Genomic DNA, 57,113 nt, shown 5'->3' with positions numbered 1-57,113 from the left:
GCACCGCCCGCAGGCCGTCCTCGGTCTTGCCATGATGCTTCTCGTGTTTCTTGTGATGCTGCTGGCCCCGGTCTTTGCACCCAATGACCCGATGCAGCTGAATGTGGCCCACAGCTTCGCCCCGCCGGACGCACAGTATCCCCTCGGAACAGACGAGCTTGGACGCTGCATCCTCTCACGCCTGATCTACGGAGCCAGGGCCTCTCTGAGTATCGCGTTGCCCACACTGCTGTTGCTGGCGGTTATCAGCACCGTGGTGGCTACCCTGTGCGCCTATATCGGCGGGGTGCTGGACCGCATATTTGAAGTGGCCTCCAATATTTTTATGGCCTTTCCCCCGTTCCTCGTTGCCATCACCCTGGTGGGGCTCTTTGAGTCAAAAGCGGCCAGCATCGTCCTGTCTATCGTAATCGCCATGTGGGTCTGGAACGCGAGGGTGGTCCGCACCCATGTGCTTCGGGAGCGGAATCAGCCCTATGTGATCACCTGCCGGATGTCCGGCTGTTCGGAGCTGCGTATTGTGTTTCGGCATATCATCCCCAATATTCTGCCGCACCTTCTGGTTTTGTACAGCACAGGGCTGTCCTCCATCATCATTATGATCTCCAGTTATGCTTTTCTCGGCTTGGGGCTGGAAACAGGGACGGCGGAGTGGGGTGCCATGTTTGTAAATGCCAATAAACTGATGTTCAGCCATCCGCAGTTCCTGGTGTATCCGGGGCTCTGCATTCTGTTTGCCGCGGCAGGGTTCAACCTGTTCGGGGAGGCCCTGCGGGACATCTGCGCACCGAGGGAGGGATAGCCATGCTGACAGTTACCAATCTATCCATCCGTACAAAGCAGACAAAGGAAACCCTTGTGCGCTCCGTCAGCTTCTCCGTAAAAAGCGGAGAGGCACTTGGCCTGATCGGGGAGAGCGGCAGCGGAAAGAGCATGACCAGCAAGTGTATTATGCGGCTGTTGAATCCACGGCTTTTTGACCTGCGCGGAAGCGTGCAATGGAACGGGAAAGAAATGCTTGCGGTGAAGCTGAATGAGCTGGACGGCTATCGGGGCAAGCAGATCAGTATGATCCCGCAAAACCCCATGACCGCCTTTGCACCCATGCTCAAGCTGGGAAAACAGATGGAACTGGGCTTTTCGCTGAAAGGACGCAGGGAACGGACACAGTTCCGGGGGCGGCTGGCTGCCGCGCTTGCGGATGTCAATTTGCCTGATGCGGAAAAAATCATCAACAGCTATCCCCATGAGTTGTCCGGAGGCACGCTGCAGCGTGTGATGATTGCCCTGACGATTCTGCAGCGCCCGGAATTGATCATTGCAGACGAAATTACCACCGCTGTTGACGCGGCCAGCGAATACCTCATTCTGAATGAATTGGAGAAGCTGAGGCGGGCCGGCGGCTCCATGATTGTGGTGACTCATGACTTTGGCGTGGCGGCAAGACTGTGCGACCGTGTAGCCGTTATGAAGGACGGCGAGATCATTGAGGAAGGAAAAACACGGGAGGTATTTTCTGCTCCACAGCACGAATATACCAGGCGGCTTGTGCAGGCAAGCGTACTCTTTCAGGAGGGACTATGCTGAAAGCGGAACATATCACAAAACAATATCAGATCCCAGGCGGCGGGCATACCGTGTTCGATGCGGTTTCGGATGTCTCCATAGAGCTTGGAGATGGAGGCGTGACCGCCATCGTGGGAGAGAGCGGGAGCGGCAAGAGCACTTTAGCCAGAGTGCTGTCCTATGTGGAGCGGCCGGACGGTGGGCGGGTGTTTCTGGATGGTCTGGAGGTGTCCGCCTGCGGAAGAAAGGAACTCCGCGCTGTAAGAGGTAAGGTCCAGCTTGTGATGCAGAACGCTTTGGGGTCTTTAGACCCTCACCAGAGTGTGGCGTCCATTCTGGAGGAGCCCCTGCGGCTGCTGTTCCACATGGGGGCGGAGGAGAGAAAACAGCGGTGCCTTGAACTGCTGGACATGGCACGACTGGAACGGGACACACTCCGTCATCGGCCGGATGAACTCTCCGGTGGACAGCAAAAACGGCTGTGTATTGCCCGCGCTCTGGCCGCCCAGCCCCAACACATTATCTTTGACGAGTCCTTCAGCGGATTGGATGTCACGCTGAAAAAGCAGGTGCTGGATTTTCTGAAGGAGCTTCAATCGGAACTTCAGATCAGTTTTCTGGTGATTACCCACGATCTGGACACCGCCATGTATATGGCCGGCACGATCCATGTCATGCGCAGGGGCAAAATCATCGAAACACTTGAGCACCCCAGGAGCTTCGCTGATTTTCAGGAGCCCTATTCACAAGAGCTTGTAAAGGCAGTCCGCTCCAAGCGGAGGGCCTTGCAATAAATCAAAAAAGGAGAATAACAGCATGAAAAAGTTCTTGTCCCTTCTGCTGACCGGCGCTATGAGCGCCATGCTTCTTGCCGGCTGCGGAACCACTGCAAATGATCCAGACCCCGCTTCTTCCTCAACACCGCCTGCCGGTGAGGAGGAACGGTCCATCACCATTGCGCAAAGCGCCAATTTTTCCATGGGATTTGCCCCCGGCGTGCAGTCCTATGAGGCCACCTATTATATGAACAATTTCTATGAGGGACTGGTCGAATACCGGGACGGTGAATACCTGCCCTGTCTGGCGACAGACTGGGCTGCCTCGGATGACGGTCTCACCTATACCTTTCATCTGCGGGACGATGTGCAGTTCAATGACGGCACTGCGTTCAATGCCGAGGCAGTCAAACTCTATTTTGACAATATGAAGTCGGTAATTGGCACCAGTGCCAATTATGGTCAGCTTGACATGCTGACCACTGAAATCACAGTGGATGACGAGTACACTGTCTCCTTCCACCTGAGCCGGCCTTATTACAATGTTCTGAACGATCTTTCCATGGTGATGCCCCGGGGTATCCTTTCCGCAGCGGCCTTCCATGAGGACGGCTCTCTGAATACCGAATACCTGATGACCCACACCCCAGGCACCGGCCCGTATATGTTTGAGAGCGTGAATGAAACCGCAACGGAATACACCTTTGTGAAAAACCCGAACTATTGGGGTGAGGAGCCGGATGTGGACCGCTTTACCGTAAAGGTGATTCCAGAGTCCAAGGTTGCCGCCATGCGGGCCGGCGAGGTTGACTTTATCATGGGGTCTGATACGCTGGACGCCAATTCCTATCTGGAGCTGTCTCAGGTGGAGGGAATCACCGGCGTGATCTCTGACTTTGACTTTGTGACGGAATTTATCGCGCTGAACGATGAGGTGGCACCGCTGGATGATCTGAATGTCCGCACAGCCATCCAGATGGCGATTGACAAGGAATCTATCGCTCAGAATATTTATTCTGGTCTGCGCACAAAGGCGGACTCGGTGATGCCTGCGGATATGCCCTACTGCACCGCCACGGTGTCCACCCCGGACTACGACATGGATGGGGCGATTGCCTTGCTGGAGGACTCTGGCTGGGTCGATTCCAATGGGGACGGCATCCGGGAGAAGGCCGGAACGGCGCTTTCCTTTACGATCACCTACCCCTCTACGGGCGTTTATGACAACATGGTACTCTTTTTCCAGAGCTCTATGGCTGAACTGGGAATTGAGATCAAGACCAATCCCATTGACCTGATGGCCTTCATGCAGCAGGTGTTCATGGAGGACAACTACGAGATGACCGCCTACATGAGCTACTGGTTTCCTTATGACCCATACACCTTCGTGGCAAATATGTATCCGTCTACTGACTATGCTGACCCCAGCGGTATCTACTCCACCGATCCGCAGGTCGCAAAGGCCCTGGCTACCATGAGCGACGAGGAAGCCAAGGAACTGATTGGCGGGCTTTACAACACAGACGATCCCGCGGTCGTTCAGGAGATCTATACTGCGGCGCTGGACTCCGCCAATGAGAGCAGTGTGGTGATTCCGCTCAACTACAGAAACGAATATGCCGTATTTAACAACGAAGTAATTGAATCTTATACTTTCAACAGTATTCCAAACCATGTGGATGTTGCGGCGATCCATCTGAAATAAGGGAGGTATCCCAATGAAACTCCATGCGTCGGGCGAGGACTATCTGGAGGCCGTGTTGGTACTCCAAAAGGAAAGAGGGATGGTGCGCTCCGTGGATGTGGCCCGGTATATGGGGGTGTCCAAGCCCAGCGTGTGCCATGCGGTAGCTACCTTGAAGGCGGGCGGCTTCCTCACTATGGACGGGGACTTTTTCCTCCGCCTGACTGATATAGGCCGTGAGGTGGCGGAGCAGACCTATGAGAAGCACTGCTTCTTCACACGCCTACTGGTAGAGGCCGGTGTAGAGCCCAAAACCGCCGAACAGGACGCCTGCCGCATGGAGCATGTGATCAGCCCAGCCAGTTTTCAGAAGCTGGTTGAGCTATACCGGAAGGCCCCCAAAAATACAGAGCCAACCGGGGACGGGAGGCGGTTTCATGCGGAAACAGATCCTGCTGGTTGATGATGACCTGCCCCTTTGCCGGAAACTCCGGGACGCCCTGCAGGACGATACCACAGAGGTCCGGTATTTCATTGACACAGTGGAGGCCCTGGACAGCTTTATGCGGCATCGGTATTGTCTGGTCATTATGGATCCGGTGTTGGAGGATATGGATGGACGGGAGCTGCTCCGAACAATGCGCCAGGCCAAGGCGGTCCCGATTCTGGTGCTCACCGATACACTATCACTGGGAGAAGAAGTTGCTATTCTTTCAGCTGGGGCAACCGTCTGTACCCAAAAACCAATTGCCCCACGCCGCTGTATTGCCCAAGCCAATGCGCTCATTCAACTCTACATGAAATCCGATCACCCAGAGAAAGAATATTATACGCTGACCTTCGGAACTGACCTGATCATCGACCCCCTCCATCGCCAAGTACTCTTGAAAGGCTCCCTGCTGAAGTTGACCCGGAAGGAATTCAATATGCTGCACTTTCTGGCCAGCCACCCCGGACAGGTTTTTACACGGGAACAGCTCTATACTCGTATCTGGGGATGTGACAGCGATTTCAATGTGGATGAGTCGGTGCGCTCTCACATCAAGTTTCTGCGGAGAAAACTGGCTTCCTCCGGCAAGGAATATATCCAGACCGTCTGGGGAATCGGCTACCGTTTCGCACCGCAGGAGCGGGACACAGCATCAAAAATTGCCCTGCGGTAAACAAAAAAGGGAGGATGATTCATTGGCGGGCAGACGGATCTGTGCGGGATACTACCGGCGCTATGACGGTAAGGTCATCTATGTCGTTTCTCTGGCCACGGACTCCGATAACGGCGAGGAAGTGGTCATCTGGACCACCTACCCTTTCGCGGATGTCCCCAGATACTACACCTCCAGCAAAAAGTCCTTTTGCGCTTTTGTGGAGGTGCGCGGGGAGCGGCGGGCCAAGTACAAGCGGCTGACCAACATAAAGATTTCAGAGGCTGCCATCGAAAGGCTGGAAGATGAGGGCTTCCGGGGGCCGGTGCGCAAAAGCCGGCCCCGGCAGATGGAGGAAGAATACGACGCCCGAGCGTATCAGCAGGCCGCCACCTACCACGCATACGCCAAGGAGCTCTGCGAGAACTACAGCTTCGATTGGCGCAAGTACCGCTTTTGTGTAAACCAAAAGCGGTATGCTGCCATTACCAAAAGTGATTTCGGTAAACTGAAGGAGGATTTGTGTTTTCTGGACAACGCACTGAAGACCGTTCTGGCAGACTACCGGGATTACTTTCGGGAACGGTTTGTGGACGGCCTCTCCATTCGTAAGTATGCCTCTGCCCATCTGCTCAACCGGGGCAGGGTGGATTACCTGCAGAAGAAGTTCCTCTCCGCCCTCGCCCGGCTGCTGAAGGAGCGGGACAAGGCGGAGGGCAAATGCCGCCTTCGGAAGCCAGTAAACTTTTGAATTGACCCAGTCTCAAACGGAGCGTCTGTGAAAACAGGCGCTCCGTTTTTCTGTCAAAAGTGTGTCAAAAGGATATAGTTTCCGCAATACAGGGTAGAGAAGGTGGATCGACATGCGTGTGTCAATTCTGTACCGTACAGTGAGTATTCTCGGAAAAGAAGTAGGAGGTAAACTGCCATGAAGGAATCCGGTTACAAAACCTACGATGACCTGCCGCTGTTTTTTAACGCGGAAATGGTGGCAAAAGTGCTGGGCGTATCACCATCGTCAGGCTACGAGCTGATGCACGAACCAGGCTTCCCGGTGCTGCGCATCGGCAACAGGATGGTGGTACCCAAAGAACAGTTCATCCAATGGGTGAATGAGCACACAGGAGGTTGGAAATGAGATTCTGCAGTCATGGGAATTTTTTCGCTTTGCCCAATGAGATTTTTCTCTTGGGGCTGACCGCCGGTGAGTTGGCCGTGTACAGCTTCCTGCGGCGGTGTGAGGATCGCAAAACACGCCAGTGCTGGCCCAGCATCAAAACCATCGGGAAAGCAGTGAACATGAGCGGGAACACGGTACGCAAATACATCCGGCAACTGGAGGAGCGTGGTATCATCACCGCCGAGCCGACTGAGGTCATTACCAAGGCAGGAGGAAAACGCAACGGGAATCTACGCTTTACTCTCCGCCCCATCCAGGAGGTGATGGATGAGTACTATGCCCGCCAGATGGAGGATTTAGAATTGGCGGAGGAGCGGCAGCGGGTGGCGAAACTCCTGACAGAGCAGGAAAGCCCCGCTTGACCGCCTGTGAGCCGCTGTGCGGGCCTTTAACTGGCGGGGGAGCATCCGTGCCCACAGTTGGCTTTCAACGCCGTGTTGGGGCTGTGTGGCGGGATATTGAAAAAGCGAAGAAGTAAGGGTTTTTCACCCCACCAAAGGGTGGACCGAGGGGTCGAAAATAGTGCAGGATAAAGGCCGGGGGTCGCAAGCGCCCTCCGGCCGGGTCACACCGCCCCGCAACGCGGGGCGGGACAACGGTTTGCGGGGAGTTGTCTGTGGGGGTCATAGGTGGTCGGTTTGGCTCACTTCGGGGATCACAGGTGACCGGAATCAGAGGATTGCGCCCTCAAACCCGCATGAAATCAAGGTCGTAAGGGTGAACCTGCGGGGTTCACCTTGGGGATAGTGACCGGTTTTATCGCAAATCCAAGAAGTGAATATTCGGACTATTGCCCCTTCAAAAATTGCGCTGCAAAACAAAGAGAAAAGCCTCCCGCTGCTACGGGAGGCCAGGCATTTACAGCATATGAAATTCGATTCCTTGATGTTTCGGCGTATCATTTGGGGAGAGTTTCATGACGCGCGCCCAAGTCTTGACCGTCTGTGCTTCCAAGAAACGGACCAAAGCATCCAGAGACTCCTGTTCATCATACTGCTGGAGCGCGTCATAGTATGCCTTTTTATCTTCCTCATAAATGATCATGGGGGGATAGTTGTTGATCATCAGCCAGTAGTTCAATAATGTCCGCCCAACGCGGCCGTTCCCGTCGGCGAAGGGGTGAATATTCTCAAAACGCGCATGGAGATACGCTCCGGCCTTCAGCGGGGCTTTCGGACCTACAGAGTTGACTTCACCGATCAGTTCTGCCAAGTCACCTTCCACTTCTTCCGGGTAAGAGCCGACCTCATGGATGCCAGTCACATAGTCATGTTTTTTGAATGTCCCGGGCCGCTCTCCATTGACCAGATAACGGCGCTCATCGTAAGTCCCCTCCGTCAGCGCACGATGGATCTCCAGGATCAGTGGGATGGAAAGCGGCTCCTTGACAGGAATCTTCCCCCGGAGGAAGTCATAGCAGACCTTCTGATTCTGAAGTTCAAACAGCGTGCGGGGATCGCCGGTATAGCCGACCACCCGGCCGTTCTCAAAAATCTCCCGGGTGTCGTGGTAAGAAATCGCCGCGTTTTCGATTTTCCCGGAGTTGTACGCGAAGAGAATGCGGAAGTTGTCCAGGCGCAGGTCCAAGTCTTCGTCTGAACGGACAGACCACATTTGCCACTGTTTTTTCACCTGATCGTACAAATCCATGCGACCACCTCCGCTACTTTATGAAGACAGTATACCATATATTTTGGTTTATCACAGAAAAATTTTTGATTGATTGCCACTGTGTTCGCTACCCCAAATGATAACTTTTTGATAACAGTTCGCCGTACCCCTGGATAGTTTTCTCTTTCTGCGGTATGTTGTGTCGTTACAAAGGAGGTGTATCATCGTGGCAAAGCGCAGGCCATCCGGCGACGGCATGGTTCGGAAGAAGGAAGACGGCCGTTGGGAGGGCCGCATCGTGGTAGGCCACAAGGCCAACGGCGCCCCCATCTTCCGGTATGTGTATGGCCGCACGCAGAAGGAGTTACTGAGCAAACTCCACCAGAGCATCGAAACCTATCAGGATGTAGAACTGACCGAGGACAGCCGCATGACATTGGGAGAGTGGCTGGACCGCTGGCTGGATGAATACAAAGCGGGGACGATCCGCCACAGCACCATGTACGGCTACCGGCAGTATGCCAGACTTTACATCAAGCCCATCCTGGGAGACAAGGTGATCTCCCGCATCACCTCGACGGACATCCAGCGGATGTACACAAAACTGAAACGGGAGGGTCGCATCCATGAGCATCCAGAATACGGGTATCAACTCTCAGACGCCATGCTCTCCCGCATCCATGCCATGCTCCACCAAGCGATGAAAGACGCGGTGGGCGCACACTTAATCGCCAAGAATCCCACCGAGGGCACGGTGGTCCCCAAGCCCAACTACCGTCCAAAGCAGATTCTGAATGAGGAACAATTGGACACTTTCATGGCCGCAATCGAGCAGGACGAGGTGTGGCGGGACTTCTTCTTCACCGAGTTGACCACTGGCTTGCGCCGGGGCGAGATCTGCGGCCTTCGATGAGAGGACTTCGACGAGGCGGAGGGAACTCTCAAAGTCAACCGCTCCGTCAGCACCCGCAAGGTAGGCAGCCTGGAGGTCGGAGAAACCAAAACCAACAAGGGCCACCGGAGCATATCCCTGCCGGACAGCACGGCCCAGCGTCTGCGGGAGCGGAAGAAAACCGCCATCAGCGATTGGATATTCCCAAATCCCCTGCATCCGGAGGAGCCGGTCAATCCCGGCTATGCCTACAACCGGATGAAAACGATCCTGAAAAATACCGGCCTACCAAGTATCAGATTCCATGATTTAAGGCATACCTTCGCCACCCACGCTCTCGCCGGAGGTGTGGACGCGAAGACACTGTCCGGCATCCTGGGCCACACCAACGCCAGTTTCACCCTGGACACCTACACCCATGTAACCGGCGATATGCAGAAACAGGCGGCGAATATCGTGGGTGACTTCATGACAGAACTGTTGGGAGAGGAGTGGAAACCATGGCAAGAAAGCGAAAGAACGGCGAGGGAACCGTCCGCCTGAGAAAAGACGGCCGTTGGGAGGGCCGGGTGGTCATCGGCTACGATGAAAAGGGCCTCCCCAAAACCAAGAATGTCCTGGCCAAGACAAAAGGCGAATGTATAGAGAAACTGAAACAGTTACAAGAACAGTACGCTCCACCCAAGTCGGACAAAATCAAGCCCGAAATGCCCTTCGGAGATTGGATAGACTTCTGGTATCAGAACTACTCCAAGTCGAAACTCCGGGCTACCACCCGTGCAGGATATGAAAACAGGATCTACCTGCATATCATCCCGGAACTGGGTGACATCCCTCTGAATCAACTGACACAGAACGACCTGCAACAGTTCTACGCCCGACTGAAAAAGAACGGGCGGCTCCTCCATGCGGAGCACTACGGCGAAAGCCTGTCTGACACTATGGTCCGTGGGTGCCACGCCAACTGCCGGTCCGCGCTGGAAAAGGCGGTACAGGAGGGCCTGATCCGTGTGAATCCCGCCGTCGGCTGTAAACTGCCGCCCAAGAAAGCTCGCGAAATGCAGGTGCTGACCCGTGAGGAGATCCAGCGGTTTTTGATTCAAGCCAAGGCGGAAGGATACTTTGAACTGTTCCTGCTGGAACTGACCACCGGCCTGCGGCGGGGCGAACTACTGGCCCTCCAGTGGGATGACCTCAATTTTGAAACAGGAGAACTGCAGATCAACAAGCAAGTCTATCGGACAAAGGAAGATGGCTTGCTGATCTCCCAGCCCAAAACAAAATCCTCCATCCGCACGGTCAGCCTGCCCCAACCACTTCTGACCATTCTGAAAGAATACAAGGAGGGCGTAAACTCCCGGTGGATGTTCCCTTCGCCGCTCAAGGAGGACTCGCCGCTGGACCCGGCCTACATCAGAACACGGCTACACCTCATCTTGGAACACGCCCAGTGTAAGCAAATTAGATTCCACGATTTACGGCACACATTTGCAACCATGGCTCTGGGCAGCGGGATGGATGTGAAGACCCTCTCCTCAATGCTGGGCCATGTGTCGGCGGCCACCACGCTGGACATCTACACCCACATCACCAATCCCATGCGGTCTGAGGCGGCGGCAAAGATCGACCAGAGGATCGCAAAGGTCGATCCCAAAGAGAAAGAGGTGGCCTCAGAGCGAGCACCGGAGACAGACCCGCAGCCATTCGTCCCCTTCATTCCCTACAACGGCAAGATCCGAAAGGCCGGCACCGGCTGTATCACCCAGATCAGTGAACACTGCTGGGAGGGGCGCTACTCCCCAGTGTGGCCGGACGGTAAGAAACACTCCCGCAATGTGTACGCCAAAACACGAGAGGAGTGCGAGGCACTTCTGCCTGGACTGATCCAGCAGATGAAAGCGGAAATCAAGGCCATCAAGGAGAGCGGAAACCTGGATGCTATCCCGGACGGGATCAGCGAGAAGAAAAAAGCCATCGCCGCCTATGTGCGGGAGCATCCGGAAGTTACCAGCAAGAGCGCCATTGCTAAGGCGGTGGGGACGGATCGGAGTACAGTCAGGAAATATTACAATGAGATTCGAGGTGAGTTGGGGCTACGATAAGTTCGGAAATTACGCTGTATAATTCAAAAAATATATGGTCTAAAATCAAGGGAGTTTCTTGGCGTGTATGCCCCTATTTCTCCCAACTACTAAAATTCAGTTGAAAGGAAAAGTGTCTATATATTGTTAATCACACCAGCTGTCTACGGTCAAATGGGTGTGGTGGTGGGGCAATGATTGCATGGTCTGCCAAAAAACTGAGATACAAGATAGTCTGCTCGAAACCTAATGCAGAGAAGTCTTCATGAAATACTTGTGGTTTACGCAAATCCATTTCCGTTTTCCACAAAATATGGTACAATGATAAAAATCATTTTTGAGGAGTTTTATATGTCAGAGTTAGAATATTTATTAGCATATGCAAAGCAGTGCCATGAAGCCAAAGACGCTGCAGATATTTTGGATATTGCTCAGGACATTCAGCAGTTGGACTTTTTTTACCAGAAGAAAACCAAAGAGACAGTTGCAGAAGAATTGTTGAAACATTCGTAAGTGAGAACATTATAAAATTTACTCAAAGGGGTAATCTACCGATGGGAAAAGGCAATTCGACAACAGATAATTTCTTTGCCGCGCAAAAAGAAAAATCTCGTGTTAAGACATTGATAGTAACAGAGTTCTTCAAAGCTTATTTCCCGATTATTAATGCACAGTTCAAACAGGATATTTGGTATATTGATCTGTTCTGTGGCCCGGGGTACTATGATGATGGTAGTGCATCTACACCAATAAAGCTTCTGGATACCATTGATACTTTCAAAGACGATGCCGTCCGAAATCGGCTAAAGATTGTTTTTAATGACCACAACAAGGAATATACTGAAAAATTGCGTCAGTATGTCAAAACACATCCAGTATACTCTCGATTAAAGCATCAACCTCAGATACGAAATTTAAAGGCATCGGAAATTAACTTGTCAGAATATACCAAGGGGAATCATCCAATCTTTTCTTTTGTCGACCCTTGGGGGTATAAAGATGTATCAGTCTCTCAGGTGTGGGACTTAGTCAAAAATCAAGGTTCTGACTGTGTCCTGTTCTTTAATTCAGATCGAATCTTGCAAGATATTTCTAAACCTTCTAACGAAGAGGATTTCCGAAAGATTTTTGGAGATTTGTTTGATGATGCAAAAGCAATTCAAATGGATTCTTCTATGTCCCAGCGCAGAAAAGCAGAGGCATTTTTGAAGCTATTTTCCCAAAATCTCTATTTGACGGTAAAGGAAGAGTACGATAATAGATTTAAGTTATTTGTATTGCCGTTCTATGTAGAGGCCGATGATAAAGGAAAAACCAGTCATTATATCGTTTTTATTTCCAAAGCGCATAAAGCAATCCAAGAAATGCGAAAAGTTATGATTAAGCAGGGCAATTCGATATCCGCAGAACTCGGATATGACAGTAAGGATGATATGCAGATTTCTCTCTTAAACAGAGATGACGATTCATCTAATTCTATTATACAGACCATAAAAGCAATATTCTCAAAACACCCTCAATGTTATGACAAAAAATATACTGTGGCAAAATTATCTGAGCTTATGGATCGCTACGAGATGTCAACTGCATACAAGGTGTTACCATACTCACTGGCAGAAGTAAAATCTGCAGTTGAATTGTTACATCAAAGAGAATGTATCAAAGTCGTTTTACCGGAGGGAAAACGAGTAAATAAACCTATCACATATAATCGAGAGTTTTATATTACACGAAAGATTGAGGAAATATAATTATGTCTGGGAAAACAAAAATAGAGTGGACAGAATCTTCTTGGAACCCCATTACCGGGTGTTCGCCAGTTTCTGCGGGGTGTGCGCATTGCTATGCTGCACGTTTTGCCAAACGGCTCAAGGCCATGGGGAACCCACGATATACAAATGGTTTTAATGTTACAATACATGAAGATTTATTAACCGCCCCCCTTTCTTGGAAAAAGCCTCAGATGGTTTTTGTGAATTCGATGTCTGATTTGTTTCATGACGATGTTCCGGCAGATATTATCATGAGAATATTCGACACAATGAATAGAGCACCTATCCATACCTTCCAAATTCTAACCAAGCGGGCAGAGCGATTGGCGCAGTTGGCATCCGATTTACAATGGAGCAGAAACATCTGGATGGGAGTGTCGATAGAAAATCAGGATACTATTTTCCGTGCGGATTATCTCAAACAGACGAATGCCCATGTTAAATTTATATCCGCTGAACCTCTCTTATCACCACTGCCTAATCTGGATCTACAAGGTATAGACTGGCTAATTGTCGGCGGAGAATCCGGCCCTGGAAGCCGTCCAATGCTTGAAGAATGGGTAATGGAGTTGAAATCAAAGTGCGAAGAATCCGGTACTGCATTTTTCTTTAAACAGTGGGGGGGAACCAACAAGAAACGGACTGGATCACTTTTAGGTGGGAAAGAATACAAAAATTACCCTACACACGGATAGTTGTGGCAGTATCCATTTCATAGAGAGCACAGTGACGTTGCAATTGAACTTATTCAGGAATTGCGCCGCAGTAAACAAGACAAATCCCCTCTGGAGCAAGTTCCAGAGGGGATTTGGTCCGAGATGGGAGACTCGAACTCCCGGCCTGATGGTCCCAAACCACCCGCGCTACCAACTGCGCTAATCCCGGATATTTAGTTTTTCTGCATGATACCACGCAGGGAAAGAAAAAGCAAGTTTTTCATGTCTGTGGGCAACGCTGTGGTCAAGCCTGATTTTGCGGGAGGTTTTTTACCGGGGGATTTCCGCCGCAAGCTACTGCCTCAAGGACTTCCGGGATCTCGCTTTCGGGGGAATGGATAAGTCGTCTATCCTCCCAAAGCAAGCGCGCTACCAACTGCGCTACACCCGGATAATTTGATTTTCCTGTAAGGAGTCAGTGCTCTGCAGATAAAGACTGTTACTGTTTCATAGTATAATATAAACGAGAAAAGATTGCAAGTATTCTTTTCTTATGTTAAGATAGGGGACGACTTCCGACATGAGGTGACTGAGCTGTGAGAATGAGAAAAAAGCCCAATCTGATCCCACGGATGGACCGATGCCGGGACCGGATGATCCCAGATCCGGTGGAGCTGAGGGGACACTGGCGGGACCTGATGCCCCAGGCGCGGGAACTGCGGGTAGAGCTGGGATGCGGGAAGGGACGCTTTACCGCAGAGACCGCAGGGCTGGAGCCGGATGTCCTGTTCGTGGCGGTGGAGCGGGTGCCGGATGCCATGATCGTGGCGATGGAGCGGGTGGTGGAGAAAGGGCTGTCCAATGTCTTTTTTGTGGACGGGGATGCGGCTCGCCTGCGGGACTATTTTTCCCCGGGGGAGGCCGACCGGATCTACATCAATTTCTGCGACCCATGGCCCTCCAACAAGCACGCCCGGCGGCGGCTCACCCACGAGAACTTCTTGGTGCTGTACCGGGGGGTCCTGCGGGACGGGGGACAGATCCACTTCAAGACGGACAACCGGGAGCTGTTTGAGTACTCCCTGTTCCAATTCCCCAAAGCGGGCTATGAGCTGTCTGAGGTGACCCGGGACCTGCATGGGAACGGGGTCTGCGGGATCATGACGGATTATGAGGAGAAGTTCCATGATTTGGGGACGCCCATCAACCGCTGCGTGGGGACCAAACTGCACCTGGAGCAGGAGCCGAAGTTTCGGCCCATCGCCGGGCCCCGGGATCTGGCGCCGCAGGACGGCGGCAAGGTGCTGGCGGAGGACCGATAAAGAAAGAGCAGTACCGCGGCGGCCTTTTCCGCCGCGGTACTGCTTTCTGATAGACCGCTGTATGTCCGGCCTTACTGCCCCTGATAGAGCGGGTATTTCCCGGTCAGCTCCTTGACTTGGGCCCGCAGGCTGTCGATCTTGTCCTCAAAATCGGCCTGGGCGGCCTGACAGATCAGCCGGCCCACGGTCCGCATCTCTTCCTCCCGGAAGCCGCGGGAGGTAACGGCGGGGGTGCCCACCCGGATGCCGGAGGTGACGAAGGGCTTTTCCGGGTCATTGGGGATGGCGTTTTTATTGACAGTGATATATACCTCATCCAGACGGTGCTCCATCTCCTTGCCGGTGAGATGGGCAGGGCGCAGGTCTACCAGCATCAGGTGGTTGTCCGTGCCGCCGGAGACCAGGTCCAGGCCGCCCTCCATAATGGACTCTGCCAGGACGGCGGCGTTTTTGACGATCTGCTGCTGATAGGCCTTAAATTCCGGCCGGAGTGCTTCGCCCAGCGCCACCGCCTTGGCGGCGATGATGTGCTCCAGGGGGCCGCCCTGGGAGCCGGGGAAGATGGCGGAGTTCAGCTTTTTGGCGATCTCCGGATCGTTGCACAGCAACATGCCGCCCCTGGGTCCGCGGAGGGTCTTGTGGGTGGTGGTGGAGACCACGTCGGCGTAGGGGATAGGGGATGGATGGAGCCCGGCGGCCACCAGGCCGGCGATGTGAGCCATGTCCACGAACAGGTAGGCCCCCACCTCGTGGGCGATCTCCGCGAAGCACTGGAAGTCAATGATACGGGGGTAAGCGGAGGCACCGGCGATGATCATTTTGGGGCGGTGACGTCTGGCCAGATCTCGAACCTGGTCATAGTCGATGCGGTGGGTTACGGGGTCTACGCCGTAGGCCACCATTTTGTACTGCTTCCCGGAGAAGTTGACGGGGGAGCCGTGGGTCAGGTGGCCGCCATTGTCCAGGCTCATGCCCAAGACGGTGTCGCCATACTGGCAGAGGGCTTGGTAGACAGCGTAGTTTGCCTGTGCGCCGGAATGGGGCTGTACATTGGCAAAGCCGGCGCCGAAGAGCTGCCTGGCCCGCTGGATGGCGATGTCCTCCACTACATCTACGCACTGGCAGCCGCCGTAATACCGTTTTCCGGGGTAGCCCTCCGCGTATTTGTTGGTGAGCACCGTACCGGCAGCGGCCAGCACGGCGGAGCTGACCACGTTCTCCGAGGCGATGAGTTCGATGTTCTGCTGCTGGCGGTCATATTCCGCCTGAATTGCCCTGCCGACCTCGGGGTCGGCGGCGGTGATGAAATCCATGGCTTCCTGGACCAATGGGAACACTCCTTTGTCAGTTGATGCCCGGCGGGGCCGGGGCCGTCTTCCCTATTATAGCAGATGGGGCGGAAATTACAATGAAAATAGGGAAGAAAGGAAGAGCTTGCTTTACAAGGACCGGGGTGCTGGTGTAAGATATGGGGGAAGAAGCCCCGATGTAAAGACCAGCAGGGGAGAGGCCGTCCTGACCTTTGGCCCCTCTGACTGGGAGCGGGAGTGAGGGGCGCAGGCCCCGGATATGACAGGACAGGCCTCGCCTAAAGGGCGGAGCGGTCCGAAAGGTGTGAGACAGGATGAAAACCATAGAAGAGATCTGGAGCATTGTCAATGGGCTGAAGGAGCTCTACCCGGATGGGGTCTGCTCTCTGGATTACAGAAAGGACTATGAGCTGCTGTTCTCGGTGCGTCTGGCGGCTCAGTGCACCGATGAGCGGGTGAACAAGGTGACACCGGCCCTCTATGCCCGCTTCCCTACCCTGGAGGCGCTGGCGGAGGCGGACATCGCGGAGGTGGAGAGGTACATCCACTCCACCGGCTTTTTCCGGGCCAAGGCGAAGGACATCGTGCTGGCCTCCCAGATGCTTCTGCGGGACTACGGAGGGCGGGTGCCGGACACCATGGAGGAGCTGCTGAAGCTGCCCGGGGTGGGCCGGAAGACGGCCAACCTGATCCTGGGGGACGTGTACCACACCCCAGGGGTGGTGGTGGCGGATACTCACTGCATCCGCATTTCCGGCCTTCTGGGCCTGACCGACGGCACCAAGGACCCGGGAAAGGTGGAGCAGCAGCTGCGGGCCATCCTGCCGCCGGAGGAGTCCAACGACTTCTGCCACCGGCTGGTCCTCCACGGGCGTGCTGTGTGCATCGCACGCCGTCCCCAGTGCCAGAGCTGCGTCCTGCGGCCCTGGTGTGACCACTTCGCAAAGAGCGGGCAGACAGCCCGGGGGACAGAAGGGAGAGAGCCAGCATGATCGGATACGGCGGATTCGGCATGGCCAACGCCATGTTCACCATTGTCCCCATTTTTATCGGGGTTGTCTTCGTGCTGATCCTGGCGGGCATTGCAGTCCAAGCGGTCCGTGGGGCCGCCCAGTGGAAGCGGAACAACGACGCCCCGGTGCTGACAGTGGAGGCGGAGGTGGCGGCCAAGCGCATGGACGTGCGCACCTACCGCCACGGGGGGACTGAGCACAGCAGGAGACATGCCTCCAGCCGGACCTATTACTACGCCACTTTTCAGGTGGAGAGCGGGGACCGGATGGAGCTGGAAGTGCCCGACATGGAGTACGGCCTTCTGGTGGAGGGGGACCGGGGGCGGCTGACCTTCCAGGGCACCCGCTTTCAGGGGTTCCGCCGCACATGAGTGGAGAGACCGAATGAGGGGAGAAGCGGACCAGTGGAAAAAGTGAATCGCTGGATCTTTTATGTTCTGGGAATGGTGGTCCTGGCGGCGGGGATCACCCTGAACACAAAGACGGGGCTGGGGGTATCTCCCATCATCTCAGTGGCCTACTGTGTGTCCCAGATCTTTGAGCTGAATTTCGGCGACATGACCTTTGTGCTCTACGGGATCTTTGTGGTGGTGCAGCTGTTTCTCCGGGAGCGGCGGGAGCGGCTGGCCACACTGCTGCAGTTTCCCCTGAGCCTGGTGTTCAGCCGGCTGCTGAATCTGTGCAGCGCCTGCATCCCCTATCAGGCGGCGGCCCACAGCCTGCCGGAAAATCTGGCGGTGCTGGCCCTGGCCATCGTGCTGACGGGGGTGGGGGTGGCCCTCACCGTCAACATGCGGCTGGTCCCCAACCCGGGGGACGGCATCGTCCAGGCGGTGGCCCAGAGGATGGGCCGGGATCAGGGCTTTGCCAAGAACGTATTTGATTTGGGCTGCGTGGCAGCAACGGTGTGCCTGGGCCTGCTGCTGACCGGGCGGATCGTGGGGATCGGCCTGGGCACTCTGCTGGCCATGGTGGGGGTTGGGCGGGTGATCGCCCTGGTAAACCATTGGACCAAAGCGGGCATGAGCCGGCTGGCCGGCGTAGCATAAACGGGAGGACAAGAAATGAGCGGAAAAGGATCAGAGGCCCGGCTGACCCACGGCGGGGACCCGCGCTTCCGGGAGCTGGTCCGGGCGATGGACCGGGAGTATGGGGAGCGGTTTGGGGCAGCGGCCCTGAAGTGCCGGAGCTGCCACGGCCTGGATGACATCCGGCAGGCCTGCCTGCTCCTGCGGGACGGGCAGGTGGTGGCCTGCGGTGCCTTCCGGGCGATGGAGGAGGGCACAGCGGAACTGAATTGGGTCTATGTCCGTCCAGAACACCGCCGCCGGGGGTGTGCCAGGCAGGTGGTGGAGGTGTTGGAGCTCCAGGCCCTGTTTCAGGGCTTTGGCCGCATGGTGATGGAGATAGGCCGGGATATCCCGGAAGCGATATCCCTTTACAGAAAAATGGGATACCGGGAGATCGAGACTCTCACCATCTTTGCGGACAACAAGGACACCCTGTGCATGGAAAAGGAGCTGCTGTGAGCGGCGGGTCCAGGGGCGGGCGCCCCTGGAGGGAAAGGGAGTGTTGGAATGGCTTACCGGCCATTGGCAGATGAGATACGGCCCCAGACCCTGGATGAAGTGGTGGGGCAGAAGCATATTTTAGGCAGGGAGGGCCTGCTCCGCCGGATCATCGAGGGGGGTGACATCCCCAACCTGATCTTTTACGGTCCCTCGGGTACCGGAAAGACCACGGTGGCCAACATCATCGCCCGGCGGACCAACCGGCCCCTGCACCGGCTGAACGCCACTACCGCGTCCATCAGTGACATCAAAGAGATCATCGCAGACATCGGGACCCTGATGGCCCCGGAAGGAGTTCTCCTTTACCTGGATGAGATCCAGTATTTCAACAAGAAGCAGCAGCAGTCCCTGCTGGAGTTCATGGAGAACGGCAAGATCACCCTCATTGCCTCCACCACGGAGAACCCCTTTTTCTACGTGTTCGGGGCAGTGCTCTCCCGGTCCACCGTGTTCGAGTTCAAGCCCATCACCGCGGAGGACGCCCTGCCCGCCATCGACCGGGGGGTGTCCATCCTGGAGGGGCGCCTGGGGGGCGGATTGGTGCTGGAGGAGGGGGTGCGGGAGCACATTGCTGCCTCCTGCGGCGGTGACATCCGAAAGGCCATGAACGCCCTGGAGCTGCTGGCCTCGGCGGCGAAAAGGGAGCAAGGAAAATTCCTTGTCACTTTGTCAGACGCCCAGACGGCGGCCCAGAAGTCCGCTATGCGGTATGATCGGGAGGGGGACAATCACTTTGATATTGCCTCCGCCCTGATGAAATCTATGCGAGGTTCAGACCCGGATGCGGCGGTCCATTATCTGGCCCGGCTGCTGGAGGCGGGGGACCTGATCACGGCCATCCGCCGCATCCTCTGCTCTGCCAGTGAGGACATCGGCCTGGCCTATCCCCAGGCGGTGCCCATCGTAAAGGCCTGCGTGGACAGCGCCCTTCAGCTGGGGCTGCCTGAGGCAAGGCTGCCGCTGGCCCAGGCGGCCATCCTTCTGGCAACCGCTCCCAAGTCCAACACGGCCTGCATGGCCATTGACGCGGCTATGGCCGACGTGAAGGCAGGACTGGCGGGGGACATCCCACGGGAGCTCCAGAATGTCCATGCCGACTCGGCGGGGATGGAGCGGGAGCAGGGCTACCTCTACCCCCATAACTTCCCGGGCCACTGGGTGCGGCAGCAGTACCTGCCCAATGAGCTGAAAGACAGAAAATATTATCAGTACGGGGACAACAAGACAGAGCAGGCCGCCCGGCGCTACTGGGAGGAGATCAAGAAATAGGAGACCGCCTCCAGCGGGCGCTGTTGAGGCCAAAGGCCCCGCGGGCGGATAGCATCCGCCCGCGGGGCCTTTACTGGAAAGGCAGGACCTTTGTCTGCCGGGAGAGTCAGCGGTCTGTCACCACCAGGGTCTGGATCTCGTTGGAGCCGGAGCCCCCGCTGAGGACATACAGGGTGTAGGTGGACCTGGGCGCCGCCTCCAGCTGGAGGGAGGCCAAGGCAGAGAAGGGGGGTGCCACCCCGATGAAGGCGGAGTCCATGGTTTCGATGTCCAGGTAGCTGGGCATGGGGAGAAGGTTGGTCTCCGCCAGATAGAACTGGTAGGTCCCGGGGCGGATCTGCTTGAAATAGGTGGTCTCCTTGAATTGCACGTCAGTATAGACCACCCGGCCGTCGGCCAGAAGGAGGTCCAGGGGCTGGCTGTTGTAGGCCAGGTTGCTCATCCGGAAGTTGGACAGAGCGCCGGTGGGGGGGCAGCACACATCGGAGATGGGGACCAGGTCCAGGCCGCCGGCGGTCTGGACCACTGCTACGGTGACAGGGGCGTTGTCCTGGAAGGGCAGGGTCTTTTGCAGGTAGATGTAGCCGTCCTGGCCCGACACGGTGACGGACCGGTATCCGGAAGCCATCCGGCGGTAAGAGGAGACTGCGGTGAACTCCAGAGAGCGAACCGCCAGCGTGCTGCCGATGAAGATGCGGAAGGGGGGATAGGAGCGGGCCGCGTTGAGAAAGCGGATGCTGCTCCAACGGGGCCAGCCGGGGACCATGCCGATGCCGCCTCCTGGGGCCACGGGACCGCCCTCTCCCGGATTTGGGAGAGGGATCACCGGAGTACCCCCGATGTCGGGCGCCACAGGACCGCCCTCTCCGGGGTCAGGCAGGGGGATCACAGGGGTCTGGCCGCTGGAGGCACGGGACTGGGCGGCGTCGGGGGAGAAGGGTTCGGAAGAGAAGCAGTGGAAGGATTCCATATGAAGAGCCGAACAAGCTCGGCTTTCCTCCTTTCGGTTTGGGCTGCCCTATCCTATTCCGGGGACGGGAGAGGGGTGACAGGCGTGACCGCACCCTTTTTTCGGGAAAGGGGAGGGGAAGCTGGCCGAAAGGAGCACAGGCCGGACCTGGAGGGAAAGGATACCAGGAGAGGCGCTGAAAAGCGGAAACCGGCGGCTGCCTATGGGCAGCCGCCGGTTTTTCACATCGCGGGGTCGGAGGACTGGCGCTGATCCCGGTCCCGGCACTGCGTGCCCTGGGCCTGGGCGCCCTTGCTGTTCTTCTTCTGCCGGGCCTGCTTTTGGTCCTGCTGGCTGTTCTTAGGCATAAAATCTCACCTCAGCAGTAGTATTGCCTGGGAAAAGAGATCCATACCAGAAAAACAGCCGAACTGCAAAAAAACTCAGAAGGACTTCCGGTACAGCTCGTAGCCGATCTCTTTCAGGTAGTCGGGGACGTTGCGGACGGACATCCGGATGAACTCCTTGGTGGACTCGTCCAGCTCCTGATAGGGCCGCATGTCTGGGTGGAGTTTCAGCTCGCTGTCCCGCTTGCCGTAGCGCCAGCCGTCAGCCCGCTTGTCCTTCATCCAGCGCTCGTGCTCCAGCTCAGAGAGCTGTTCCAACACTGGGCCGTAGAGATCCATGATGGTGTCCGCGGCCCCGGGAAGGACGGGGCGCAGGCCGATGCTCATGTTGAAAGACTCCAGCCGCTCCCCCAGATAGCGGATCTGGGAGCGGTGGCCCTCCTTGTAGAACTCGTCCAGGTCGCTCCAGTCCGCCATCTCCGGTTCCTGCCGCACCAGGGAGAGCTCCTTGGGGGTGGCACCCCGGGCCTGGGCGTCGGCCAGGTGCTTCTGGCGGTACTTCTCGTGGGCAGTGAAGGCGTACTGTTCCACCGCCTCCCCCATCATCTGCTCAAAGGACAGCTTGCGCATAAAGTCCTGGACATCCACATGGATGTCCAGCTGGGCAGCCAGGGGAAGGCAGGAGGGGGTGTACCGGCTTGCGCCAGCCAGCCGGCTCATACCCAGGATAAATTCAATGGACCGGGCCCCATGGCGGTACTCCGACACCCTCAGCAGAGCGCACAGCAGGCCCCGGGAGATGTCCACCCGTCCGGTATCCGGGTGGCAGATACCCTTCACGTTTTTCAGGATCAGGCTGCGCAGCAGCATAGCACGGCGGATGATGTGCTTTTTGTCGGTAACGCAGGTGGGGTTGGGGCCCTTGATGTCCAGGATGCCTTTGAGGCGGCTGACGAAATCGGGGCCCTTGATGGCCTGGAAGCGGTGCACGTCCTCCGGGGCCTGGGGAAGAAATTCCGAGAAGGAGGAGGCGGTGGCACCCGCAAAGACAAAGACCGCCCCCGGGATGGGCAGGGGGCTGCCGTCCAGGGTGTATTCCCCGTCCTGCATGGGGGCCAGGAAATACTTCAGCCAGCCCCGGGAGACCCCGCCCAGCTCGGAGTCAAACTCGTCGAAGAAGATCAGGGGGATCAGCCCGTCTTCATAGCGCAGAGCCTGATGGAGGGCGTGGAAGAGCTGGGGGACCGAGTCGTACTGGGACAGGTTCAGGGAGGTGATGCGGAACCTGCCCCGGCTCAGGGCGATCTGCTTGACGCCGAAGGACTTGCCGGAGCCAGGAGGTCCGAAGACGGCGATGGAGATTGGCTTGGGGGCGTCCTCCCCTGCGTCCCGGTGGTCATATGCATAGATGTACTCGTCCAGCAGGGTCTTGATGGCGTGGTAGTTCTCGATCTCCCCCAGGTCTACCGTAGACAGAACCCGGTAGCGGCAGACGGGGACATGGCGGAACAGGTGGTCCGTCCCCTCCAGCACGATGTTCTGGGCCACTGCCAGATAGCCCCCGGGCTGAGATTTGCAGAACTCGTCCAGGATGCAGAAGGGGTCGGAACCGGAGACCAGGGTCTTCAGGCTCCGGTCGGGCACCGCCACCCGGCAGACCTCACCGTCCTGCCGGCGCTGAGCCAGGCTGCACAGGACCTGATAGAGGTCGGAGGAGTCACCCAGGGTCCGCTTCTCGCTGCGGTTGGGGGTGAAGAGCAGGGACCAGTGCCAGTCCTCCCGGATGAGGGCGCCCTCCTCGTTGAGGAGGATCACCATGTCCTTCCGGCTGCGCAGGGCCCGCAGGGCATCATTTACCGCCAGCTGGAGGAGGAATTCATCCACGGTGCGCTCGTAGGAGATCTCCCGGCTGATGGGAAAGTCCAGCTGGCGCAGGTGCTCCATGCGGAGCAGTGGCGTCTTGGAGGGGGAGAAGGCCTGGGCCAGCAGCAGGCCGGACTGATAGGGCTGATAGTAGGCTCTGGGTTTCATGGCGGGCTCCTTTCTGAGCGGGCCGGACCGGGACCCGGCGGCAGGTGTCTTTTCTCTATTGTAGACGCTTTTTCCGGCCTTGGCAAGAGCTGGGGATGGGAGATGAAAAGAGAAAAATGTCATACAAAAAACAATAATTGTCATACAAAAGAAAGAAATCCTTGACGTATAGGGCATCGGGTTGTAGAATAAAAACAATGACATGCCCAAAAGACAGGCGGAGGTGAGGCATATGGAACCCATTTCCAGGGTCCCCATTGTCCAGCAGGTAGAGGAGAGGATCAGAGAGCTGATCCAGGAGGAGCAGTATCAGCCTGGGAAAAAGCTGCCGCCGGAGATGGAGCTGTGCCAGCGCCTGGGGGTGGGCCGTGGCACTGTGCGGGAGGCATTCCGGCTGCTCCAGGCCAAGGGTGTGGTGGAGATCAAGCCGGGACGGGGGGCCTTTGTGGCGGAGAACCCTGCAGAGCGGGATATCGGGGCCATCGACTGGCTGGTGGAGAACGAGCGGGAACTGCGGGACTCCATCGAGATCCGCACGGCGCTGGAGCCTATGGCGGCCCGGCGGATGGCGGAGCGATGCAACACCGAGGATATCCGCCGCCTGGAGAACATCCACCGTAGCTTCCTAAGCGCCATTCAGGAGGGGGACGCGGCTATGATCGGCCGCCTGGACGAGCAGTTCCACAGCGCCATCGTGGAGAGCAGCGGGAACGCACTGATGATCGAGATCAACAGCCATGTGTGCCAGGGAATGCAGACCTTCCGCAGCAAGACCTTCCAGGTGGAGCAGAACGTGAAGAACGCGGTCATGCCCCACAGCAATATTATGAACGCCATCCTGGCCCGGGATGCCGCCCAGGCGGAGCGGGAGATGCGGGCCCATCTGGACAAGGTCCAGGAGGATCTGACCCAGAACATCCATGCCCCGGGACACGAGACAAAATAATCGGAACTGCCCAGCCCGGCAGTTTGAGACCCCCAGCCGTACCGGTGCGGCTGGGGGATTTCTTCTGTGTCCCGGCAGAGAAGAGGACACGGTCCGGCTCAGGCAGCGGTGTTTTGGACGTGCCAGGAAGACGGGCGGGGTCCAGGGGAAAACCGGCTTTGTACAATATGTTGAGAAATTTGAGAAAAAGAGAGAGCAGAGCGGAAATTAGCACAAAAATGAGAGAGGAATTTTGTCGGCTTTTTCCATTGACATCTTAATGCAGTCTTAATATACTATAGTCAGATGTCATACAATCGTCCGTCTGACGAAAGGGAGGACGGTGGTATGTAGCTTCGGACACAACGATAAGGAGGATCCTGTAATGAAAAAACTTGCTTCCCTTGTGCTGGCCGGCGCCATGGCCTTTTCCCTGGCTGCCTGCGGAAACAACAGCACTCCTGCCGGCGGCAGCTCCGCCAATGCCGGCACCAGCACTCCAGCCGCCAGCACTCCCGCCTCCGGCGGCATCGAGCCCATTGAGCTGACCATCTATTCCCCCGGCAACGAGAACTCCGTCCCCACTAAGACAATCATTGAGTACGCCCGTCTGGTGAACGAGGCCTCTGACGGCGCCATCACCCTGGATGTCCACCACTCCAACGAGCTGGGCAGCGACGCCGAATCTATCGAGTCCACCCGCATGGGCACCATCGACCTGATCTTTGCCGGCACCTCCGGTTTTACCTCCTTCTATGAGAAAGCCAAGGTGCTGGACCTGCCCTTCCTGTTTGACAGCGCGGAGCAGGCTTATGAGGTGACCAACAGCGAGATCGGTGAGCAGATCTTCTCCGGCCTCGAGGAGTTCGGCCTGGTCTTCCTGTCCGAGGGCGATAACGGTATGCGCCACATCTCCACCACCAACCGGCCCGTCCACACCGCCGCCGACGTGCAGGGCCTGAAGATCCGCGTGCCTGAGAGCCAGCTGTACCTGGACGTGTGGCAGGCTCTGGGCGCCACCCCCGTGGCCCTGGCTCTGCCTGAGCTGGCCCTGGCCCTGTCCAATGGCACCGCCGAGGCCCAGGATAATGCCACCTATCACCTGGTCGCCAACGCCACTTATGACGACATCAAATACTTCTCCAACATCAACTACATGTGGATGGGCTGCACCATGGCCGCCAACGCCAACACCTGGAACGGCCTGGACCCCGCCGTACAGGAGATCCTGAAGGAACAGGCCAAGGCAGCTGCCAAGTACAGCTTTGACACCATCGCCGCCGACAACGAGACCGCCACCAAGACTCTGCAGGACGCCGGCGTGGAGTTCGACTTCGAGCCTGATGTCCAGTCCTTCAAGGACGCGCTGGGCGGCGACGCCTACTATGATCAGTATAAGGATGAGAGCTGGTACGACCAGGAGCTGCTGGACGCCATCCTGGCGGAGGTGCGCTGATCCAAACAAAATCTGCGCTGACAGCTGCATAGGCCCCTGCCTATGCAGCTGTCCTTTGTAGAGGGGAGAAATCGTATGAAATTGTGTAACAAGATCTCCAAAGGGGTGGCCAAGGGCGCGGAAGTGATCTGCATGCTCACCATTGCGGCCCTGGTGCTGGTCATCGTGGTGGAGCTGCTCCGCCGTAACTTTCTGGGCCAGTCCTTTGGCGGGAACGTGCAGCTGTGCGGCATCCTCTTCCTGTGGATGGCCTTTATCGGTCTGATCCCCCTGTACCGGGACAGCGGCCTGATGCGCCTGGACTTCCTTGTCGCCCGCACCAAGGGCCCGGTGTACGAGGTGCTGTACTTCGCCAACAAGCTGTTCAGCCTGTTGCTGGGCGTGGTGATGGTCGTCGCCTTCGCCGCCCAGTATCCCTATGTCAGCACCCGCACCTATTCCACCTTCACTATCCCGGTGCCCTATACGGTGCAGTATTTCCCCATGTGCCTGGCTGGAGCCTATATGGCGCTGGAGTCTCTGCGGCAGATGGCGGAGCACGTGGCAGAAAAGGCCCGGGGCAGCCGGGCGCAGGTATAAGGGAGGGACACGGATATGGTAATTTTTCTGATAGCGTTTGTGCTCCTTCTGGTCATTGGTGTCCCTATCAGCATCTCCATCGGCGCCTCCGCCGTGCTGGGGTGCCTGTCTCTGGGGTATCCCTTGGTGGTCATCGGCCAGAAGATGGTCAGCGGCATCGACTCTTTCCTGCTGATCGCAGTGCCCCTGTTCATTCTGGCGGGCAACCTGATGAATGCAGGCAAGATCACGGAGAAGATCTTTGATACGGCCAAAGAGCTGGTGGGCTGGATCCCCGGCGGCCTGGGCCATGCCAACGTGGTGGCCAGCATCATTTTCGCCGGCATGTCCGGCTCCGCTGTGGCCGACGCCGGCGGCTTGGGCGCCATTGAGATGGAGGCCATGAAAAAGAACGGCTATGACGAGGACTTCGCCGGCGCCGTCACCGCGGCCTCCTCCGTCATCGGACCCATCTTCCCGCCCTCCATCCCCCTGATCATCTACGGAAGTGTGGCCAGCGTCAGTGTGGACCAGCTGTTCATGGGCGGCGTGGTGCCCGGCCTGCTGATGGGCGTACTGCTCATGGTGATGGTCCTTTACTTCGCCATCGTGCGCAGGTATGAGCGCCACCCCTTCCGCCTGCGGGCCCTGATCCGCCAGTTCCTGGGATCCATCCCCGCCCTCATCACCCCGGTCATCATCCTGTGTGGCTTCGTGGTGGGCTGGTTCACCCCTACAGAGGCGTCTTCCATTGCGGTTATCTACTCCCTGCTGATCGCCCTCTTCCTCTACCGGACCCTGGACTGGAAGAGCTTCAAGAAGTGCCTGAAGGACTCCGCCATCTCCTCTGCCAACACCCTGTTCATCATCGGCACCTCTACCCTGTTCACCTACGTCATGGCAATGGAGGGCATCTCCCGCCAGTTCGCTGATGTGATCCTGGGCATCAGCAGCAATCCCAACGTGGTCCTGCTGGTCATCAACGTCCTGCTGCTCGTCCTGGGCATGGTGATGGAGCCCGGCGCCATCCTGACCCTGATGCTCCCTGTGCTGCTGCCCATTGCCAACGGCCTGGGGCTGGACCTGGTCCACTTCGGCGTTATGGTGGTGCTCAACCTGATGATCGGTCAGGTGACCCCGCCCTTCGGCGTGTGCCTGTTCGTCATCTCCGACGTAAACAAGCTGAAGCTGGAACGGCTGTATCGATCCATCCTGCCCTTCCTGGTCCCCTTGATTTTAACGCTGATTCTGGTAACCTATATACCGGGGATCGTTACGGCCCTGCCAAACGCCCTGCTGAGCTGAGAACGTCCCCTGTTCCAAATCATCCAATTGTTAGAGAGGAGTACATCACATCATGAGCGATCAACTGTTCAGCGTAGAAAATAAGATCTGCATCGTCACCGGCGGCCTGGGTCAGATCGGCAAGAATTTCGTCCAGGAGCTCTGGAAGCGGGGCGCCAGGGTGGCCGTGTGGGGCCGCACCGTCAACGACGAGCGCATCGCCAAGACCCTGGGGGAGGAGGCCCTGAAGACCTCCGCTCTGCGTTTTTACTCTGTGGACATCACTAAGAAGGAGGAGATGAACGCCGCCCTGGACGACATGGAAGCGGTCTGGGGGGACGCCCCTGATGTGCTGGTGAACAACGCCGGCATCGACACTCAGCCCTCTGCGCCTCCGGAGGTGTCCGGTCCCTTTGAGAACTTCCCGGAGGAGATTTTCCGGGAGGTAGTGGATGTGAACCTGGTAGGCACCTTCCTGGCCTGCCAGGCGGTGGGCGCCCGGATGGTCAAGGCGGGCAAGGGCGGCTCCATCATCAATGTGGGCTCCATCTATGGCATGCTCTCTCCCATCCAGGACATCTATGCCTATAAGAAGGAGATGACCGGCGTCCCCTTCATCAAGCCGGTGGCCTACTCTGCCGCCAAGTCCGGCATCTATAACCTGACCCGCTACCTGGCCACCTACTGGGGCAAGCAGGGCATCCGGGTCAACACCCTCACCCCCGCCGGCGTGTGGCGGGACACCCAGGACGAGATCTTCCAGGCCAACTTCTGCGCCCGGATGCCCATGGGCCGCATGTCTCAGGAGAATGAGTACAACGGCGCCCTGATCTTCCTGGCCTCCCAGGCGTCCTCCTTTATGACGGGTTCCAATCTGGTGATCGACGGGGGCTGGACAGCATGGTAAACGTGAAGCCGGAGCAGTTCCAAAAGATCTGGTCGGCCCTCATCACCCCCACCAACGAGGACGAGAGCGTCAATTATGAGGCCCTGGAGCGCATCGTGGAGCTCCAGATCCAGGACGGCGCGGAGGGCTTCTACTGCTGCGGGTCCTCGGGGGAGGGGCTGCTGCTCACCCTGGAGGAGCGCAAGCAGGTGCTGGAGCACGTGCTCAAGGCGGCGGACGGGCGGGTGCCCGTTATCTCCCATGTAGGCACCATCCGCACCCGGGATGTGGTGGACCTGGCGCGGCACGCCATGTCCGCCGGGGCCCTGGCGGTGTCCATGATCCCGCCCTACTACTATAAGTTTTCCATGGACGAGATCATGGGCTACTACGAGGATGTGATCCGGGCCATCCCCGATGTGCCCGCCATCGTCTATAACATTCCCCAGTTCACCGGAGTGGAGTTCAGCAAGGAAAATGCGGGACGGCTGCTGTCCAACGAGAACATCGTAGGCATCAAGCACACCTCCACCAACCTGTACAGCCTGGAGCGGATGGGGCAGGCATTCCCTGGCAAGGCCCTGATCAACGGCTTTGACGAGCAGCTGCTGGGAGCTCTGGCTATGGGCTCCTGCGCCACCATCGGCACCACGGTCAACCTGTTCGCCCCCCTGTTCCACCGGGTGCGGGACGCCTTTGACCGGGGGGACATGGCCCAGGCCTACCACTGGCAGCACGCCATCAATCTCCGGGTGGAGGAGACGGTGAAGCTGGGCATTTTCAACGCCATAAAATACGGCTGGACCCTGCGGGGGGTGGACTGCGGCTTCTGCCGCGCCCCCTTCCGGCCCCTGGACGGAGCGGCCAGGGAGAAGATGGCCCAGCTGATGGCCCTGCCCCTGGAGCCGGTATGAGCTTCCGGCCCGTCAGATTCGTATCCTGATCGAAAAGAGAGAGACAGCGCCCGCCGCGGCTCCAGGCCGCGACGGGCGCACAGCATTGAGGCAGCCGGACCCGCATCCCGGGAGCATGGGGGAGAAAAGTCCTTTCAGGCCGTGGAAAGAAAAGATTTTTGTGGCATCCGGGGAGATCTTGTGGTAAAATGGGGCCGGTCATTCGGTCTGGGGCTCCGGACCCAGGCTTCTGAAAAGAAAGGAAATCCCAGATGATGATGAAACGATCCATATCCCTGGTCACCGCACTCTGTCTGCTGTCCCTCTGCGCCTGCGCCGCTCCTGGCGGAAGGGCGGTGTCCCCCGCGTCGGCGGACGGGGAGATGGGGAGCTCTGTGAGCTTCACGGACAGCTTGGGCAGTACCATTACCCTGGAGGAAGCGCCCCAGCGGGTGGCAGCCCTGATCGGCAGCTACGCGGAGACCTGGGTCCTGGCAGGAGGGGAGGACACGCTGGCAGCGGTGACCCAGGACGCCTACGATGAGCGGGGGCTGGAGCTGGGGGAGGATGTGACCAACGTGGGCTCCAACCAGACCCCGGAGCTGGAGGCGCTTTTCGCTGCCCAGCCTGACCTGGTGCTCCTGACTCCCGATCTGGACGGCCAGCTGGCGCTGGCGGAGCCCCTGGCTGCGGCCGGCATTCCCGCCGCTTGGTTCAAGGTGGAGTCCTTCTCCGACTACCTCTCCATGCTGGAGATCTGCACCCGTCTGACGGGGCGGGACGACCTGTATCAGGCCAACGGGCTGGATATCCAGGCAGAGATCGACCGGGCGCTTGCCCGTGTCCCGGAGGGGGAGCACCCCACGGTCCTGCTGCTGCGGGCCTACTCCACCGGCGTCCGGGCCAAGAACAGTGACAATATCACCGGCGTGATGCTGAAGGATCTGGGCTGTATCAACATCGCGGACAGCGACAGCGGACTGCTGGAGGAGATCCAGATGGAGTCCATCCTGGCGGCGGACCCGGACCATATCTTCGTGACCACCATGGGCTCCAGCACGGAGAAGGCGCTGGACAGCCTGACGGAGCTGTTCCACAGCGACCCGGCTTGGGAGTCCCTTGCGGCGGTGAAAGAGGGGCGGGTCCATATCCTGGACAAGGCCCTGTTCCACTACAAGCCTAATGCGCGATGGGGAGAGAGCTATGAAGTCCTTGCCGACATCCTATACGGCGGCGCGTAAGTGGGGGATCATCCTCCTGCTGGCTCTGGCCAGTCTGGGGGCGGCTCTGCTGAGCATGAGCTTCGGCTCCACCCAAGTCCCGTTTTCAGAGATCCTGACCGCCTTGATGGGCGGTGAGACCCAGGCATACAATATCGTGGTCTATGCCCGCCTGCCCCGCACCCTGGCGGCCCTGCTGTGCGGCAGTGCCCTGGCGGTGGGCGGGGTCATCATCCAGGGAGTGCTGGGCAACCCCCTGGCGGGGCCCAATATCATCGGGGTGAATGCCGGCGCAGGCCTGGGGGCAGTCCTCTGCGCCGCCCTGATTCCGACCTCTATGACGGCGGTCCCGGTGGCAGCTTTCCTGGGGGCGCTGGGGGCGTGTATGCTGGTGTACACCCTGGCCCGGAGGACCGGGGCCAGCCGCATCACCCTGGTGCTGGCCGGGGTGGCCATCAGCAGCATGCTCTCCGCCGCCATCGACGCGGTCTCCATCCTGTTCCCGGAGGCCGCCCTGGGGGCAGGCAGCTTTATGGTGGGCCGGCTGTCTGGGGTGACAGTGGCCGCCCTGAAGGTGCCGGCCCTGCTTTCCCTCCTGGCCGGGGCGGGGGCCTTTGCCATGAGCTATGAGCTGGACCTGCTCACCCTGGGGGATGAGGTGGCCCAGTCCCTGGGGCTGTCCGCCCGGGCGGCCCGGAACCTCCTGCTTACCCTGGCGGCGGTGCTGTGCGGCGCGGCGGTGAGCTTTGCCGGGCTGGTGGGCTTCGTGGGCCTGCTGGTGCCCCACGCGGCCCGCTTCCTGGTAGGGGGGGAACACAAGTACCTGCTGGCAGCCTCCCTGTTCCTGGGGGCGGCGCTGGTGACAGTGTGTGACCTGGCGGCCCGGGTGCTGTTCGTCCCCTTTGAGCTGCCAGTGGGCATCCTGCTCTCCCTGATGGGCGGCCCCTTCTTCCTGTGGCTGCTGTTCCGGCAGAGGGGAGGGCGGCGGACATGATGGAGCTATGCCATATCACGGCGGGTTACGGCGGCCCGCCGGTACTGAGGGACGTATCCCTGGCCTTTGAGCCGGGGAAGGTCACCGTCCTGGCCGGGCCTAATGGCTGTGGAAAATCCACTCTCCTGCGGGTGGCGGCCCGGCTGATGGCACCGGAACGGGGAGAGGTAAGGATAGAGGGGCAGGACGTGTCCCGGCTCTCCGCCAAGCAGTTTGCCCGGTTGGCGGCGCTGCTTCCCCAGAGCCGGCCGCTGCCCGGCATCACGGCGGGGAGCCTGGTCCTCCACGGGCGCTTCCCCTATCTGGGCTATCCCCGCCGCTACTCCAGGGAGGACCGGGAGGCGGCCCGCCAAGCCATGGAGCGCACCGGTGTGGCCGGGCTGGAGGGGGTGCCCATGGCCCACCTCTCCGGTGGACAGAGACAGAAGGTTTATCTGGCTATGGCGCTGGCCCAGGACACCCCGGTGCTGCTGCTGGACGAGCCCACCACCTTTCTGGATATCGCCCACCAGCTGGAGCTGGCGGAGACCGCCCGGACGCTGGCGGAGGAGGGAAAAGCGGTGGTCATGGTCCTCCATGACCTGAACCTGGCCCTGAGCTGCGCACACCGGGTGGCGGTGCTGGAGGAGGGACAGCTGCGGCGGGTGGGTGCGCCGGAGGAGATCTACGCCTCCGGCGTGCTGGAGAAGGTATTCCAGGTCCGGGCCCACAGCGTGGAGACGGCGAAGGGGGAGCGGCAGTACCTCTTCAGCCGGCTGTGAGAGCGGAGGGGGGCCACCCTGCCCGTTTCCTTGTATGATAAAAAGAGCCGTCCCCCTGAGATAGGGGAACGGCTCTTTTATGCTGATCAGCGGATCAGCCAGCTTGAGAGGGAGCCGCTGGAAGCCGCCCTATGAGAATAGCGGTGCCTGCTCCGGCGGGGAGGAGCCGTTCAGTTGTCGTCCTGGAGGGCATCATAGTCCGTCTCACCGGTCCGGACCTTGACCACGTTTTCTACGTTGTAAAGGAAGATCTTTCCGTCCCCCTGATTGCCAGTGCGGAGGGCTTTTTCCGCCGCAGCCACCACCAGGGCGGGGTCCACCCTGGACACCACGATGTCCACCTGAATCTTAGGAAGCAGGTTCATGCTCATTTTGACGCCCCTGTACTGCCCCACCTTGCCCAGCTGGGTGCCGCACCCCATCACGTTGCTCACCGTCATGCCGGTGACGCCGATGGCCGCCATGGTGTCCTTCAGGATGGAGAAGCGCTCCTCCCGACAGATGATGGTCACCTTGGTCAGCTTCCGGCCGGAGGGGTCAGGCGCAGGCCGGGATTCCAGCGCGGCCGGCACAAGTCCGGAGAGGTCCACCGGTCCGCCGGCCCCTTCTCCGCCTAGGGCGCTGGGGGCTGCGGGGCGGAAGTCGGCGTAGGCGGAGGCCAGGGCGTGCTCTGTGATGTCCAGGCCGATGATCTCATCCTCGGCGGATACCCGCAGACCGATGGTCTTGTCGATGAACTTGAACACCAGGAACATGGATACAGAGGCATAGGCGGCGATGGCAGCTACACCCATGCACTGCACCCCCAGGTGGTAGAGACCGCCGCCGTAGAGCAGCCCGCTGGAGGTATTGAACAGGCCGTCCGCCAGGGTGCCCCAGATGCCGTTGGCACAGTGGACCGCTACAGCACCCACCGGGTCGTCCACGTGGAGCTTGAAGTCCAGCAGCTCCACCACCAGCACCACCAGGATGCCATCGACTGCGCCGATGAGGATCGCGCCCAAGGCGTCTACCGTGGCACAGGGGGCGGTGATGCCCACCAGGCCAGCCAGAGAGGCGTTCAGACACATGGAGACGTCCGGCTTGCCGCTGCGCACCCAGGTGAAGACCATGCAGGTGAAGGTGGCCACGGTGGGGGCAAGGGTGGTGTTGCCCAGGATCTGGGCCAGCTGGGCGGCATCTGCGGCGGCGGCGCCGTTGAAGCCGTACCAGCAGAACCAGAGGATGAAGCACCCCAGCGCGCCCATGGTCAGGGAGTGCCCGGGGATGGCGTTGACATGGATGCGGCCGTCCTTTTCCCGGGTGTACTTACCGATCCGGGGGCCCAGCATCCACGCGCCGATAAGGGCAGCCAGTCCGCCCACCATGTGGATCACAGAGGAGCCGGCGAAGTCCACATAGCCGAACTGGACCAGCCAGCCCTGGCTGTTCCAGACCCACCCGGCCTCGATGGGGTAGACCACCGCGCTGATGACGCCGGAGTACACGCAGTAGGCCAGGAATTTGGTGCGCTCCGCCATGGCGCCGGAGACGATGGTGGCCGCTGTGGCGCAGAACACCAGATGGAAAAAGAAGTTAGACCAGTCGAAGGCATAGAAGTTCGTAAACATCTGATACTCCGGCATGCCGATTAGGCCGAAGAAATAGTTCTCACTGTTCATGATGCCGTAGCCCAGCAGGATGAAGACCACCGTTCCGATGCAGAAATCCATTAGGTTCTTCATGATGATGTTGCCTACGTTTTTTGCCCGGGTAAATCCTGTTTCAACCATTGCGAATCCGCACTGCATGAAAAAGACCAGGATTGCGCCCATGAGATACCATACCGATAAATCCATCTTCTCTCGCTCCTTTTTACACAAGGGCGTGCGGTCCGGCACCTTCGCCGTCCCGCACGCCCTTGTGCGTTTGATTTTGGTTCCTCTGCTGCAGCAAAAGAAGCAGGCGCCGCCGGGTCTGATCCCGACAGCGCCTTTGCTTGAGTGTGAGTTTATACCTCCGGTTTTCTCCTGTCAAGATGCAGGAAGAAAGTTTGTGGGAGCCAATCAAAATGCAGGGAGACAGGGCAGACCCTCTTTTCCAAGTTCAACAAATTTTTTGCGTGCCAGAGTCAGAAGGAGAGGGAAGCGTTTCTCAAAAAATAGAAAAGAAATAGTTGAATGTAAAAATTGCATAAAATAGGAGGACGCTCCTGGAATTGGCCATATATTTGCAATAAAGATAAAATATAATTTCAAAAAATATTGACTTTCACGAAGTAGTGTACTATACTTTCGCCCATAGCTGAAAACAGAGGGCCTCATGTCTCTGATAGAGACATAATTTCGAGATGCCTAAACTTGAAAGAAGGAGGTGAAGTTCCTGCGAAATGACTAGGCTTGGGACGGGAGCCCTGCGGTGAAAGACGGCTATGTGCGTATGGGAGAGACAGCGCAGTCTCGCGGCGGCAGTCCGGGAGTTTGACTGCCGTATTTTTGTAAGCTGACCTGGAAAGGGGAAATCGAGATGAACAGAGAAGGCTATCAGCAGCGCGGCTTGTATGACCCGGCGTTTGAGCACGATGCCTGCGGCATCGGAGCCGTGGTGGACATCAAGGGCCGCCAGAGCTATGAGACGGTGGACAGTGCGCTGAAAATCGTGGAGAAGCTGGAGCATCGAGCGGGAAAGGACGCTGAGGGAAAGACCGGTGACGGCGTGGGCATCCTCCTCCAGATCTCCCACCAGTTTTTTCAGAAGGCGGCCACGGAGTGCGGCATCCAGCTGGGGGAGGCGCGAGACTATGGCGTAGGTATGTTTTTCTTTCCCCAGGACACTCTCAGGCGCAATCAGGCTAAGAAGATGTTCGAGGTCATTGTGGCCAAGGAAGGCATGGAATTTCTGGGCTGGCGGAAGGTGCCTGTCTGCCCAGAGGTGCTGGGCCAGAAGGCACTGTCCAAGATGCCCAACATCCAGCAGGCCTTCGTGAAGCGGCCGGGGGATGCGGCCCGGGGACTGGAGTTCGACCGTAGGCTGTATGTGGCCCGCCGAGTCTTTGAGCAGTCCAACGACAACACCTATGTCCCCTCCCTGTCCAGCCGGACAGTGGTATACAAGGGGATGTTCCTGGTGGGGGAACTGCGGAAGTTCTACCTGGACCTGCAGAATCGGGACTACCACAGCGCCATCGCATGCGTTCACTCCCGCTTCTCCACCAACACCAATCCCTCCTGGGAGCGGGCCCACCCTAACCGCCTGATCCTCCACAACGGCGAGATCAACACCATCCGGGGCAACGCAGACCGGATGCTGGCCCGGGAGGAGACCATGTCCAACCCGGTGATCGACGACGCCCTGGACAAGATCTACCCTGTGGTCAACGGGGCCGGGTCCGACTCGGCCATGCTGGACAACACCCTGGAGTTCCTGGTCATGAGCGGCATGGACCTGCCCCTCGCGGTGATGGTCACCATCCCGGAGCCCTGGACCAAGGACGGCAGTATCAGCCGGGCCAAGCGGGACCTGTACCAGTATTACGCCATCATGATGGAGCCCTGGGATGGTCCGGCCTCCATCCTGTTCTCCGACGGCGACGCCATGGGAGCGGTGCTGGACCGGAACGGGCTGCGCCCCTCCCGGTACTATATCACTGACGACGGTAAGCTGATCCTCTCCTCCGAGGTGGGTGCCCTGGACCTGGACCCCAGGAAGATCGTGAAGAAATCCCGGCTGGAGCCGGGGAAGATGCTGCTGGTGGATACAGTCCAGGGGCGTATCATTGATGACGCGGAGCTGAAGGAGACCTACGCCGCCCGCCAGCCCTACGGCGAGTGGCTGGACCGGGGCCTCATCCGGCTGAAGGACCTGCCGGTCCCCAACAAAAAGGTGCCCGGCTACTCCCAGGAGGAGCTGACCCGGCTGGAGAAGGCCTTCGGTTATACCTATGAGGATGTGAAAAACACCATCCTCCCTATGGCACGCACCGGGGCGGAGCCCACCGCCGCCATGGGGGTGGACATCCCACTGGCGGTCCTCTCCGACCACGAACAGCCCCTGTTCAACTACTTCAAGCAGCTCTTTGCCCAGGTGACCAATCCCCCCATCGACGCCATCCGGGAGGAGGTGGTCACCGACACCACCGTCTATCTGGGCAACGACGGCAACCTGCTGGAGGAGCGGGCGGACAACGCTCACGCCCTTCAGGTGGGCAACCCTATCCTCACCTCGGTAGACCTGATGAAGATCCGGGACATGAAGCAGCCCGGCTTCCAGGTGGAGACCGTCTCCATCCTATACTACAAGAACACCCCCCTGAAGCGGGCGCTGGACCACCTGTTCGTTGCGGTGGACCGGGCCTACCGCAACGGGGCCAACATCGTCATCCTCTCCGACCGGGGGGTGGACGAGAACCATGTGGCCATCCCGTCCCTGCTGGCTGTCTCAGCCGTGGAGCGATACCTGATCCGCACCAAGAAGTGCACCGCCGTGTCCATCGTACTGGAGTCAGCGGAACCCCGGGACGTGAACCACTTCGCCACGCTGCTGGGCTACGGTGCCCGGGCGGTGAACCCCTATCTGGCCCATGCGGCCATCGGCTCCCTCATTGACCAAGGTCTGCTGGACAAGGATTACCACACCGCGGTGAAGGACTATAACCAGGCCATCCTCAGCGGCATCGTGAAGATCGCCTCCAAGATGGGTATCTCCACCATCCAGTCCTACCAGTCTGCCCAGATCTTCGAGGCAGTGGGCATTGACCGGGTGGTGGTGGACGAGTATTTCACTGGTACCCTCAGCCGGGTGGGGGGCGTGGGTCTGAAGGAGATCGCTCAACTGGTGGATGACCACCACAGCCGGGCCTTCGACCCCCTGGGCCTGGGCGGCGACCCTACCCTGGACAGCCGGGGCGAGCACAAGGCCCGCGCTGGCCAGGAGGACCACATGTACAGCCCCCAGGTCATCCATCTCCTCCAGGAGGCCACCCGCAGGGGGGACTACAAACTCTTCAAGGAGTACACGGCCCTGGTGGACGACGCCTCCAAGCCCCACACCCTCCGCGGCCTGATGGAGATGCAGTATCTGGACACCCCGATTCCCTTGGACGAGGTGGAGAGCGTGGACTCCATCGTTAAGAGGTTCAAGACCGGGGCTATGTCCTTCGGCTCCATCTCCGCTGAGGCCCACGAGTGCATGGCGGTGGCCATGAACACCCTGGGGGGCAAATCCAACTGCGGGGAGGGCGGCGAAGACCCTGCCCGCTTCGGCACCCTGAAAAATTCCGCCATCAAGCAGGTGGCCTCCGGCCGCTTCGGCGTGACCAGCGAGTATCTGGTGTCCGCCCAAGATCTCCAGATCAAGATGGCTCAGGGGGCCAAGCCCGGCGAGGGCGGCCACCTGCCGGGGAAGAAGATCACGCCGGAGGTGGCCAGGACCCGCCATTCCACACCGGGCGTCACCTTGATATCCCCGCCGCCCCACCACGACATCTACTCCATCGAGGATCTGGCCCAGCTGATCTACGACCTGAAGAATGCCAACCGGCAAGCCCGCATCTCTGTGAAGCTGTGCGCCGAGCCGGGAGTTGGCACCATCGCCTCCGGCGTGGCCAAGGCCGGGGCCCAGGTAGTACTGATCTGCGGCTATGACGGGGGCACCGGTGCCGCCCCCCGCAGTTCCATCCATTCTGCCGGTGTGCCTTGGGAGCTGGGGGTGGCCGAGACCCACCAGACCCTGATCATGAACGGCCTGCGCTCCCGGGTCATCGTAGAGACCGACGGCAAGCTGATGAGCGGCCGGGACGTGGCCATCGCCTGCATGCTGGGGGCGGAGGAGTTCGGCTTTGCCACCGTCCCCCTGGTCACCATGGGCTGCTGCATGATGCGGGTATGCAACCTGGGCACCTGCCCGGCAGGGATCGCCACCCAGGACCCGGAGCTGCGGCGGCGCTTCACCGGAAAACCGGAGTATGTGATGAACTTCATGCGCTTCGTGGCCCAGGAGCTGCGGGAGCACATGGCCTGCCTGGGGGTGCGTACCGTGGACGAGCTGGTGGGCCGCACCGACTTGCTGAAGGTGCGGGAGCACGCCGTCAACGAGCGGGCCGCCACGGTGGACCTGTCCGCCATTCTGGATAACCCGTTTGAAGGGGCGCAGGTCAAGCGCCATTTCGACCCCGCGGACGCCTATGACTTCCAGCTGGAGAAGACGGTGGACATGAGGGTCCTACTGAAGAAGATGAAGGGGGCTCTGGAGAAGGGGGAGAAGCGGACGGTGAACGTCCCCGTCACCAGTACCGACCGGACCCTGGGGACCATTTTCGGTTCCGATATCACCAGGCTCCACGGCAGCAGCCTGCCCGACGACACCTTCACTGTCAAGTGTACCGGCGGCGGTGGGCAGTCCTTCGGTGCCTTCATTCCCAAAGGGCTCACCCTGGAGCTGGAAGGGGACTGCAACGACTATATGGGCAAGGGCCTCTCCGGCGGAAAGATCATCGTCTATCCCCCCAAAGGGTCCCCCTTCAAACCGGAAGAGAACATCATCATCGGCAATGTGGCCCTCTACGGGGCTACCAGCGGCAAGGCATTCATCAACGGCATGGCAGGGGAGCGATTCGCCGTGCGCAACTCCGGCGCCTGCGCGGTGGTGGAGGGCGTGGGTGACCACGGCTGTGAATACATGACCGGCGGCCGGGTGGTGGTGCTGGGACCTACCGGCAAGAACTTCGCGGCGGGCATGTCCGGCGGCATCGCCTATGTGTGGGATGAGGACCGGGACCTGTACCTGCGGCTGAACAAGGCGCTGGTCACAGTGGACCCGGTGACGGAGCGGCAGGACATCCAAGAGATCCGGACCATGCTCACCGAGCATGTGGAGGCCACCGGCTCCCCTAAGGCCCGGGAGATCTTGGACCACCTGGAGGAGAAGGCAGCCTGTTTCAAGAAGATTCTGCCTCGGGACTACGACAGAATGCTGCGCACCATCGCGGAATTTGAGGCCCAGGGCCTGAGCCACGAACAGGCTGAGGTGGAGGCATTCAGTGCCAGCACCAAGGAATAAGGGGGAGAAAGTGTTATGGGAAAGATCACTGGATTTCTGGAATATGACCGGCAGACTGATCCGGCGGAGCAGCCACTGGACCGCATAGAGCATTGGAAGGAGTTCCACCCCCGCCTGTCCGAGGCGGACCGCCGCCAGCAGGGGGCCCGGTGCATGGAGTGCGGTGTGCCCTTCTGCCAGTCCGGCGCCACCCTGGGCGGGATGACTTCCGGCTGCCCCCTGCACAACTTGGTGCCGGAGTGGAACGACCTGCTCTACACGGGGAACCTGCCCCAGGCGCTGGAGCGGCTGCTGAAGACCAACAATTTTCCTGAGTTTACAGGGCGGGTGTGTCCCGCCCTGTGCGAGGCCGCCTGCACCTGCGGCCTCCACGGCGACCCGGTCACCGTCCGGGAGAACGAGCTGGGCATCATCGAGGCAGCATTCGAGCGGGGCTTGGTCCAGCCTCGGCCGCCCAGAGTGCGCAGCGGCAAGCGGGTGGCGGTGGTGGGCTCCGGCCCCGCCGGACTGTCGGCGGCGGACCAGCTCAACCGCCGGGGCCACAGCGTCACCGTCTTTGAGCGGGACGACCGGGTGGGCGGACTGTTGATGTACGGCATCCCCAACATGAAGCTGGAGAAGAAGTATGTCATGCGCCGGGTGGAGCTGATGCGGGAGGAGGGCGTGTGTTTCGTCACCGGCGTGGATGTGGGCCGGGACAAGAGTGCCCAGGAGCTGCTGGACGAGTTTGATGCGGTGATCCTGTGTACCGGGGCCAAGGAGCCCCGAGATCTGGCGGTGCCCGGCCGGGAGGCCGGCGGGGTCCATTTCGCGGTGGACTATCTGGCCGCCACCACCCGCAGCCTGCTCAACTCCAAGCTGAAGGACGGCACTTATCTCAGCGCCGCAGGCAAGGACGTGGTGGTGGTAGGCGGCGGCGACACGGGCAACGACTGTGTGGGAACGGCACTGCGTCATGGCTGCCGTTCGGTGGTGCAGCTGGAGATGATGCCCAGGCTGCCCGACCAGCGGGCCGACGATAATCGCTGGCCGGAGTGGCCCCGGGTGTGTAAGACCGACTACGGCCAGGAGGAGGCCGTCGCCGTCTTCGGGCGGGACCCCCGGATCTATCAGACCACGGTGAAGGAACTGCTGACCGACAGCGAGGGGAACCTCCGGGCGGTGAAGGTGGTCCGGCTGGAGGCGGGGACGGACAAGAAGACAGGGCGCACTGTGATGCACGAGGTAGCAGGCTCGGAGGAAGAACTGCCCTGCCAGCTACTGCTCATCGCCGCCGGCTTCCTGGGCCCCCAGGCCTATGTCGCCGAGACCTTTGGATTGGAGCGCACCCCCCGCTCCTGTGTCAGCACCGCCCCCGGCGGATACGCCACCAATGTGCCCAAGGTGTTCGCCGCCGGAGACATGCGCAGGGGCCAGTCCCTGGTGGTCTGGGCCATCCAGGAAGGGCGCGCCGCCGCCCACGAGGTGGACACCTTTCTGATGGGGTACAGCAATTAAAAGCCTGACCGCAGGCGCGGTCAGCTGGGTGCCAGGGCGAGGACCCTGGCGCAGGTACGGCTCTGCCGGCCTGAGCATCTGGATCCCAGAAGGATGAGCCGCCCAGAGACGGCGGGATAAAAACGAAAGACACGCTTTTCAGCGTGTCTTTCGTTTTCAACAGCAGATCAGAAAAAGATGCAGTGGCTGTCGGTCTGTATCAAAATCCAAATCGAAGCCCGGCGGAGCGGATTCGATTTGAAAAGGAAGAGCAAGGGGGCGCGCGGATGACGTCTTTTTTGCCTCAGGCATAAAAAGACGTGGTCACAAAGCGAACTTTGCCACCACGTGGAAAGGACGGTCAAAACCGATATTTTTACGAGGGCAAAAACAGCCGCCCGCAGGGCGGCCCCAAGCCGGAGCCCAGCGGAGCGGGTCCGGTTTGGAAGAGAGGAGCGGCAGAATGAGCGAACGATAAGCTTTACAATGAAATGAAAAAGCTCGTCGCAAGTGATATGTCGCTTGCGACGAGCTGGTACGGGTAGTGGGAGTCGAACCCACACGGTTGCCCACTGGAACCTAAATCCAGCGCGTCTGCCAATTCCGCCATACCCGCGCGACTACGTCTATCATAAAGGATTGTAGGAAAAAAGTCAATGGGCATTGCGGAGAAGGGGACGCCCCGGAAAAGGGCGCCCCCAGGCAGAAGATTTTGGAATGGGGAAGATGGCTCACTCTCCAGGGGAATGGCGGTGCAGGGCGGCGGTCAGCAGGACCACGCCCGCAGCCAGGAGCCCGGATTGGACCAGGCACATGCCCCCGGGCAGGGAAAAGGCCGGGTCCAGTGTCCCCAGGGACAGGGGGTACTGGGAGAAGAACCGGCCGTTCCACAGGGAGAGCAGCTCGGGAAGGGGGAGGAGCTGGAGCAGGAAGGGCAGGGGCATCCACAGGTAGACGAGCCAGGGGCGCAGGCGGCCCAGCAGCCAGCCGCTGCCCAGGGCAAAGACCAGAGCTGGTATCAAGGATATGGCGGCGGGAAGGAACAGATTGCCCCAGCTGTACCACCGAAACATGCGGGCATAAAAGACAGCGGACAGCAACAGGACGGCGAGGGACTGGAGGACGGTGCCGGTCAGTGCCGCCCCCAGCCGGGCCAGAGCGTATTGCCAGGGCCGCACAGGGGTGGCGGCGGTGAGGACTGCGGCCCGCCGCTCCGCCCCTGAAGTGAAAAAGGTGAGAAAGAACAGCACACCGATCCACAGCAGGGGGAGCAGGCGGCTGAGGTAATCCCCGAAGGTCCAGGGGGAGAAGGGGGCAGTGTGGGACACCCCCAGAATGGAGGCGCCGGTGAGTACCTGCCAGCCGTAGAACAGGGTCACGGCCAGAATGCCGAAAAAGAACTTGTTCCACAGCAAGCGCTTACACTCATATCGAAATATCTTGACCAAGGTCCAGCTCCTCCTCTGTCAGCCCGCAGGCGTCTAAAAATTCTTGATAGGTGAGATAGGGATAGCTCCAATCGAGCTCACGGTTGAACAGGCCGCGCAGGATCTCATCCATGGCCGCCTCACCCCCTACCAGCTTCTCTGCCCTCAAAATTTTCAGGGGCATCTCACAGTACTGCCGCATGCCGGTCAGGCTGTTGGTGATGGCCAGCTGCTCCTCCTCGGGCAGCATGGCCAGGTACTCTGGGTTTCGGACGTAGAAATCCAGGTAGTAGTCCTCCACCTCCCGCTTCCACTGGTCCACGTAGTATTCCTGTGCGTGATCCGCCCCGTAGAGCTCCTTGACGATGCGGTAGGTGGTGTACACCGTCAGCCCCTCGGCGGACCAGGGATCTGCGGGGTCCTCGGAGTCAAACATGTTGCCCAGGCCCCACCACTGGTGGACCAGCTCGTGGATCATCACCTCGCCGGGGACGGCCCCCTTGCCGCCGTCGCGGAGATTGGCGGCAGTGAAGTCCATCTCGTCCAGCAGGCTGGCGCCCCCGGCGGCGTAGCCCCCGCCGGCCACCCGGCTCTGGATCAGCTTCAGAGAGCCGCCAGCGCTGAAGGACAGGGGACCGTAGTGCTCTGTGCAGTAGTCCACCACGGCCCGCACCGCATCCGCCGCCCCGGCCTGCTCCATCACCGCCTGATGCTTCCGGCCATAGTAGAGCTGGATGGTGGCGCCGCCGGCCTGGATATCCTGTCGGATGTAGTCCCCGGCGTAGACGATGCCGCCAGCGCTGTCATCCTCATAGCGCCAGGTGGCGGTGCCGTTGCCGTGGGTCTCCACCACCTCTGCCTCGCTGGTACCGAAGGGGATGACGGTCATGGAGCCGGGCACGGTGAGCTCCACGGTGGTGGGATAGCCCTGCCCCTCTGGCAGAACATTGAGCAGATAGGGCATCAGGTTCTGATTCTCCAGGCACAGATAGGCTCCGCTGATCTCGGGGGAGCCCTGGGTGGTCTCCGCAATGTTCCAGTCCCTGGGGAAGCCGCCGTACTCCAGCACCAGCTCCACCGCGCCGTCCGCCGGGAGGGCGATCTCCCACAGAGCCATGTTGGACTCCTCGTAGCCGATGCGGACGGGGGAGATCTCCGCCCCATTGGCACGGGCAGAAGTGATGTCGTACCCCGGGTCCACACCGAAGCAGACCGTCCACCCCTGGCCGGAGGTGTTCTGGAACTGATAGGCGGCTCGGCCCTCCACCGTGCCAGCGGCGGTGTCTGGGAATACCTGGGCGGTGCGCCTGGAACAGGTGACTCCCTCGGCATACTCCAGTTCGAAGAGCCGGGAGGCGGTGAGGTCCGGATTGCTGTTGTCAAAGAAGGGCTGAGCTGCATAGGCCGCACCGGAACAGGCCAGGAGCAGCAGGGCGATCAACGGCCGACAGACCCGCCGGGCGCTCCGGGCCAGGGAGCCCAGAAGCCCCTTCCCATACTGCCGGATACACAGCCAGGAGAGGGTCCAAACCCCCGCCAGGGCTGCCAGCCAGGTCAGGCGCATATAGGCCACCGACCGGTAGAGTCGGAAGTTGGAGAAGTCATCGGACAGGGCCCATACGCAGGGGGTGAGCCAGCACAGCTGCCACTTCCCGGCCCACACCGTCAGACTCAAGGCGGCGAAGGCGGCAAAGAGGACCAGGGACAGGTCAGAGCGCCGGGTGAACTGATAGGCGGCGGCCGCCGCCAGAATGGCCAGCCACAGGGCCAGCCCCATGAACAGCAGATAGGAGAGCAGGTAGTCCGTGCCGCCAAAGACGGAGCCGATGAGCTCCCGGCTGATGGGGAGCCAAACCAGCATGGTGAGGCCCAGACCCAGGACAGCGGCAGCGGCCAGGGCGGGCAGGCGTACCAGGGCCATGGTCAGGGGGGAGACCGCAGCGTCCATCAGCATGCCCACCCGGCTGCGCTCCGTGCGGTCCAGCTCGTACACTGTCAGCAGGCCGAACAGGATGCCCCCCACCACGCCCCCGGCCAGGGCGGGATCAGCCAGATACATGGACAGCATGGTGTCGGCGGCGGTGGGCTTGTACAGCACCAGCCCAGCCAGTGGGGAGAGCACAGTCAGTAAAATGACCAGCCAGGTCAGGCGGCTTTGGAATAGACGTCCCAGCTCCAGACAAAACAGATGCAGAGCTTTCATTGGACCGCCTCCCGGGAGATGAGGTAGAGGTAGGCGTCCTCCAGGGTAGGTTCTGCGGGCTGAGCGAAGCGGGGGAGGACATCGGCCACCGCCCGGTAGCGGATGCCCTGGCTGGTGTTCACCCGGGCCGTAATGTGCAGCCCCGCCTCCTGGGCCGCCTCCCGTTCCCAGAACACCCCCACGTGTCCAGCGGCGGACTGGATCAGGGCTTCCGGAGTGCCGGTGAACAGGACCCTGCCCTGGTCCATAACGACCAGCTGGCCGCAGACCGACTGCACATCCTCAATGATATGGGTGGACAGCAGCACCAGCCGGTCCTGGGCTGTCTGGGAAAAGAGGTTGCGGAAGTGGATGCGCTCCTCCGGGTCCAGGCCCACGGTGGGCTCGTCAAAGATGAGGAACTCCGGGTCTCCCAGCAGAGCCTGGGCGATTCCCACCCGCTGGCGCTGGCCTCCGGAGAGAGTGCGGATTCTGGCCCGGCGCTTCTCCTCCAGATTGACGGCCCGGATGACCTGGTCGATGGCGGAGCGGCTGTTCCTCAGCCCCTTCAGGGCAGCCATGTAGTCCAGGAACTGATAGACGGTGAGCTCGTCATACAGGCCGAAGGACTGGGGGAGATAGCCCAGACGGGCTTTGAGCGCCCGCTGGGATCGGTCCAGCGGGCGCCCGTCCACCAGGATGGAGCCCTGGGTGGGCAGGAGGGCGGCCACCAGCAGCTTCATCAGGGTGGACTTGCCCGCCCCGTTGGGGCCCAGAAGCCCCACCAGGCTGGGGCTGGTCAGGTCCAGGTCCAGTCGCTGGAGGGCCTGCTTCCCGCTGGGATAGGTCATAGAGAGATCTTGGATTTGGATTTGCATGGGTCAACATCCTTTCGTCTTGGGTTCCATGTCAGGATACCGGTGCAATGTGGAGAGCGATTGAAGAAAAGATGTGTTTTGTATGAAGATGGCGGAGAGGCCAGGGCAATCATGTCCCCGCCCGGGAGGCGGACGGGGACAGATGGCTTAGGCCTGAGAGATGGCCCGGAGAGCGGTGATAAGAGGAGGCTCGCCTGGGGGAGAGGGGAGGTCTGGGAGGGTGCCCAGCTCCTCGTTGCTGCTCCCGTCGGGATTGAGGCCGAATACAGGGGTGTACTGGACCAAGATCCCGCTGTTGGGCAGCTGGAGAAAGACCGGGTCTGTCCCGATGCCATCTCCGCTGGTGGCACTGCCCACCAGCGTGGCAAAACCGGTCTGTTGGCAGAAGAGGGCGAAGGATTCGGAGGCGGAGTAGACGGACTCGTCTGCCAGGACCCAGATGCGGCCCCGGAAGGGGCTGGGCTGATCAGCCGGCTCCACCCTGTGGCAGACTCGGACAAAGTGGGTGGCTAGATCCAGGTCCCCCGGCTCAAGATGAGGCAGACTGGGGAGCTGGTTCAGGGGGAGGAGACACTCGGCGGGAAAGACCTGATCCAAATAAGGGGCGTTGTTGCGGCTGTGGCGGACCAGGGCCAGGTGCTCGCTGGACAGGGGCTCATCAATGTGGGGGGCGACCAACAGCTCCTCCCAGTAAGCCTCGCTCCCGCCGCTGTTGTCCGTCAGATCAAAGATCAGGTCGGTGCAGTCCCCACACTGCCGGTAGAAGTCAGACAGGATGGCACGGTCCGCCTCGTACTCGGCGGGAAAACTGTCGATTTTCACATAGCCCACCCCACTCTCCGGCAACAGGAGGGGGATCACGCCGCCAGCAGCGGGGGCCGGCGTCTCCAGGGCCGGCTCCTCTTCCTCACTTGAGGAGTTAATGGCGCGGTCCAGGGCCAGGAGGGAGCGGTACTTTTCGCGGGTCTCTTTCCGCTCGAGAATGTCGGCCCAGGCCGTCTGCCCGCTCCGCCGGTAGAGCCTGGCGGATGGGAGGAGACTGAAGTAGTCAGCGGGCTCCACAATGGACAGATGCCCGTTGTTCCCCAGCAGGAACAGGGTGCTGTAAACCGCTTGATAAAAGGTCTGATCGCTGTCGCTTTCGGCCACCATGTCCCGGTAGCTGGTGTAGATCCCTTCCACATCCACCCCTTCCCGATCTAAAATCCCCCAGCAGGGATAGCTGTCGGCCAGAACAGACCAGAGATACTTGTAGTCCTCCATCCGCTGCTCTGCGGTCAGACCCAGCATGTGATCTGGAGAAGGGGTGTCCTGGGCCTGACTGAGCGGCAGACTCAGAGACAGGGCGGCGGCAGCTAGTACTGCCGCCGCCATCTGTTTCCTCAATTTCATACAAACACTTCCTTTCTGGAAAACAGGATATCGTGCCTTTATGAAAGGAGTGTGAAGGGGGCCTTACGACTTTCTGACACAAACCTTACAGAACTCTTACAGCATTTGAATGTTTTACCCAATAGGGAGTACAAACAGGCGGGCATTGATTTTCTGCCGGGGCATGTTATACTAAAAGAAAAATGGTGCAGGGAGGCGGACATGGTGGGGGAGAAGAGGCTTTGGAAGCTGGACCAGGGGCTGTGCGTGCTTTTGATGCTGTTGATCCCCCTCCAGCTGTGTCTCAGCATTGCCAACTTGTTTTACGGGATAGACAAGGGTTATGGACACAGCTTCCCACTATGGTCCTATGTCCTGAGTGCGGCTTATCTGTGCGTCGTGTTGTCCGCCGACGGATTCATGATCTGCGTCGGACGGCTGGAGCTGTCCAAATTCGTGGGCAGGTACTGGCTCTCCGCCTGCGGGGCACTGGCGGCAGCGGCCCTGCTGAGGCTGGTGCCGGAGGGCGGGATGATCGCTCTGCTCCTGCTGGCATACACGCCTGTCCTGGTGTTGGTTCCACTGCTGGAAACGCTGGGGATTGGAGAGATATCTCCGATGATGGCAGCCGTAGGCATGTTCTGCTTGTGCAACTGGCTGATCTGCAAGTGCTTTGTGAGGAAGAAATAGGATGGCACAGGTCGGGGGCCAAAGCTCCGGCGTATAAACAGCATCCCGCCCGGCTATCAGCCGGGCGGGATGCTGTTTATATGGCAGGTGCGCCAGAGCGGAGGGGATCAACTGGCCGTTTCCGGCGGAAAAATCACACGGACCCGCACGCCGTCGGTGATATTCTCGATCTCGCACCGGGCCCCGTGCCGATCCAGGATCATCTTCACCAGGTAGAGCCCCAGACCGCTGCCACCGGTGCGTCGGTTCCGGGACTGCTCCTCCCGGTAGAAGGGCTCAAACAGGCGGGGGAGGGCCTCCGCCCCAATCTGGACACCGGTGTTCTCCACCACCAGGGTGGGCCGCCCGTCCAGGCGCAGGGTGCGCACCCGGATGCGGGCCCCGGCGGGGGAGTACAGGGCCGCGTTGGACAGCAGATTGTCCACCGCCCGTCCCAGCAGGCTGGGATCGCCCCGGAGGACGAGGCCGGGGGCCAGGGACAGGGAGAGGTCCATCTCCCGCTGATCCAGCAGCTCCCTGTCCTGCTCCAGCTGTTCCTCCACAAGCCGGGAGAGGTCCACCTCTTCCTTCCGCAGACCCGTCCCCGATTCCATCCGGGAGATGGTGAGGATCTCCCCCACCAGGGCCTCCATCCGGGACGTGACCTGAAGGGAGCGGGCCAGATACCGGTCCCGGTCCCGATAGACGCCCACCTCGTCCAGCATCCCGGTGAGCTGCCCCTTCAGGATGGTGACGGGGGTCTTCAGCTCGTGGGAGGCAGCGGCGAAAAAGGCGCTGCGCTGCCGCTCCAGCTCCCGTTCCCGCTCCATCTCTCCCAGCAGGGCGTCGTTGGCCGCTCTCAGGTCGGTCAGGGCGGCGGAGAGGCGCTGGGACATACGATCCAGACTGCGGCCCAGGGCGCCGATCTCATCCCGGCGGGTCTCCCCGCAGATCCAGCCAAAGTCCAGCTCTGCCATTTTCCCCGCAATGCCGCTGAGGCGGACGATGGGGCGGGTGATATAGCGGGAATAGACCACTGCGCACAGGGCAGAGAAGGCCAGCAGCACCAGCAGCACCCAGGGGGCCATCCGGGCCAGGGCCGCCACTGCCAGGTTTTCCGAGCGTACTCCGGGGGAGACATAGAGCTCGCAGGTCTGCCCGCCGGCAAAGGTGACCTCGGTAACCTGGGTGTCGCTGGCTATGGAGAGGGCGTATTCCCGGCCATCCTCCTGGATGATGGCTGCGGGCGGGTCCCCGTTCCACAGGGACTGGATCTCCGATGCGGTGAACATGGAGTCGGAGGTGACAGTCACTATCGTGCTCTCGTCCTCATAGACCGACTGGATGGAGAGCTGGGAGTTGGTGTCCTGAACGATGTGCCCATTGGCGTCCACCAGCATGACGGAGGATTTGGAGGCGCGGATGAACTCGTCCAGGATGGGGCCGCAGTCCTCCAGGGCGGTGACAGACAGGCGTTCCACCAGCAGGTCAGTCTGGGCCCGCAGATCGTCGCTGGCCGCCGCTGTGTAGGTGATGGGGGTGGCCCAGGCAATCAGGGCGAAGGTGATGGCCCCCGCCCCAAGCAGGATGAGGAGGGTAATGAGGAAGATGCGGACAGTGAGGCTCTCATGGAGCTTCCTTCGCAGCACGATAGCCCACCCCCCTCACTGTCTCGATGCAGTCGATGCCCAGCTTGTGACGGAGATTCTTGATGTGGCTGTCCACCACCCGCTCGTCCCCGAAGAAATCGTAGCCCCACAGCTTGGCCAGCAGCACCTCCCGGGTAAAGACCCGGCCAGGGCTGGAGAGAAAGGTGTGGAGCAGCTCGAACTCCCGGGCGGTGAGCTCCAGAGACCGGCCGGCCAGCCGCACCTCCATGGCCTCCGGGTCCAGGGTCAGATCCCCGTAGCGGAGAAGGGAGGGCGCGGTGCTGATACCCCCGGCACGGCGGAGGATGGCGGCGATCTTTTTCAGCAGCACCGGCATGGAGAAGGGCTTGGTCACATAGTCGTCGATCTCCAGGTCAAAGCCCCGAAGCTGCTCCGCCTCCCCGTCCAGGGCGGTGAGCATGAGGATGGGGACCTGGGATTCCTGGCGGATCAGCTCGCACACGCCGAAGCCGTCTATTTTGGGCAGCATGATGTCCAACAGGACCAGGTCAAAGGAGGCGGAGCGGAACAGCTCCAGGGCCTCCACCCCGTCTCCGGCCAGGCTGGTCTGGTAGCCGGCCTGCTGGAGATAGGCGGAGAGCAGCTCCTGGATGTCCGGCTCGTCTTCCACGATCAGGATTCGGTTCATTTTGTTCACCCCAATGACAGGATAACAGGAAAATATGAATTTTATATGGAGAGGGACAAAAAAACCAGAGCGGGAGGGGAAGAGGCGGAAAAAGAGCCCCGGCTGCCGGAGCAGAGGGCTCCGGCGGCCGGGGGCAGGACAGGGTCAGTCCCCGTACATGGGGGTGGAAAGATAGTGCTCTCCGGTGTCGGGGAGCAGGGCCACGATGGTCTTGCCCCGGTTCTCCGGCCGCCGGGCCAGCTGCACTGCGGCCCAGACCGCTGCGCCGGAGGAGATGCCAACCAGCACCCCTTCCAGCCGGCCCAGCCGGCCGCCCATGGCCAGGGCGTCCTGGTCCTCCACCTGGATGATCTCGTCATAGATCCCGGTGTCCAGCGCCTGAGGGACGAAGCCGGCCCCGATGCCCTGGATGGCGTGGGGCCCCGGCGTTCCACCGCTGAGCACGGGGGAGGAGGCGGGTTCCACTGCCACGATCTGTACGTCCGGCCTGCGGGATCTCAGGTACTCGCCCACTCCGGTGATGGTGCCGCCAGAGCCTACCCCGGCCACGAAGATGTCCACCGTCCCGTCGGTGTCCGCCCAGATCTCCGGGCCGGTGGAGGTGCGGTGGGCGGCGGGATTGGCTGGGTTTTCAAATTGGCCGGGGATGAAGCTGCCAGGGATCTCCCGGGCCAGCTCCTCCGCCCTGGCGATGGCCCCCGCCATGCCCAGCCGGCCCTCGGTCAGCACCACCTCGGCCCCATAGGCCAGCAGGAGCTGACGCCGCTCCTGGCTCATGGTGTCCGGCATGACGATGATGGCCCGATAGCCCCGGGCGGCGGCCACCAGTGCCAGACCGATGCCTGTGTTGCCCGAGGTGGGCTCGATGATGACAGAGCCGGATTTCAGAATGCCCCGGGCCTCCCCGTCGTCCAGCATGGATTTGGCGATGCGGTCCTTGGCGGACCCGCCGGGGTTGAAGCTCTCCAGCTTCCCCAGGATGCGGGTGCTCAGGCCCAGCTCCCGCTCAAGATGCGTCAGCTCCAGCAGGGGCGTCCCCCCGATCAGCTGCTCTACTGAGGTATAGATCTTTCCCATAGCGCTTATCCTCCGTTCTTTCTAACTGTCAGGTAGTTTAGGGGGATTATAGGCTTTTCCCCGGCAGGTGTCAAGAAAAAGCGGGGCCTGAGACTTCAAGGGCACGCCCAACACACGGGATTTGTGATTTTTGTTGTCGTGGCACCGGATCTGTGTTATAATTTTGACAAAGATACCTGAAAAAGGAAGGGAAGGAGCCGGCTGGGCCGGAGCGGCCCGGGTCGGAGGAGAGACAAAGGAGGCCTGTTATGGTAGAAGTCACCACTCTGGATCTGGTCATTATTGGACTGTATCTGCTCTTCATGCTGCTGGTGGGTGTGTGGTTCGTAAAGCGCATCAAGAACACGGATGACTATTATGTAGCGGGACGCACACTGGGGCCGGTGGTCCTGGCCGCCACCGTGTGTGCCACCATTATCGGAGGCAGCGCCATGATGGGGCGGGCGGGCATCGCCTACACCACGGGCTTCATGGCCATTGCCACCGCCCTGCCCTATATGCTGGGCATGTTTATCTTCTCCGGCTACGCCGGGCGTATTCAGCAGGTGGGGGAGAAGTACCACATCGAGTCCATCCCCAGCCTGTTCGAGTACCGCTTCGGAAAGCCGGCTAAATGCGTCCTGGCTGCTATGGTGGCTTTCGCCATGGTGGGCACGGTGGCCGCCCAGGTCACCGCCACCGCTACCATTATTAAGCTGCTGGGGGGACAGGTGGGCATCAGCTACGAGATGGGGGCTTTTATCGCCACCGCCATCTTCATCATCTATACCGCCGCCTCCGGACTGTTCGGCGTGGTGTACACCGATGTGGTGCAGTTTTTCATGCTCATTATCTTTGTCTACCTGATGATCCCATTTTCCAGTCTGGACTATCTGGGGGGCTTCGGGAGCTTCTGGGCCAGCCTGGACAAGAGCTACATCACCCCTGCCATTGACGGCAAGATACTGGGGGACATCGTCACCTATCTGGTGTTCACCATGGCGGGGGCGGAGATGTGGCAGCGGGCCTTCGCGGCCAAGGATAAAAAGTCGGCCAAGCGGGGCATGTTCTGGGGCACCGCCGTCTATGGCGTGACCATCGCCTTGCTGTTCCTGATGGGGCTGGCGGCCCAGCAGATCCTGCCCAACGTGGTGGAGGAGTTCGGCACCGCCGATGCCGTGATACCTGCCTTGGCCATCAAAATCCTGCCCCCCGGCCTGACGGGGCTGGCTCTGTCCGGCATCCTCTCCGTGATGATGAGCACGGCGGACAGCTATCTGCTGGTCTCTGTTCAGACGGTGGTCAGCGACCTAGGCAAGACCTTCCACCCCGCCATGAAGGAGAAACAAGAGATCCTTTTCTCCCGCATCGCCTCGGTGGTGCTGGCCCTGGGGGCACTGGTCATCGCCCTGTACATCAAGAGTGCCTACGACGTGCTCATGTTCGCCTGGGCCTTCTACGCAGCGGCGGCCGGACTGCCCGCCCTGGCGGCTCTGTACTGGAAGAGAGCCACCAGCGCCGGCATCATGGCCGGGATGCTGGGGGGCTTCGTGGTCACCGTGGTCTGGAAGCTGGTGGGCGAGCCCATGGGTCTGGGTGCCACCGTCCCCGGCGCCATCGCCTGCGGCGTCCTGCTGGTGGGAGTCAGCCTGGCCACATACCGGAAGCGCCCCACTGTGATGGTGGAAGTGAAATAAGCGTCCGAGACGGGGAAGCGAGACGGTCGAAAAGAGGCAGTCTGCCACGGGCAGGGGTTGTCCGCCTGCGGACGCGAACTCTGCAAAGATTTTTCCACAGAGCGCCGGCCCCGCCCCTTATTGGGGGCGGGGCCGGCGCTCTGTGGAAAAGCGGCATGGACGTTTTATGCCGTCTGGTCAGGCAGGTCCTCCAGGGAGGCGAAGGTGTAGCCCATGTCCTCCCAGCGGGTGAGCAGCTCGTCCAGGATCTCGGCGTTGGTCCGGGAGGTGGAGTGGAGCAGCACGATGGCCCCATTGTGGATGCGGGGGATGAGTTTGGAGAAGGCCTCCTCCGCCGTGGGCTGGTCATCCACGTACCAGTCCACATAGGCCAGGCTCCAGAACACGGTGCGGTAGCCCAGGGCCTGGGCCTGGCGCAGATTCTCCTCGCTGTATTTTCCCTGCGGAGGGCGGTAGAACCGGGGGAGGGTCTGGCCGGTGGTCTCCTGGTACAGCTGTTCCAGCTCCTCCAGCTCCTGCTGAAATTTGCTCTGGTCCGAGATGGCGGACATGTCCGGATGGTGGAAGGTGTGGTTACCCACGATGTGCCCCTCCTGAACCATACGGCGGATCAGGTCGGGGGAGGACTGGATCATGTGTCCCACTACAAAGAAGGCGGCCGGGGCCTGATGGTCCTTCAGCACGTCCAGGATCTGGGCGGTGTAGCCGTTCTCATATCCGCAGTCAAAGGTGAGGTAGAGGACCTTCTGGGTCGTGTCCCCCACATAATAGGCGTCGTATTGGGCCAGGGACTGGGCGGTGGCGTTGCCCACAGGGGGCTCCCCCTCAGTCTGGAAGGACAGGCCCCAGTTGTCGGTGGAGGCGGCCACTGCCGCCGGGGCGGCAGCGGGGACGGGAGTGTCCTCCCGCACAGCCAGCCAGAACAGCCCTCCCAGTACCAGGCAGAGCGCAGCTGCGGACAGCAGCGCGGTTCGGCGTGTGTGGTCCATAGATGTTCCCTCCTGCGTGTTTTCGGTCAGGTCAGCGCTAGGATGTGCAGGAGAGAGGCAAAATATGTACCGCTTATGCTGGAAAAGAAGGCGGAACGGCGGCCTTCTGGCCGCCGTTCCGCCTGGAGCCAAGCCGCTTTTTTGACAGATCTGTGCTTACCGGTCGGCCACTGCGGTCCGCATCCACTTTCCACTCTTCACCCGGAGCAGGGAGACCGCCGCGCCCACGGCCCAGCCGGCGGGAATGGACCACCAGATGGCGTTGGCGCCGAAGGGGGTCAGATAGACCAGCGCGTAGGCGATGGCCACTCGGGAGAACAGGTTCGCCATAGAGCTGAGGGTGAACGCCCCCATGTCTCCGGCCCCCCGGAGCATCCCGTTGGGAACAAAGAGAACGCCCATGAGGATGTAAAAGACGGAGACGGTGCGCATGTAGGCCAGCCCGTAGCCCATGGCGCCGGAGGTGTCTCCCGGGTCCAGGAACAGGGAGAGCAGCTGGCTGCCGAACAGGAAGATGATGACCGTGATGACCAGGGAGAAGACCACAACCATGAACAGGCAGGCCTTCAGGCCCTCCTTCACCCGGTCGTACTTGCCAGCGCCGATGTTCTGGGCGGTATAGCTGGACATGGCGTTGGAGAAGTTCATGTTGGGCAGCATGGCCAGGGTGTCGATCTTGGTGGCGGCGGTGTAGCCGGCGACCAGCACCTTGCCGAAGGAGTTGACCAGTCCCTGCATCATCATCATGGACAGGGAGACCAGGGACTGCTGGAGCATGGAGGGCAGGCCGATCTGGGCGATGCGCTTTACCGCCGTCATGTGGAACAGGGGGATCTTCATGTTGGCCCGCTCCGGCTCACAGGGCAGCTTCTTCATCCGCTGGAACATCACCACCAGGGAGGCGATGGCACACATTCCCTGAGCGATCAGGGTGGCCCAGGCCACCCCCGCCACCCCCATGTTGAACTGGATGACGAAGAGTAGGTCCAGCACGATGTTGGTCAGGCTGGAGATCATGAGAAAGATCAGCGGCGTTTTGCTGTCCCCCTGGGCGTTGTAGATGCCGTTGAGGGTGTTGTACAAAAACAGGAACACCGCTCCTCCAAAGTAGATCCGCAGGTACAGCCGGGAGTCATCCATAATGTCCGGGTCGGTGCCCAGCAGCTGGAGCAGAGGGCCGGCGAACACCGTCCCCAGGGCCATGATGATGAGGCCCAGCACGCTCAGGGAGATGATAGCGGTGGAGATGGTGGTCTTCATCTCGTGGATGCGCCTGGCCCCGAACAGCTGGGAGACCACCACGTTACAGCCCATAGACAGCCCGGAGGCCACCGCCACCGACAAAAACACGATGGGGAAGGAGGAGCCTACCGCTGCCACCGCGTCCTCCCCCACGAACTTGCCCACTACAGCGGTGTCCACCATGTTGTACAGCTGCTGGAACAGATTGCCCGCCACCATAGGCAGGGCAAAGAAAAACAGCAGGTTGAGAGGCTTGCCCTCTGTCAGATTTTTAACCATCGTCCCCTTCCTCTCCTCTTTTGTATTGCATGACATTTTCGATGATCCGGGACAAAAAGCTGTTATACAGTGTCCGTTCCTCGGAGGAGAACCCCCGGCAGCAGATGTCGTTCCAGCTCTCCAGGATCTTCTGGACGGCCCCAGCGCGCTCCTCCCCAGCCGGGGTAAGGGAGACCTGCTTCTCACGCCGGCACTGGTCACTCACCCAGCGCTCCACTAAGCCACGCTCCTCCAGACGGGCCACACTCCGGGCTACTGCCCCCTTATCCAGGGCGGTCTGGGCCGCGATGTCCTCCTGACGCAGGCAGTTTCCGCCCCACAGAAGGTAGAGTATCATGCCGTCCATGGGCTGGAATCCCAGAGGCGCCAGCTGCTCTCGAAAATACTGCTGCTTGATGCGGCGGAAAATCTCGCTCCGGTCCTGCATGGTCCCTGCCTCCCTTTTTATTGTTGTATCTATCAACAGTTGTATTTTACAATAATTTCTTAACAAAATCTATACACAAAGCTGACAAATTTAGCACTGCCGGGGGGAGACAGGGGAGGATGGGCCGGCGGTTCTTGGAGCAGAACACCACACAGTCCACCTTGTCCGGGAGCGGCTCACAGCAGATGAACCTGCTGGGGAACAGGGGGCGGGGCAGGACGCAGCCCTCTGTAAAGCGCTCCTATGATATTGGCGGTGTTGATGGCCATTTCTCTCTCACCGGGATGTCCTCAAATCCCTGCTTCATATGCGGGGCAACCGGCGCAGTGACCCGCGCGAGCGCGGCAATTTCCTTACTGGGCAGCTGGGCCATAGCCTCGCTCTCCGCCTCGGCGGAGAAGATAATGCTTCGGGCGTAGGCGACGCCTGCCAGGGACAGACAGAGAAAAATCCTGCCTAGGGCAGAAAATGGCCGTCATTTTTGTGATCCTGTGGTATAATAGGATGACCTGTAAAAAACGGGCGGATCATGGGAAACTCCCTGGGATCGCTCTGGAAGACTTGGAAAGGCGGTGCAGCGATGGTCTATACCACCCACTATCAGTCCCCTCTGGGGGCTCTGCTCCTGGCGGCCAGGGGGGACGCACTGGCCGGCCTCTGGCTGGAGGGACAGAAATACTTTCTGGGTTCCCTGAAGGAGCCGGCGGAGCCCATGGAGGGCCACCCCGTGCTGCTCCAGGCCGGGGATTGGCTGTCCCGCTACTTTGCGGGGGAGCGGCCGGATTCCGGTGAGCTGAAGCTGGACCCCGGCGGCGGGGAATTTCGGAGGACAGTCTGGGAGGAGCTGTGCCGCATCCCCTATGGGAGCGTGACCACCTATGGCGCACTGGCCCGGACCGTGGCTGCCCGACTGGGCCGGGCCAGCATGTCAGCCCAGGCGGTCGGGGGCGCGGTGGGCCACAACCCCATCTCTATCCTCATCCCCTGCCACCGGGTGGTGGGGGCGGACGGCAGCCTTACCGGATACGCCGGGGGAATCGACAAGAAGCTCTGGCTTTTGGACCACGAGGGGGTGGAGACGGACCGCTTCTTCGTCCCCGACAACAGCACCGCGCCGTAAGGGAGGGGCCCATGGAGAGAAGGCGATGCAGGTGGGTCAACTTGAAAAACCCCCGCTATATCCGCTACCACGACGAGGAGTGGGGGAGGCCCCACTATGATGACGGCTATCTCTTTGAGCTGCTGGTGCTGGAATCCTTTCAGGCGGGGCTGTCTTGGGAGTGTATCCTGAACAAGCGGGAGAGCTTTCGGACAGCCTTTGACGGTTTCGACTGCCGCAAAGTGGCCGCCTACACCCAGGAGAAGATGGACGCCCTGGCTGCCGACCCCTCCATCGTCCGCAACCGGCGGAAGATCGCTGCGGCGGTGAACAACGCCAGGATCTTTTTAACGATCCAGGAGGAGTTCGGCAGCTTTTCCAACTATCTCTGGCACTTCACCCGGGGGGAGCAGGTGGTCCACCGGGACGGGCTCCTCCGGGCATCGTCGCCCCTGTCCGACGCAGTTTCCCGGGACCTGAAGGGAAGGGGGATGAGATTCGTGGGCTCCGTTATCATCTACTCCTACCTCCAGGCGGCGGGGATCATCGACGACCACGAGCCGGAGTGCGACTTCTGCTGCGGCCGGCAGAGGGCAAAGGAGCAGCCTTTGGGGATAGAATAGAGGCCCTCCGGGGCAGGAGGGCGGAAAGAAGGCAGCCCCGCATGGCACGCCATGCGGGGCTGCTCAATGCTGCTCATGTCAGTTGAACTCATGGGGAGAGAGGTATTTCTGCGAACTCATCGCATAGCCGTTTTGATACTTGACAGTCAGGTAGACAGTCTCCTCCCCGTTGGTGAGCTGTACATAACAAACGCCGTCATCGTCGAACTGATGGGT

51 protein-coding genes, 2 tRNA genes and 1 pseudogene (2 of these 54 running past the window's edge) are annotated in these 57,113 nt (G+C 60.0%); 35 read left to right on the top strand and 19 right to left on the bottom strand.

Annotated features, from left to right (window positions below; genetic code table 11):
* The 9 genes from L9O85_RS08950 to L9O85_RS08910 all read left to right on the top strand — a co-directional run.
* A protein-coding gene (locus tag L9O85_RS08950; RefSeq protein ID WP_301578427.1) for an ABC transporter permease crosses the window boundary here: on the top strand, positions 1–802 show its 3' portion. It extends 17 nt beyond the left edge of the window; only the last 802 of its 819 coding nucleotides appear in the window; the start codon falls outside the window, past its left edge; the stop codon is at positions 800–802.
* 2 nt (positions 803–804) lie between these two features.
* Positions 805–1,587, top strand: coding sequence for an ABC transporter ATP-binding protein (locus tag L9O85_RS08945; protein WP_301578426.1), 783 nt, complete (start codon positions 805–807; stop codon positions 1,585–1,587).
* Positions 1,581–2,360 (top strand): ABC transporter ATP-binding protein, encoded by a 780-nt coding sequence (locus tag L9O85_RS08940; RefSeq protein WP_301578425.1) that lies wholly within the window; start codon positions 1,581–1,583, stop codon positions 2,358–2,360. Before L9O85_RS08945 ends, L9O85_RS08940 begins: the two co-directional genes overlap by 7 nt.
* Positions 2,361–2,382: 22 nt before the next feature.
* Positions 2,383–4,047 carry an ABC transporter substrate-binding protein gene (locus tag L9O85_RS08935; RefSeq protein ID WP_301578424.1) on the top strand — a complete coding sequence of 555 codons (1,665 nt, stop codon included), beginning with the start codon at positions 2,383–2,385 and terminating at the stop codon, positions 4,045–4,047.
* Between the two features lie 13 nt (positions 4,048–4,060).
* A complete protein-coding gene (locus tag L9O85_RS08930; RefSeq protein WP_301578423.1) occupies positions 4,061–4,489 on the top strand; it encodes a metal-dependent transcriptional regulator in 429 nt (142 codons plus the stop codon).
* Complete coding sequence (locus tag L9O85_RS08925) at positions 4,464–5,189, top strand: response regulator transcription factor (protein ID WP_301578422.1); 726 nt, start codon at positions 4,464–4,466, stop codon at positions 5,187–5,189. The genes L9O85_RS08930 and L9O85_RS08925 overlap by 26 nt, the downstream gene beginning before the upstream one ends.
* A 22-nt stretch (positions 5,190–5,211) precedes the next feature.
* Entirely contained in the window at positions 5,212–5,919 is a 708-nt protein-coding gene (locus L9O85_RS08920) for a hypothetical protein (RefSeq protein WP_301578421.1), read from the top strand.
* Positions 5,920–6,096: 177 nt separating this feature from the next.
* Entirely contained in the window at positions 6,097–6,306 is a 210-nt protein-coding gene (locus L9O85_RS08915) for a helix-turn-helix transcriptional regulator (RefSeq protein ID WP_301578420.1), read from the top strand.
* Complete coding sequence (locus L9O85_RS08910) at positions 6,303–6,710, top strand: helix-turn-helix domain-containing protein (protein ID WP_301578419.1); 408 nt, start codon at positions 6,303–6,305, stop codon at positions 6,708–6,710. Before L9O85_RS08915 ends, L9O85_RS08910 begins: the two co-directional genes overlap by 4 nt.
* Before the next feature lie 496 nt (positions 6,711–7,206).
* Here the strand turns inward: L9O85_RS08910 and L9O85_RS08905 are convergent, their stop codons facing one another.
* The gene (locus L9O85_RS08905; RefSeq protein WP_301578418.1) at positions 7,207–7,998 is read right to left on the bottom strand and encodes a Fic family protein; all 792 of its coding nucleotides are present in this window, start codon (positions 7,996–7,998) and stop codon (positions 7,207–7,209) included.
* A 187-nt stretch (positions 7,999–8,185) separates the two neighbouring features.
* Here L9O85_RS08905 and L9O85_RS08900 point away from each other — a divergent pair.
* The 5 genes and pseudogenes from L9O85_RS08900 to L9O85_RS08880 all read left to right on the top strand — a co-directional run bounded on the left by L9O85_RS08900 (position 8,186) and on the right by L9O85_RS08880 (position 13,399).
* Positions 8,186–9,394, top strand: a pseudogene (locus tag L9O85_RS08900) (tyrosine-type recombinase/integrase).
* Positions 9,352–10,953, top strand: coding sequence for a tyrosine-type recombinase/integrase (locus tag L9O85_RS08895; protein WP_301578417.1), 1,602 nt, complete (start codon positions 9,352–9,354; stop codon positions 10,951–10,953). Before L9O85_RS08900 ends, L9O85_RS08895 begins: the two are co-directional and overlap by 43 nt.
* Positions 10,954–11,283: 330 nt before the next feature.
* Entirely contained in the window at positions 11,284–11,445 is a 162-nt protein-coding gene (locus tag L9O85_RS08890; RefSeq protein ID WP_301578416.1) for a hypothetical protein, read from the top strand.
* A gap of 41 nt (positions 11,446–11,486) precedes the next feature.
* Positions 11,487–12,683: a three-Cys-motif partner protein TcmP gene (tcmP, locus tag L9O85_RS08885; protein WP_301578415.1), complete on the top strand. Its 1,197-nt coding sequence runs from the start codon at positions 11,487–11,489 to the stop codon at positions 12,681–12,683.
* A gap of 2 nt (positions 12,684–12,685) precedes the next feature.
* On the top strand, positions 12,686–13,399 hold the full coding sequence (locus tag L9O85_RS08880) for a DUF5131 family protein (RefSeq protein ID WP_301578414.1): 714 nt from the start codon (positions 12,686–12,688) through the stop codon (positions 13,397–13,399).
* Between the two features lie 114 nt (positions 13,400–13,513).
* Here the strand turns inward: L9O85_RS08880 and L9O85_RS08875 are convergent.
* Positions 13,514–13,589: transfer RNA gene (locus L9O85_RS08875), tRNA-Pro, on the bottom strand.
* Positions 13,590–13,962: 373 nt separating this feature from the next.
* Here L9O85_RS08875 and trmB point away from each other — a divergent pair.
* Complete coding sequence (gene trmB, locus L9O85_RS08870; RefSeq protein WP_242850397.1) at positions 13,963–14,682, top strand: tRNA (guanosine(46)-N7)-methyltransferase TrmB; 720 nt, start codon at positions 13,963–13,965, stop codon at positions 14,680–14,682.
* Between the two features lie 71 nt (positions 14,683–14,753).
* Here the strand turns inward: trmB and glyA are convergent, their stop codons facing one another.
* Positions 14,754–15,995: a serine hydroxymethyltransferase gene (gene glyA, locus L9O85_RS08865; RefSeq protein WP_123059178.1), complete on the bottom strand. Its 1,242-nt coding sequence runs from the start codon at positions 15,993–15,995 to the stop codon at positions 14,754–14,756.
* Positions 15,996–16,306: 311 nt separating this feature from the next.
* Here glyA and nth point away from each other — a divergent pair, with 311 nt between their 5' ends.
* From nth to L9O85_RS08840, 5 genes are read left to right on the top strand one after another with little or no spacing between them, the layout of a single operon-like run.
* Complete coding sequence (gene nth, locus L9O85_RS08860; protein WP_050624038.1) at positions 16,307–16,984, top strand: endonuclease III; 678 nt, start codon at positions 16,307–16,309, stop codon at positions 16,982–16,984.
* On the top strand, positions 16,981–17,376 hold the full coding sequence (locus L9O85_RS08855) for a DUF2500 domain-containing protein (RefSeq protein WP_077138741.1): 396 nt from the start codon (positions 16,981–16,983) through the stop codon (positions 17,374–17,376). The genes nth and L9O85_RS08855 overlap by 4 nt, the downstream gene beginning before the upstream one ends.
* Positions 17,377–17,409: 33 nt before the next feature.
* Positions 17,410–18,054, top strand: a complete 645-nt coding sequence (locus tag L9O85_RS08850; protein WP_276756802.1) for a YczE/YyaS/YitT family protein — start codon at positions 17,410–17,412, stop codon at positions 18,052–18,054.
* Positions 18,055–18,069: 15 nt separating this feature from the next.
* Positions 18,070–18,534, top strand: coding sequence for a GNAT family N-acetyltransferase (locus L9O85_RS08845; RefSeq protein WP_277102665.1), 465 nt, complete (start codon positions 18,070–18,072; stop codon positions 18,532–18,534).
* Between the two features lie 48 nt (positions 18,535–18,582).
* Positions 18,583–19,845, top strand: coding sequence for a replication-associated recombination protein A (locus tag L9O85_RS08840; RefSeq protein WP_050624041.1), 1,263 nt, complete (start codon positions 18,583–18,585; stop codon positions 19,843–19,845).
* A gap of 106 nt (positions 19,846–19,951) precedes the next feature.
* Here L9O85_RS08840 and L9O85_RS08835 read toward each other — a convergent pair whose 3' ends face one another.
* The 3 genes from L9O85_RS08835 to L9O85_RS08825 all read right to left on the bottom strand — a co-directional run bounded on the left by L9O85_RS08835 (position 19,952) and on the right by L9O85_RS08825 (position 23,172).
* The gene (locus L9O85_RS08835; RefSeq protein WP_276756804.1) at positions 19,952–20,815 is read right to left on the bottom strand and encodes a DUF4397 domain-containing protein; all 864 of its coding nucleotides are present in this window, start codon (positions 20,813–20,815) and stop codon (positions 19,952–19,954) included.
* A gap of 221 nt (positions 20,816–21,036) precedes the next feature.
* Positions 21,037–21,162 (bottom strand): hypothetical protein, encoded by a 126-nt coding sequence (locus tag L9O85_RS08830; RefSeq protein ID WP_256183478.1) that lies wholly within the window; start codon positions 21,160–21,162, stop codon positions 21,037–21,039.
* A gap of 75 nt (positions 21,163–21,237) precedes the next feature.
* A complete protein-coding gene (locus L9O85_RS08825; protein WP_256183479.1) occupies positions 21,238–23,172 on the bottom strand; it encodes a RyR domain-containing protein in 1,935 nt (644 codons plus the stop codon).
* A gap of 232 nt (positions 23,173–23,404) precedes the next feature.
* Here L9O85_RS08825 and L9O85_RS08820 point away from each other — a divergent pair, with 232 nt between their 5' ends.
* From L9O85_RS08820 to L9O85_RS08780, 9 genes are all read left to right on the top strand, one after another.
* Positions 23,405–24,118, top strand: coding sequence for a FadR/GntR family transcriptional regulator (locus L9O85_RS08820; protein WP_050624044.1), 714 nt, complete (start codon positions 23,405–23,407; stop codon positions 24,116–24,118).
* A gap of 364 nt (positions 24,119–24,482) precedes the next feature.
* On the top strand, positions 24,483–25,553 hold the full coding sequence (locus L9O85_RS08815) for a TRAP transporter substrate-binding protein (protein ID WP_108981111.1): 1,071 nt from the start codon (positions 24,483–24,485) through the stop codon (positions 25,551–25,553).
* 75 nt (positions 25,554–25,628) lie between these two features.
* Positions 25,629–26,132 carry a TRAP transporter small permease gene (locus tag L9O85_RS08810; protein ID WP_050624046.1) on the top strand — a complete coding sequence of 168 codons (504 nt, stop codon included), beginning with the start codon at positions 25,629–25,631 and terminating at the stop codon, positions 26,130–26,132.
* A gap of 15 nt (positions 26,133–26,147) precedes the next feature.
* Positions 26,148–27,416 (top strand): TRAP transporter large permease, encoded by a 1,269-nt coding sequence (locus tag L9O85_RS08805; RefSeq protein ID WP_050624047.1) that lies wholly within the window; start codon positions 26,148–26,150, stop codon positions 27,414–27,416.
* Positions 27,417–27,468: 52 nt separating this feature from the next.
* Positions 27,469–28,302: an SDR family oxidoreductase gene (locus tag L9O85_RS08800; protein WP_050624048.1), complete on the top strand. Its 834-nt coding sequence runs from the start codon at positions 27,469–27,471 to the stop codon at positions 28,300–28,302.
* Complete coding sequence (locus tag L9O85_RS08795) at positions 28,296–29,195, top strand: dihydrodipicolinate synthase family protein (RefSeq protein ID WP_301578413.1); 900 nt, start codon at positions 28,296–28,298, stop codon at positions 29,193–29,195. The genes L9O85_RS08800 and L9O85_RS08795 overlap by 7 nt, the downstream gene beginning before the upstream one ends.
* Positions 29,196–29,446: 251 nt before the next feature.
* Positions 29,447–30,415, top strand: coding sequence for an ABC transporter substrate-binding protein (locus L9O85_RS08790; RefSeq protein ID WP_242850317.1), 969 nt, complete (start codon positions 29,447–29,449; stop codon positions 30,413–30,415).
* Positions 30,378–31,388, top strand: coding sequence for a FecCD family ABC transporter permease (locus tag L9O85_RS08785; RefSeq protein WP_050624050.1), 1,011 nt, complete (start codon positions 30,378–30,380; stop codon positions 31,386–31,388). Before L9O85_RS08790 ends, L9O85_RS08785 begins: the two co-directional genes overlap by 38 nt.
* The gene (locus L9O85_RS08780; protein WP_301578412.1) at positions 31,385–32,149 is read left to right on the top strand and encodes an ABC transporter ATP-binding protein; all 765 of its coding nucleotides are present in this window, start codon (positions 31,385–31,387) and stop codon (positions 32,147–32,149) included. The genes L9O85_RS08785 and L9O85_RS08780 overlap by 4 nt, the downstream gene beginning before the upstream one ends.
* Before the next feature lie 170 nt (positions 32,150–32,319).
* On the opposite strand, the gene L9O85_RS08775 is transcribed toward L9O85_RS08780, so the two are convergent.
* Positions 32,320–33,987, bottom strand: a complete 1,668-nt coding sequence (locus tag L9O85_RS08775; protein ID WP_301578411.1) for an ammonium transporter — start codon at positions 33,985–33,987, stop codon at positions 32,320–32,322.
* A 667-nt stretch (positions 33,988–34,654) separates the two neighbouring features.
* Here L9O85_RS08775 and gltB point away from each other — a divergent pair.
* Together gltB and L9O85_RS08765 are read left to right on the top strand one after the other, a co-directional pair.
* Positions 34,655–39,184: a glutamate synthase large subunit gene (gene gltB / locus L9O85_RS08770; RefSeq protein WP_301578410.1), complete on the top strand. Its 4,530-nt coding sequence runs from the start codon at positions 34,655–34,657 to the stop codon at positions 39,182–39,184.
* A gap of 15 nt (positions 39,185–39,199) precedes the next feature.
* Positions 39,200–40,681 (top strand): glutamate synthase subunit beta, encoded by a 1,482-nt coding sequence (locus tag L9O85_RS08765; RefSeq protein ID WP_050624054.1) that lies wholly within the window; start codon positions 39,200–39,202, stop codon positions 40,679–40,681.
* Between the two features lie 512 nt (positions 40,682–41,193).
* On the opposite strand, the gene L9O85_RS08760 is transcribed toward L9O85_RS08765, so the two are convergent.
* From L9O85_RS08760 to L9O85_RS08740, 5 genes are all read right to left on the bottom strand, one after another.
* Positions 41,194–41,276, bottom strand: a tRNA-Leu gene (locus tag L9O85_RS08760).
* Positions 41,277–41,391: 115 nt separating this feature from the next.
* Positions 41,392–42,108 carry a hypothetical protein gene (locus L9O85_RS08755; protein WP_301578409.1) on the bottom strand — a complete coding sequence of 239 codons (717 nt, stop codon included), beginning with the start codon at positions 42,106–42,108 and terminating at the stop codon, positions 41,392–41,394.
* Positions 42,086–44,290 carry a hypothetical protein gene (locus L9O85_RS08750; RefSeq protein WP_276756818.1) on the bottom strand — a complete coding sequence of 735 codons (2,205 nt, stop codon included), beginning with the start codon at positions 44,288–44,290 and terminating at the stop codon, positions 42,086–42,088. The genes L9O85_RS08755 and L9O85_RS08750 overlap by 23 nt, the downstream gene beginning before the upstream one ends.
* Positions 44,287–45,147, bottom strand: a complete 861-nt coding sequence (locus L9O85_RS08745; RefSeq protein ID WP_276756820.1) for an ATP-binding cassette domain-containing protein — start codon at positions 45,145–45,147, stop codon at positions 44,287–44,289. The genes L9O85_RS08750 and L9O85_RS08745 overlap by 4 nt, the downstream gene beginning before the upstream one ends.
* Positions 45,148–45,294: 147 nt before the next feature.
* Entirely contained in the window at positions 45,295–46,539 is a 1,245-nt protein-coding gene (locus tag L9O85_RS08740; protein WP_276756822.1) for a S41 family peptidase, read from the bottom strand.
* Positions 46,540–46,740: 201 nt separating this feature from the next.
* Here L9O85_RS08740 and L9O85_RS08735 point away from each other — a divergent pair, with 201 nt between their 5' ends.
* Entirely contained in the window at positions 46,741–47,208 is a 468-nt protein-coding gene (locus tag L9O85_RS08735; protein WP_108981118.1) for a hypothetical protein, read from the top strand.
* 107 nt (positions 47,209–47,315) lie between these two features.
* Here L9O85_RS08735 and L9O85_RS08730 read toward each other — a convergent pair whose 3' ends face one another.
* The 3 genes from L9O85_RS08730 to cysK all read right to left on the bottom strand — a co-directional run bounded on the left by L9O85_RS08730 (position 47,316) and on the right by cysK (position 50,562).
* Positions 47,316–48,836 carry a sensor histidine kinase gene (locus L9O85_RS08730; RefSeq protein ID WP_276756824.1) on the bottom strand — a complete coding sequence of 507 codons (1,521 nt, stop codon included), beginning with the start codon at positions 48,834–48,836 and terminating at the stop codon, positions 47,316–47,318.
* Entirely contained in the window at positions 48,814–49,485 is a 672-nt protein-coding gene (locus L9O85_RS08725) for a response regulator transcription factor (protein WP_108981120.1), read from the bottom strand. The genes L9O85_RS08730 and L9O85_RS08725 overlap by 23 nt, the downstream gene beginning before the upstream one ends.
* A 144-nt stretch (positions 49,486–49,629) precedes the next feature.
* A complete protein-coding gene (gene cysK, locus L9O85_RS08720) occupies positions 49,630–50,562 on the bottom strand; it encodes a cysteine synthase A (protein ID WP_301578408.1) in 933 nt (310 codons plus the stop codon).
* Positions 50,563–50,810: 248 nt separating this feature from the next.
* Here cysK and L9O85_RS08715 point away from each other — a divergent pair, with 248 nt between their 5' ends.
* Positions 50,811–52,238 (top strand): sodium:solute symporter family protein, encoded by a 1,428-nt coding sequence (locus tag L9O85_RS08715; RefSeq protein ID WP_050624062.1) that lies wholly within the window; start codon positions 50,811–50,813, stop codon positions 52,236–52,238.
* Positions 52,239–52,402: 164 nt separating this feature from the next.
* Here the strand turns inward: L9O85_RS08715 and pdaA are convergent, their stop codons facing one another.
* From pdaA to L9O85_RS08700, 3 genes are all read right to left on the bottom strand, one after another.
* Positions 52,403–53,227, bottom strand: coding sequence for a delta-lactam-biosynthetic de-N-acetylase (gene pdaA / locus L9O85_RS08710; RefSeq protein WP_108981122.1), 825 nt, complete (start codon positions 53,225–53,227; stop codon positions 52,403–52,405).
* Between the two features lie 156 nt (positions 53,228–53,383).
* A complete protein-coding gene (locus tag L9O85_RS08705; protein ID WP_050624064.1) occupies positions 53,384–54,748 on the bottom strand; it encodes an MATE family efflux transporter in 1,365 nt (454 codons plus the stop codon).
* Positions 54,741–55,175, bottom strand: coding sequence for a MarR family winged helix-turn-helix transcriptional regulator (locus L9O85_RS08700; protein ID WP_108981124.1), 435 nt, complete (start codon positions 55,173–55,175; stop codon positions 54,741–54,743). Before L9O85_RS08700 ends, L9O85_RS08705 begins: the two co-directional genes overlap by 8 nt.
* 580 nt (positions 55,176–55,755) lie before the next feature.
* Between L9O85_RS08700 and L9O85_RS08695 the strand changes: the two genes are divergently transcribed.
* The gene (locus L9O85_RS08695; RefSeq protein WP_050624067.1) at positions 55,756–56,295 is read left to right on the top strand and encodes a methylated-DNA--[protein]-cysteine S-methyltransferase; all 540 of its coding nucleotides are present in this window, start codon (positions 55,756–55,758) and stop codon (positions 56,293–56,295) included.
* 11 nt (positions 56,296–56,306) lie between these two features.
* Positions 56,307–56,897: a DNA-3-methyladenine glycosylase I gene (locus L9O85_RS08690; RefSeq protein WP_108981126.1), complete on the top strand. Its 591-nt coding sequence runs from the start codon at positions 56,307–56,309 to the stop codon at positions 56,895–56,897.
* Positions 56,898–56,975: 78 nt separating this feature from the next.
* Here L9O85_RS08690 and L9O85_RS08685 read toward each other — a convergent pair whose 3' ends face one another.
* A protein-coding gene (locus L9O85_RS08685; RefSeq protein WP_108981127.1) for a hypothetical protein crosses the window boundary here: on the bottom strand, positions 56,976–57,113 show its end. 453 nt of this gene lie beyond the right edge of the window; only the last 138 of its 591 coding nucleotides appear in the window; the start codon falls outside the window, past its right edge; it ends in the stop codon at positions 56,976–56,978.

It is taken from the genome of Lawsonibacter asaccharolyticus, from assembly GCF_022453915.1.
In the GTDB taxonomy this organism is placed as follows: Bacteria; Bacillota; Clostridia; order Oscillospirales; family Oscillospiraceae; genus Lawsonibacter; species Lawsonibacter asaccharolyticus.
The sequence above is the reverse complement of the archived record's forward strand: the minus strand, read 5'-3'. Positions and strand labels throughout refer to the sequence as shown.

Coding starts and splice junctions, on each gene's coding strand:
- L9O85_RS08945 (WP_301578426.1), top strand. CDS start 805: ATGCTGACAGTTACCAATCTATCCATCCGTACAAAGCAGACAAAGGAA.
- L9O85_RS08940 (WP_301578425.1), top strand. CDS start 1,581: ATGCTGAAAGCGGAACATATCACAAAACAATATCAGATCCCAGGCGGC.
- L9O85_RS08935 (WP_301578424.1), top strand. CDS start 2,383: ATGAAAAAGTTCTTGTCCCTTCTGCTGACCGGCGCTATGAGCGCCATG.
- L9O85_RS08930 (WP_301578423.1), top strand. CDS start 4,061: ATGAAACTCCATGCGTCGGGCGAGGACTATCTGGAGGCCGTGTTGGTA.
- L9O85_RS08925 (WP_301578422.1), top strand. CDS start 4,464: ATGCGGAAACAGATCCTGCTGGTTGATGATGACCTGCCCCTTTGCCGG.
- L9O85_RS08915 (WP_301578420.1), top strand. CDS start 6,097: ATGAAGGAATCCGGTTACAAAACCTACGATGACCTGCCGCTGTTTTTT.
- L9O85_RS08910 (WP_301578419.1), top strand. CDS start 6,303: ATGAGATTCTGCAGTCATGGGAATTTTTTCGCTTTGCCCAATGAGATT.
- L9O85_RS08905 (WP_301578418.1), bottom strand. CDS start 7,998: ATGGATTTGTACGATCAGGTGAAAAAACAGTGGCAAATGTGGTCTGTC.
- L9O85_RS08895 (WP_301578417.1), top strand. CDS start 9,352: ATGGCAAGAAAGCGAAAGAACGGCGAGGGAACCGTCCGCCTGAGAAAA.
- L9O85_RS08890 (WP_301578416.1), top strand. CDS start 11,284: ATGTCAGAGTTAGAATATTTATTAGCATATGCAAAGCAGTGCCATGAA.
- tcmP (WP_301578415.1), top strand. CDS start 11,487: ATGGGAAAAGGCAATTCGACAACAGATAATTTCTTTGCCGCGCAAAAA.
- L9O85_RS08880 (WP_301578414.1), top strand. CDS start 12,686: ATGTCTGGGAAAACAAAAATAGAGTGGACAGAATCTTCTTGGAACCCC.
- trmB (WP_242850397.1), top strand. CDS start 13,963: ATGAGAAAAAAGCCCAATCTGATCCCACGGATGGACCGATGCCGGGAC.
- glyA (WP_123059178.1), bottom strand. CDS start 15,995: ATGGATTTCATCACCGCCGCCGACCCCGAGGTCGGCAGGGCAATTCAG.
- nth (WP_050624038.1), top strand. CDS start 16,307: ATGAAAACCATAGAAGAGATCTGGAGCATTGTCAATGGGCTGAAGGAG.
- L9O85_RS08855 (WP_077138741.1), top strand. CDS start 16,981: ATGATCGGATACGGCGGATTCGGCATGGCCAACGCCATGTTCACCATT.
- L9O85_RS08845 (WP_277102665.1), top strand. CDS start 18,070: ATGAGCGGAAAAGGATCAGAGGCCCGGCTGACCCACGGCGGGGACCCG.
- L9O85_RS08840 (WP_050624041.1), top strand. CDS start 18,583: ATGGCTTACCGGCCATTGGCAGATGAGATACGGCCCCAGACCCTGGAT.
- L9O85_RS08835 (WP_276756804.1), bottom strand. CDS start 20,815: ATGGAATCCTTCCACTGCTTCTCTTCCGAACCCTTCTCCCCCGACGCC.
- L9O85_RS08830 (WP_256183478.1), bottom strand. CDS start 21,162: ATGCCTAAGAACAGCCAGCAGGACCAAAAGCAGGCCCGGCAGAAGAAG.
- L9O85_RS08825 (WP_256183479.1), bottom strand. CDS start 23,172: ATGAAACCCAGAGCCTACTATCAGCCCTATCAGTCCGGCCTGCTGCTG.
- L9O85_RS08820 (WP_050624044.1), top strand. CDS start 23,405: ATGGAACCCATTTCCAGGGTCCCCATTGTCCAGCAGGTAGAGGAGAGG.
- L9O85_RS08815 (WP_108981111.1), top strand. CDS start 24,483: ATGAAAAAACTTGCTTCCCTTGTGCTGGCCGGCGCCATGGCCTTTTCC.
- L9O85_RS08810 (WP_050624046.1), top strand. CDS start 25,629: ATGAAATTGTGTAACAAGATCTCCAAAGGGGTGGCCAAGGGCGCGGAA.
- L9O85_RS08805 (WP_050624047.1), top strand. CDS start 26,148: ATGGTAATTTTTCTGATAGCGTTTGTGCTCCTTCTGGTCATTGGTGTC.
- L9O85_RS08800 (WP_050624048.1), top strand. CDS start 27,469: ATGAGCGATCAACTGTTCAGCGTAGAAAATAAGATCTGCATCGTCACC.
- L9O85_RS08795 (WP_301578413.1), top strand. CDS start 28,296: ATGGTAAACGTGAAGCCGGAGCAGTTCCAAAAGATCTGGTCGGCCCTC.
- L9O85_RS08790 (WP_242850317.1), top strand. CDS start 29,447: ATGATGATGAAACGATCCATATCCCTGGTCACCGCACTCTGTCTGCTG.
- L9O85_RS08785 (WP_050624050.1), top strand. CDS start 30,378: ATGAAGTCCTTGCCGACATCCTATACGGCGGCGCGTAAGTGGGGGATC.
- L9O85_RS08780 (WP_301578412.1), top strand. CDS start 31,385: ATGATGGAGCTATGCCATATCACGGCGGGTTACGGCGGCCCGCCGGTA.
- L9O85_RS08775 (WP_301578411.1), bottom strand. CDS start 33,987: ATGGATTTATCGGTATGGTATCTCATGGGCGCAATCCTGGTCTTTTTC.
- gltB (WP_301578410.1), top strand. CDS start 34,655: ATGAACAGAGAAGGCTATCAGCAGCGCGGCTTGTATGACCCGGCGTTT.
- L9O85_RS08765 (WP_050624054.1), top strand. CDS start 39,200: ATGGGAAAGATCACTGGATTTCTGGAATATGACCGGCAGACTGATCCG.
- L9O85_RS08750 (WP_276756818.1), bottom strand. CDS start 44,290: ATGAAAGCTCTGCATCTGTTTTGTCTGGAGCTGGGACGTCTATTCCAA.
- L9O85_RS08745 (WP_276756820.1), bottom strand. CDS start 45,147: ATGCAAATCCAAATCCAAGATCTCTCTATGACCTATCCCAGCGGGAAG.
- L9O85_RS08740 (WP_276756822.1), bottom strand. CDS start 46,539: ATGAAATTGAGGAAACAGATGGCGGCGGCAGTACTAGCTGCCGCCGCC.
- L9O85_RS08735 (WP_108981118.1), top strand. CDS start 46,741: ATGGTGGGGGAGAAGAGGCTTTGGAAGCTGGACCAGGGGCTGTGCGTG.
- L9O85_RS08725 (WP_108981120.1), bottom strand. CDS start 49,485: ATGAACCGAATCCTGATCGTGGAAGACGAGCCGGACATCCAGGAGCTG.
- cysK (WP_301578408.1), bottom strand. CDS start 50,562: ATGGGAAAGATCTATACCTCAGTAGAGCAGCTGATCGGGGGGACGCCC.
- L9O85_RS08715 (WP_050624062.1), top strand. CDS start 50,811: ATGGTAGAAGTCACCACTCTGGATCTGGTCATTATTGGACTGTATCTG.
- pdaA (WP_108981122.1), bottom strand. CDS start 53,227: ATGGACCACACACGCCGAACCGCGCTGCTGTCCGCAGCTGCGCTCTGC.
- L9O85_RS08705 (WP_050624064.1), bottom strand. CDS start 54,748: ATGGTTAAAAATCTGACAGAGGGCAAGCCTCTCAACCTGCTGTTTTTC.
- L9O85_RS08700 (WP_108981124.1), bottom strand. CDS start 55,175: ATGCAGGACCGGAGCGAGATTTTCCGCCGCATCAAGCAGCAGTATTTT.
- L9O85_RS08695 (WP_050624067.1), top strand. CDS start 55,756: ATGGTCTATACCACCCACTATCAGTCCCCTCTGGGGGCTCTGCTCCTG.
- L9O85_RS08690 (WP_108981126.1), top strand. CDS start 56,307: ATGGAGAGAAGGCGATGCAGGTGGGTCAACTTGAAAAACCCCCGCTAT.